Below are 57,671 nucleotides of genomic sequence, written 5' to 3'. Positions count from 1 at the left end.
GTCGTGATGGTGAGATTAAGTTTTTAGCGCGAAGTTCCTAATAAAGTTTTAGGCAAAGGTAAAAAATTGTTCGCCATCTTTACAAAACTGCGCTTATTCAACCGCCATTAAACGTCGATATTCATCCCACGCATAATTGTCCGTCATGCCGCTAATGTAGTCCTGAATCAGACGTGCACGATAATAGCGTTCCCACAATAAGCGCTGATATTTATGCTCGACAATTAATGAACGCATATGCTGCTGATAGGCTTTACGGTGTTTGCCCGAAAGTTTATGAAACAGTCGGGTTTCAATCGGATGTTTCGCCAGAAAATCATCTTGCATCAAGGTGGTGAATTGCTCGTAATCCAATAACAATAAGGATTGATATATTTCCAGCAATCCTTTAATCACCCGATAGCCTTGTAATTCCAGTTGCTCCACTTCCGGATGATTAAATACCTGCTGGCGCGCCACGGTTTTAAATAACTTTAGCAAGCGCCCTTCATCACCTTCATCTTCCAGCAACGCGTGATTGAAATTGCCTTCATAAATCGCCGGTAAATTATCAATAAATCGCCGTACCGCATGACTGACCAACACATTCTGCACGTTAACGCGCAGCGACATAAAGAATTGATCGCTGATACTGCGGCGTTTTTTCTGGTTGGCTTCTTTCCACGCATCACCGATGGTGCGGCTGAACACATCGCCGGTTTTAACCGGTCCCCATGCATCAAGCAGATGCTTATATAGGGTTTCGACATGGAAGATATCTTTTTCCACCGCGTCATCCAGATCGGCAATGCAATATGAGATATCGTCGGCGGCTTCCATTATCCACGTTAGCGGGAAACGGTGATGCTCTGGAATATGGGTGGCTTCACGTAATTCGGCAACATATTCCCGTTCGGATAAATAGAATCCCGGTTTTTTCATTAATACGCTGAACTCAGCCGGTTTATCACCTTGCCACCAAGCCGGCGCGGTATATTTCAAAATACAGGCCACTTGCGCGTAGCTGAGATTAAGTTGCAGCAGCGTATGCACCAGACGAATCGCTTGCGCGTTGCCTTCGAAATGGCATAAATCCTGGCGGATCATGGCATTCATTTGGTCGAAAGCTTTACGATCGTTATCGTCTGCCACGCCCGCCACCAGCGGATCGACCAACTCTGCGGGTAGATTATCATCGAACCAATCGTTGATTGCCGCTTCACCGAAATGACCAAACGGTGGATTGCCGACATCATGCAGCAAACACGCCATCTCAATCAGACTTTCAAACGCGCCTTCAAACTCATCCAGGCCGTAATTCGCTAACCCGCCGCCTTGCGTTTTCAGCGCTTGCAGGATCTCTTTGGTGATGTAACGGCCGGTTTGCTGCACTTCGAGCGAATGCGTCAGACGTGAGCGCACGGCGGCATTACGTTCTAATGGGAAGACCTGAGTTTTTTGTTGCAGACGGCGAATCGCGGCGGAATTAATAATACGTCCACGGTCGCTTTCAAAATGGCGGGTAATAAAGTATTCGCCTTCGGGATCTTTGCGGCTGGTATAAGGGCGGGTAAAACTGATCTTCTTCCTGAAATTGATCGTCGCCATAATTACCCCTTATTTTTTCGTGAATTCATCCTCAATCAGCCATGGTAGACTATGCCTCACTTTTACGCGTGACATCCATTAAATTAGCGAGATTCTTATGAAAGTAGGCATTATTGGCGCGATGGAGCAGGAAGTTACTCTGCTGCGAGACAAGATTGAAAACCGCCAGACACTCACGCTGGCGGGCTGCGAAATTTACACTGGCGCAATCAACGGTGTTGACGTGGCGCTGCTGAAATCAGGCATTGGTAAAACCGCCGCCGCACTCGGCACCACTTTGTTGCTGGAGCTGTGCAAGCCGGACGTGGTGGTTAACACCGGTTCTGCTGGCGGATTAGCGCCTACGCTGAAAGTCGGCGATATCGTGGTATCTGACGAAGTGCGCTATCACGATGCCGATGTCACCGCTTTTGGTTATGAGCCAGGCCAAATGGCCGGTTGCCCAGCGGCGTTCACCGCTGATGACAAGCTGATTGCCGCCGCCGAACAGGTGATCAAACAGCTCGACCTCAATGCCGTACGCGGCTTGGTAGTTAGCGGCGATGCGTTCATTAATGGCGCTGCACCGCTGGCGCGCATCCGCAGCACCTTCCCGCAGGCGATTGCGGTTGAAATGGAAGCCACGGCGATTGGTCACGTTTGCCATCAGTTCAAGGTGCCATTTGTGGTGGTACGCGCCATTTCTGATGTCGCCGATCAGGAATCTCACCTCAGCTTTGACGAATTCCTCAGCGTTGCCGCGAAACAATCGTCATTGATGGTGGAAAACCTGCTGGTACAGCTGGCGCGTGGCTAAGTATGTTCTGCTTGGGCTATTGCTACTGTGCAATAGCCTGTTTGCCGCCGCACCGCGCGTCATCACCCTTTCCCCGCACCTGACTGAACTGGCGTTTGCCGCTGGCATCACGCCGATTGCGGTTAGCGCCTATTCTGACTATCCGCCGCAGGCTAAAGTGTTGGAGCAAGTCGCCAACTGGCAAGGAATTAAGGTGGAGCGCATCTTGCAACTCAAGCCGGATGTGGTGCTGGCGTGGCGTGGCGGCAATCCGCAGCGGCAAATCGAACAACTGCAACGTTTTGGCATTAAGGTTGAGTGGATCGATCCGCAGACTATCGATCAAATGATTGATGCGCTTGCCGGATTAAAACAGTGGAGCCCGCAACCGCAGCAGGCGATAGATGCCGCGCAAGCGCTGCGCCAGCAGGAAGCGGCGTTGCGTCAGCAGTATCAGCAGCAAACGCCCATCGCGTTGTTCTTGCAGTTCGGCCAGCAACCGCTGTTTACCGCGTCACGTAATACGCTTCAAAATCAGGTCATTGAACTGTGCGGCGGCAGGAATATTTTTTCCGATAGCAGCGTCAGTTGGCCGCAGGTGAGCCGCGAGCAGGTGTTAATGCGCCATCCGCAAGCGATTGTGATTGGCGGAGACGCCGCGCACGCTGCCAGTATCGCCAAATTCTGGCAGCCACAGCTTAATGTGCCGGTGATCGCCATCAATGATGATTGGCTCAGTCGTCCCGGCCCGCGCATGTTATTGGCAGCGAAACAACTGTGCGCCGATTTACATCCGACGAAAAAAAGCACCAATAAAGATTAAAGATTCGGCAAAATTTGTCGTAAATCATAATACAAGGCACAGCCGCCACGTATGCTCTGTGCCCTTTTTAGCGCCTAGCGCAATTTTGTCTTCACCAGGAACTATTCATGACCAGAGCTCTGCTGCTGGCCATAGGACTCGTAATCGCTGCACCACTGAGTGCGGCGACATCAACCGGTTCTATCGCCGTCACGCTGACGATCTTTTCACGTTGCGATATTTCACGCCAGAGTGAAAAAACGCTGCCAACCGTTGATTGTGGCCGCCACTTTAGCGCACAGCCACGTATCACTGAACGGGTATTAAAACGCGATGCTCAACGCCGCGAATCCGCGCGTTTAGTCACTGTTGAATGGTAAGAATCTGGCTACCAGGACGGCAGCCAGAAGCAGCATTAGATGCTGAAGGAAGAGCCGCAACCGCAGGTGGTTTTGGCGTTCGGGTTAGTCACGATAAAACGTGAACCTTCCAGACCTTCGGTGTAATCCACCGAACCGCCCACCAGATATTGCAGACTCATAGGATCGACCACCAGCGCCACGCCTTGTTTCTCGATGGTCATGTCGCCGTCATTCATTTGATCGTCAAACGTGAAGCCGTACTGGAAACCGCTGCAACCGCCGCCGGTGATATAGACGCGCAATTTCAGTTCTGGATTTTCTTCATCAGCAATCAGGTTTTTCACTTTTTTAGCTGCTGCATCAGTGAATTGCAAAGGCAGTGCTGCTAAGTCGTCACTCATCTTTTACTCCGGGTAAACGTCGAGGTCAGAAAACGACCTTAATTTCGCTATTATCTGCCAGCCGTCCAGTGCAATCAAGTGCCGTGCTTGACACTGTGTGCCGCCTGCCTTGCGCTAAAGTATAGCCATGCTTGAGGCTTTCGTGCCTACGCGCCTTTCACCGCAGGCCGTTCTTCCCGTAGAATGGCGCCAATTTTTTCCGAACAGCAGGAGCAGAATAATGAGTAAGTCAGAAAGCCTGTATGCCGCAGCGCAACGCCTGATCCCCGGCGGTGTGAACTCTCCGGTACGTGCTTTTACCGGTGTAGGCGGCGTGCCGCTGTTCATCGAACGCGCTGACGGCGCCTATTTGTATGATGCCGATGGCAAAGGTTACATCGATTATGTCGGTTCGTGGGGCCCGATGGTGTTGGGTCACAACAACGCCAACATCCGTAATGCGGTGATTGAAGCGGCCTCACGTGGCTTGAGCTTTGGTGCGCCGACTGAAATGGAAGTGAAAATGGCTGAGTTGGTGTGCGAACTGGTGCCAAGCATGGATATGGTGCGCATGGTTAACTCCGGCACCGAAGCCACCATGAGCGCCATTCGTCTGGCGCGCGGCTTCACCCATCGCGACAAAATCATCAAATTCGAAGGCTGCTATCACGGCCACGCCGATTGCCTGTTGGTGAAAGCCGGTTCCGGTGCATTGACGCTCGGCCAACCTAATTCTCCGGGCGTACCGGCGGATTTCGCCAAACACACGCTGACCTGCACCTATAACGATTTAGCCAGCGTGCGCGAGGCGTTCGAGCAATATCCCGCCGATATCGCCTGCATCATCGTTGAGCCGGTCGCGGGCAACATGAACTGCATTCCGCCACAGCCTGATTTCCTGCCGGGCCTGCGCGCATTGTGCGACGAGTTCGGCGCATTGCTGATCATCGACGAAGTGATGACCGGTTTCCGTGTGGCACTGGGCGGCGCTCAGGCTTATTACGATGTGACGCCAGATCTGACCTGCCTCGGAAAAATCATCGGCGGAGGCATGCCCGTAGGCGCATTTGGTGGTCGTCGCGATGTGATGGATGCGCTGGCACCTACCGGCCCGGTTTACCAGGCGGGCACGCTGTCTGGCAACCCAATTGCGATGGCGGCGGGCTTTGCTTGTCTGTCGCAGATTGCGCAGCCGGGCACCCACAGCACGCTGACCGATCTGACCACGCAACTGTCAGAAGGTTTGCTGGCCGCGGCTAAAGCGGAAAACATCCCGCTGGTGATCAACCACGTTGGCGGCATGTTCGGGATTTTCTTCACGGATGCGGAAAGCGTGACTTGCTACGCGGATGTGACTCAGTGCGATGTTGAACGCTTTAAGCGTTTCTTCCATTTGATGCTGGAAGAAGGCGTGTATCTGGCGCCATCCGCGTTCGAAGCGGGCTTCATGTCGCTGGCGCATAGCAAAGAAGATATCCAACGCACCATTGATGCGGCACGCCGCAGCTTCGCGAAGCTATAACGTAATAAGGGCGCCGATTGGCGCCCTTCTGCTATGCGCGACGCAACAACCAGATAAAGTACGGCGCACCAAAGAAGGTCGCCATTAAACCGGCCGGAATCTGATCCGGGAACGCCAGCATCCTGCCGCACCAATCGGCGAAAATCATCAAGCCGCCGCCTAACAATCCTGACATCAGCAGTTGCGGTAACGCGCGACGGAAGCCCAGCATGCGCACGATATGTGGCGCCATCAAACCGACAAAACTCAATGGTCCGATGGTCAAGGTTGCCGTCGCGGTCAATGCCGCCGCCAGCAGCAGCAAACTTAACCGTGAAGCCGTCAACGACATCCCCGCCGAACGTGCGGTGGCGCTGCCAAGCGGCAACAGCGTTAACCAACGGCTCGCCAGCGGCGCTAAGGCAATCAGCACCACGCCAACCAGCGCGCTTTGCAGCGCTTGCTGCATATTGATGTTGTAGGTGGAACCAGAAATCCAGCTCAGCAAGCCGCCCATACGCGGATCGCCGCTGGCCAGCAGCACCATCAATAAGGTAACAAAGGCGCTATTGAGCGCCATCCCCGCCAGCAGCATACGCTCTGGCGAAAAGCCGCCACGACTGGCGACCAGCATAATGATCAACAGCGTTAACGCCGCGCCCAATGCACCGGCGGGCAGCAACCACGCCACTGCGTTGCCAGGTACGAAGAACATCATTACCACCACGCCGCACGCCGCACCGGAACTGATGCCCAACACTTCCGGGCTGGCCATCGGATTGCCGGTGAGACGTTGAATCAGCGCGCCCGCCACGCCCAGCATCATGCCGACGATCAACGCCGCCAGCACGCGCGGCGCTCGCCATGGCAACAGTTGGTGCAGCATCTCGCCGCCCACCCAGCTAAAACCGGTGGCATCGCGGCCAAAGGTAATCCCGACCCAACTCAACAGCGCCAGCAGCAGCAATCCAAGCAAACACCAGCGCAGCACCTTCTGCCGTTCGGCAGGCACTTTATCGCCTTGATTGAGCACTGGCGGCACCGATCCGGTACGCAGACGCGGCAACAGCCACAGCAGAATTGGCACGCCGATCAACGCCGTTGCGGTGCCGGTTGACACTTCGCGCCAGTGGCTGGTGAGCCACAACACGCATTGATCAGCCAACCACAGCAGCAGCGCACCAATTAACGGTGCTAACAGCATGCGGCTGATCAGACGGCGTCCGCCCAGCAGTTTCGCCAGCAGCGGCGCAAACAGGCCGATAAAGCCAATGATGCCTGCCACATTCACCAACTGCGCACTGAGCAAAATCGCCAGCGCTAACGTGGCGATGCGCGCAACCGACAGCGCCAGCCCGAGATTTTTCGCTACACCATCGTCCAATCCCATCAGCGTTAAGGGGCGCAGTAACGCCAGCGTCAACACCAACGCCAGCAGCAGACGCGGCCACAACTGCGCCACGTTATGCCCGTCAAGCTGGTTGAGTGCGCCAGTGCTCCACAGGAACATGTTCTGCAACTGATCGTGGTTGAAGATGGCAAAGATTTGATTCACCGAACCGGCGTACAGGCTTAACACCAAGCCAGCAAGGATCAGCGTTACTGGCGACAGACGTTTGCCCCAAGCCACGCCAAACACCAGCGCGCCGACGATCACCGCGCCGCCCATTGCGGCAAATTGCTGCGTGAACTCGCCGCCAGGTAAATGCCACAGCGTCGCCACGGTGATACCGAGCTGCGCGCCCGACGACACGCCCAGCGTAGTCGGTTCCGCCAGCGGATTGCGCAGCACTTGCTGGAACAGCAATCCGGCCAGACCCAGCCCAGCACCGACCAGCAATGACAGCGCTAAGCGCGACAGCAAGCTATGGTGAAACACCACTTGCTGAATATTGTTGATATCGGGCGCAAAGAACGCCTGCGACCACTGTTCAACCGGCAACGCCTGGCGCAGGTTGATGAACGTCAGCGTCAACGCCAACAGGCAGATCGCACTCAGCAGCGCGACGGGAAAAAGACGTTGGCGCATCAGTGCGACTCCAGCGCGTGTTCCAGCACGCGGACAAATTTCAGTGCCGAATAAGTGGCGCCGTAATACCACGCCGCCGGCACGCGTTGAAAACGTTGCGCGCGCACAAAGGGCAGCGCCTGCCACAGCGCGCTTTTCATCACACGTTGCATATCGCGATCATTATCGTGATCGAAGCAGATCACCTGCACATCGCCAACGTTTGCCAAACGCTCCAATCCCACCACCGCGCTGCCCCAGAAGTTGGTTTCGCCTTGCCAGGCATTCCTCAGCCCAAGGATCTCCATCACTTCAAGGAATAAACTGTTTTTACCGAAGGTAATCGCATGGCGACTATCCATCAGCGACATCAGCAATATCGGGCGATCGGCCCACGATTGCAGGCGTTCACGTGCCGCCGCCAACTGCTGATCAACGAACTGCAAATGCTGCTCGGCCTGCGCTTCGCGTCCAATGCGCGCCCCCAACGCCCGCAATGATTTACGCGCGGTGCTGAGTGGTTTACCGTCGCCGCTGTTGAGATCAAATCCCATGGTTGGCGCGATACGGTGCAGTTTTTCCAGCGACGGTCCGTAACCGTTGGAGTGCAGAATCAATGAAGGTTCGAGCTGCGCCATCAGCTCCAGATTGGGTTCGGTGCGCAAGCCCAGATCGATAATGTTGGCGGGCAGTTTGGGTTCGCCGACCCACACGTTGTAGTTGTGCATATCGGCGACGCCAAGCGGCGTGACGCCCAGCGCCATCAGTAACTCAACCGGCAACCATTCCAGCGCCAGAATACGCTGGGTATCGGGCAAGCCGGCGCGCAATGGAAAAGCGCTCATCAATGGCGACAGCGCCAGCGCCGTAATTAATCGGCGACGAGAGAGGTTAAGCATGCGGCCTCAATAGACAAAACTGACGGGCGCGCCGCCCTGCGGATGCGGCAATATCCCCATTGGAATACCGTAAATATTGCCCAGCACCTCGGCCTGCATGATCTCATCCGGGCCGCCTTCGGCAATCACTTCACCGCCGCGTAACGCCACCAGGCAATCGCAATAACGCGCCGCCATATTGAGATCGTGCAGCACCGCAATCACCGTTAACCCGCGCTCACGGCTCAAACGTTGAATCAGCGCCAGCACATCAACCTGATGCGCGATATCCAGCGCCGACGTCGGTTCATCCAGCAGCAAGCAGCGGCTGTTTTGCGCCACCAGCATCGCTAACCACGCGCGCTGACGTTCGCCGCCGGACAAGCTATCAACCAGACGATGAGCAAAGGGTTTCAATCCCACCAACGTAATCGCCTCATCAACGCGGTCGCGATCTTCCTGACCGTAACGTCCCAACGCGCCATGCCACGGATAACGACCAATCGCCACCAGCTCGCGCACCGTCATGCCTTCCGCCGCCGGTAATTGCTGCGGCAGATACGCGACCTGACGGGCAAAATCTTTGCTGCCCCAACTTTCCAGCGCATCGTCATTCAGCAGCACGCGACCTTCACTCGCCACGTGATGACGGCCAAGCATTTTCAGCAGTGTGGATTTGCCGGAACCGTTGTGACCGATCAGCGCCGTGACTTTTCCCGGCGCGAAGGTGAGCGACAGCGGATGCAGCAACGTGCGGCCTGGCACACGAAAACTGACGTTATCCAGCCTGAAGGTGGTTTCTGCGTGGTGCGGATGCTGCATGATAATCCCTGGTTAATAGGCGCCGGAGCGCCCTTTTTATCAGTATCAGAAGCGGAACGTCGCGGTAGCGACAACTTGGCGACCCGCGCCCCAGAAGCAACCGTAAGTCTGGAAGCAGCTGGCAACGTATTCACGGTCAAGCAGGTTATTCACATTCAACGCGATGCTCGAACCGTACAGCCCAACGCGGCCCAGATCGTATTTCACCATCGCATCCATCACCGCAGCGCTGCCGACTTTAAAGGTGTTGGCAGGATCGCCATAGCTTGAACCAATGTAACGGCCACCGACACCGGCGCTAAAGCCACTCAATGCCCCTTCATTGAAGGTGTAATCACCCCACAATGAAGCCATCTGTTTCGGCACCTGAACCGGCGTGTTGCCTTTCAGGGTGAAATCTTTGGTGTATTCCGCGTCGGTGTAAGTGTACGAAGCGATCATGTTGATGTTGGCATTAAGCGCCGCTTTGGCTTCCAGTTCCGCACCGCGCGCACGAATTTCACCTGATGGAACCTGTTTCAGTCCATTGTTAGGATCGGAGGACAGGTTGTTGGTTTTGGTCAGGTTATACAGCGCAGCCGTCAGGACGATTGGGCGATCTTTTGGAACGTATTTGACGCCAACTTCGTACTGCTCACCTTTCGACGGTGCAAAGCTTTGACGCGGCGTGCCGAACAGATCAAAGTCATTTGGCTCAAATGATTGGCTGTAGCTGAAATACGGCGTAATACCGTTATCAAACAGATAGTTGATGCCGCCGCGCCAGGTAAATTGGCTATCATTACGTGAAACGCTACCGTTGTCGCTGCGAACTACGCTGTTTTGTTGCAGCCAGTCGTAACGTCCACCGATAGTCAGCAACCATTTATTCCACTCGGCCTGATCCTGAACATACAGACCGGTTTGCTTCATCTCATTCAGCTGATAAGGCGTCGCTGAACCAAAATCAAAGTCATCATGCTGCGGATTATAGAGATCCATTGGTGTGGCCGAACCAAACGCAGCATTGATGTCATTACGCATACGCTGGAAATCTACGCCAGTCAGCAAAGTATGTTGAACATCGCTGGTAGCAAATTTGCTTTCTAACTGCGTATCCACGGTGAAGTTTTGCAGACGCTCATTATCCACCACGGTATTGCGTTGCAAGGTATGGTCGAGTTCGCCTACTGGAACCGTTGGGCAACTGGCTGCGGTACAAATCCCCTGACCATAAACCGTTTTCTGCGCGGTTTTCATTTCGGTGAAACGCAGGTTCTGACGCACGGTGAAAGTGTCATCAAAGCTATGTTCAAAGGCGTAACCGACCATACGCTCATAGCGCGAATAGCTGTTGTTATTAGCCCCTTCGTTGAAGTTATTCGGTAAACGACTGCCGTTTGGCAGCGGTTTTACCGTGCCTTCCATCGGCAACCAACCGTAATAACCGGTTTCCGGCTCATTTTGCAGATAAGAGAGGAAGGTAAAGCTGGTGCGATCGTTTGGACGCCAGGTAAATGACGGTGCGATGGCGTAGCGCTTCTGCTTGGCATTGTCCTGCTGATCGTTATTGGAACGCGCCATGCCGGTTAAACGATATGAAAACTCACCGTCATCGTCCAGCGCATCACTGAAATCGAAGCCGGTTTGCATCAGATTGTCAGTGCCCATTTTGAACTGCACTTCGCGCAAGGTTTCCGTGGTTGGGCGCTTGCTGACCATGGTAACGATACCGCCGGGATTGCTTTTCCCGTACAACACCGACGTAGGTCCGCGCAACACTTCGACGCGTTCCAGCATGTAAGGATCGATCACGGCATCATTGTAGAAATTGCCCTGCATCTTCAAGCCGTCGAGATAGTTGTTCTGGTTTTGGCCGCTTGAAGAGAAACCACGGATGATCACTTGATCGTAAGTATTGGATGAACCGCGCGTGCCACTCATGACGCCTGGCGTGTATCCCAACGCTTCTTTCACTGAATTAGGCTGACGAATGTCCATCTCCTGACGCGTCACCACAGAAACCGATTGCGGATTCTTTTCGATCGGCGTGTCGGTTTTGGTACCGGTGGCGCTGTGCTTCGCGGCGATAGTCGGCGACGGGCCCCACGCGCTTTCTTGTGGCGCGGTGCTATTGGCATCCGCACTCACCACAACAGTCTCTTCGGCCAACGCTTGTGCGCTGAGGGTGCCCATGCTCAGGGCAATCAATAAAGCTAACGGGCGTCGGGTGGAAATCGCGCGCAAAGAACAAGGATTGTTTCGTGTATTCATAAAGTGGGATCTCTCGAAAAATGTCGATGCAGGTGAATACAAACGAGAATGATTATTATGACGCACGGATTTTAGGCGAAAGCGCGCCTTAATCGCAACTTGTAATGCCCGCGAGCGCGGCGTTTGCCGCCAGATCGTGCAAATCTATGATCGCGATTAATAAAGTTTCAGGCGTAAAAAAGGGCGCCGCAGCGCCCTTAAGAGGTTCAACAACTTATTACTTGCTGCCGAACATATCTTTAATCCAGCCTGCTACGCCGTCTGAGTCTTTTTGCTCATTCTGCGGTTGCTGCTGTTGTTGTTGCTGTTGCTGCTCTTGTTGTTGCTGCAACTGCTGCTGTTGTTGCTGAACCTGCTGTTGCTGCTGTTGGCACAGCGCATTGGGATCCAACGACCACACCGGCAGCGAACGCCAGGTGCTGCTGCCGCTACCGCAAATGAAGTTACCCGCAGAATCGACGTTCATCTGCGTGATATCTTCCGGCGGCGTCAGCACCAGCGGCATTGGTGCCTGATTGTCGAGGTAGCGACGATATAGCTGCATCGCACCACTGGCACCGTACAGTTTCGAGGTCTGGTTGTTATCGCGGCCAACCCAGGTAATCGCCACTTCTTTGCCATCCACGCCAGCAAACCAGCTATCGATCAGGTCGTTGGTGGTACCGGTTTTACCTGCCAGATGCGCATTCGGGTAACGCGCACCTAAGGCACGCGCGGTGCCGTGATCGGCCACTTGCTGCATAGTGTAGAGCGTCAGATACGCGGCCTGCGCCGGTTCAACACGCTGCGCCTGCGGATAGCTCTGATACAGCACCGTGCCATCTTCCGCGATCACCGAACGCACCGCCGACAACTCAGCGCGGTTACCGCCGCTGGCAATCGACTGGAACGCCTGCGCCACTTCGATTGGCGTTAGGTTCAACGCACCCAACAACATCGCTGGCACGGGATGCAGCTGATCTTTCGGCACGCCCAGTTTGGTCCAGGTATCGACCACCGAATCCAGTCCCAATGTCATACCCAGGTTAACCGTTGGCACGTTCATTGAATTGGTCAACGCATCCACCAGCATCACTTTGCCGCTGAAACGACGATCGTCATTCATTGGCTTCCAAACTGTGCCGTTCGGCTGTTTGAGCGCGATCGGTTCATCTGCAATCCAACTGTTGAGACGATAGCTGTTCGGCTGGCTCAACGCGGTCAGATAGGTCGCCGGTTTCGCCAGCGATCCAATCGAACGACGCGCCTGCAACGCACGGTTGTAACCGGCGAACTGCGGATCGGCACCGCCGACCATGGCGCGCACTTCACCGCTGAAGCGATCGACCACCACCATCGCGGTTTCCAGATCTTTCAGGCCACGCTGTTTCTTCAGGGTTGGAATGCCTTCCACCACCGCTTTCTCGGCGGCATCCTGTGAGATCGCATCCAGCGTGGTGAAGATTTTCACGCCAGAGAGATCTTTCATTTTGTCGCCCAGCTTGGCTTGCAGCTCGTTACGCACCATCTGCATAAACGCGGGCTGCGGCGTGATCACGCCACCTTTCGGCTGCACGCCGAGTGGACGCGCCGACAGCATGTCATACAGTTCCTGGTCGATGACGTTCTGCTGCTGCAACAGACGCAGCACCAGATTACGACGCTCCAGCGCCAGTTTCGGGTTACGCCACGGATTGTACAGCGACGCACCTTTCACCATGCCGACCAGCATCGCTTGCTGATCAAGGCTCAGCTCATCCACCGGACGACCGAAGTAATACAGACTCGCCAGTGGGAAGCCGCGGATCTGATCGTTACCGGTTTGGCCGAGATAGACTTCGTTGAGATACAGCTCCAGGATGCGATCTTTGCTGTAACGCGCATCCATGATCACCGCCATATAGGCTTCACGCGCTTTACGCCACAGCGAACGCTCGTTGGTGAGGAACAGGTTTTTCACCAGCTGCTGCGTCAAGGTACTGCCGCCCTGCACCGCTTTACCGGCGGTGATGTTGGCGAGGAACGCACGACCAATCGAGTACGGGCTAATGCCGTCGTGCTCGTAGAAGTGACGATCTTCGGTGGCGATCAAGGTGCTGACCAGCAGATCCGGGAAACCGGCACGTGGCACGAACAGGCGCTGTTCACCGTTCGGCGACTGCAACATGGTGATCAGACGCGGATCGAGGCGGAAGAAGCCAAAATCGCGGCCGGTATCGAGGTTTTTAATCTCGCTCAACTCGTTGTTGCTAAACGTCAGACGCGCGTTGATCTGTCCTTCTTTACTGTCCGGGAAATCAAACGGACGACGCAACAGATCAATGGTGTTGCCTTTCACGCTGAACTCGCCCGGACGGGTGATGCGCGACACTTCGCGATACTGCGTGCCTTCCAGTAGCGCAATCATCTCTTTCTTGTCGTACGACATGCCCGGTTCGAGGCTCACCATGCGGCCATACACGGCAGCAGGCAATTGCCACACTTTTCCGTCGATACGGCTGCGGATTTCCGAGTCGAGATAAACGCCCCAGGCGGCCATCACAACCACAAAAATCAGGAAGAGTTTGATCAACCAGCCTAACCAGCGACGTTTGCCACGTGGCGAACGCTTTCCTTTACCTTTACCTTTTGGTGGCACCGGTCCACTCTCCTCATCTTCGTCAAAATCGTCCTGATCGATATCATCATCAAGTTCCCTGCGGCGACCCCGACTCGCAGTGCTGCGCGGCGGCTTTGGCGCTTTTCCTTTGCGCCCAATAGGTTCGCGATCGTTCCCAGACATGCTTTTATTCTCCAGGCATTGCTACGGCGGCGGCCGTTACTCTAACTGCTTTCTCGTGCTGCGCATGGCAGAACCCTCTGAATTCGATCCAGCGGTCACGATGAAAATTTCTTGGTCCGCCTTGTGGGTAAGGCGTTTGCCGGATCGTCCGGCCACGGATGTTTGGGATAACGTCCTTTCATCTCTTTCTGCACGTCCGGATAAGCACCGCGCCAGAACGCCGCGAGATCGCGGGTGATCTGCAACGGGCGATGCGCGGGAGAAAGCAGTTCCAACACCAGCGGCACGCGGCCTTCTGCCACCGCCGGATTCTGCGCTTCGCCAAACATCTCCTGAATACGCACTGCCAGCGCGGGTGGCTTTTCAGCATCATAGCGAATCGGCAGGCGGCTTCCGGTCGGCACAGTGTAATGAGTTGGCAGCACACTATCCAGCCGCTGACGTTGTGACCATGTCAGCAAATGTAATAATGCGCTGACCAAATTGATGTTCTGTAATCCCTTGAGATCGCGCACCGTGCCCATCTCCGGTAGCAACCAGCTTTCCAGCGTATCCAGCAGACTGTCATCGTCGAGCTGCGGCCACGCCTCTTCCGGCAGCCACTGAGCGGCGCAGTGCAAACGCAGGCGCAACTGTTGCGCATCCTCTTTCCAGCCCAATACCGACAAACCTTTTTCGCGGATCCAGCGCAACATCGCCGGATGCAAGATGTCCGCTTCCGGACGCGCCTGTGGCTGTGCTTTTAGGACCAGCGCACCAATGAGTTCACGCTTCCAGGCACGCAACGTGCCCTTCTCTTCATCCCATTCGACATCGGTGCGCTGCTCGACCAAATTCGGACACTGCTGACGCAGCGCGTCGATATCCACTGGCAGCGCCAGCAACATGCGCGCATCGGCGACGCTGGCACCTTGCAGCAAGGTCGGCGCAATCAGCCATTCATAACGACTTAAACCGTCCTGTTCATTGAGCATCGCGCCAATGCCGTTCGCCAGCTGATAACGCGCACTGTCACCGCGACGCTGCGCCAGACGATCGGCAAAACCGGCAATCAGCAGTTGCGGGAACAGATCGGCATTCACCTTACCGCCGCTGGCATTCAGGCGCTTTTGCCACTGACGCGCGCGGCGCTGCCAATGCGCTTGCGGATAATTGAGCGCATCGCGCAGATCAACGCTACCGCTACGCGGCGGATCTTCGAGAATCGCCACCAACAATGCCGCGCTGGCGATGGCATCGTTATCTTGTTCAGCTGCCACCAAAATGGCGCTCAAACGCGGATCGCTGCCCAGCGCCGCCATTTTGCGCCCACGCGCATTAAGGGTGTGATTGTCCAGCGCGCCTAGCTGGGTGAGTTGCTGACAAGCCGCGCGCAGATTGCGCGGCGGCGGTGCATCAAGCCACATCAGCTGCGCCGCATCCTGGCAACCCCATTGCAGCAAATCGATCTGGAGCGAGGTTAAATCACTATTGAGGATTTCGGGTTCGCTCTGCGCCGCTGCACGTAGCGCTTGCTCCTGCGGCAGCAAATGCAGGCAAATGCCCGCTTCCAGACGACCGGCTCGCCCGGCGCGCTGCGTCATCGACGCCTGGCTGATGCGCTGGGTTTGCAATCGCGTCACGCCGCTGCGCAGGTCAAACTGCGCCGAGCGTTCCAATGCGCTATCCACCACCAAACGAATGCCTTCGATGGTCAAACTGGTTTCAGCGATATTGGTCGCCAGCACCACTTTGCGGCGACCCGCGGGCGACGGCAAAATCGCGCGTCGCTGCGCATCCAACGATAACGCACCATATAAAGGAGAGAGATCAACGTCTTCACTGACGCGCGCTTCCAACTCGCGTTTCACCCGTTCGATCTCGGCGACGCCCGGCAAGAACAGCAACAGCGAACCTGACTCATCGCGCAGCAACTGCGCCACTTCACGCGCCACCGCTTCCTCGAAGCGTTGCTGGCTGTTGAGCGAAGCATAACGCCGCGTTACCGGGAAGCTGCGTCCAGCAGAAACAATCAACGGCGCATGCGGCAATAATTGCTGCAAGCGTTGGTTATCCAGCGTGGCCGACATCAGCAGAATTTTCAGGTCATCGCGCAGCCCTTGCTGTACATCGAGCAATAGCGCCAGCGCCAGATCGGCCTGCAAGCTGCGTTCGTGAAATTCATCGAGGATCACCAGCGATACGCCTTCCAGCATCGGATCGCGCTGCAACATGCGCGTTAGAATGCCTTCAGTCACCACTTCCAGCCGCGTATGGGCACCGCAACAGTTTTCACCGCGCATGCGATATCCAACGGTGTCGCCCGGCTGCTCGCCTAGCTGTTCCGCCAGTCGCTGCGCCACATTGCGTGCCGCTAAACGGCGCGGCTCCAGCATGATTATGCGGCCAGACAATTGAGCGTGTTGCAGCAGTTGCAATGGCAGCCAGGTGGATTTACCTGCGCCGGTGGGCGCCGCCAGCAACACCTGTGGCGACTGAGCTAGCGCGGCCAGCAATTCAGGCAGCACCTCGCTTACCGGTAATTCACTCAAACTCAACTCCCATCGCCCTGTGCTAAGATGGCGCGCATTGTATCACTACTTCCCAACCGATTTACTGGAGGACAATTTGGCAACGCAACGTCTGTTTTTTGCTCTTGAACTGCCCGATCCTCTCCAGCAACAGTTGGTACAGTGGCGCGCCGATAACTTCAGCGCTGAAGCCGGTAAACCGGTGGCAGCGGCCAATTTGCATCTGACGTTGGCGTTTCTCGGCGACGTCAGCGATGAAACCTCGCACAAGCTGCAACTGCTTGCGTCACGCATCGTCCAGCCCGGTTTTGCGCTGGATTTGGATGATGCCGGACACTGGCCGCGTCCCGGCGTGGTGTGGCTCGGTTGCCAGCGTGCGCCACGCGGTTTGCTGCAGCTGGCAAGTTTGTTGCGCGCGCAAGCGGCACGTCACGGATGTGCGCAGAGCGCGCAGCCGTTTCACCCGCATGTCACGCTGTTACGTCACGCCGCACCACAGGTTGCGCTGCCACCGCGCGGTTTCCATTGGCGCGCTGACATCCAACACTTTGCGCTGTTCGCCTCGAACGTAACGCGTGGCCGCACCCGCTATCAGGCGCTGGCCCGCTGGCCACTGTTATCATCCTCAGGAGAGTAAATGCAGTTCGATCCGCCCCTCAAATCCGCCCGCTTGATCGCCCGTTATAAACGCTTTTTAGCCGATGTGGTAACGCCAGAAGGTGAAACGCTGACCATCCATTGTGCCAACACTGGCGCGATGACCGGCTGCGCCACGCCTGGCGATACGGTGTGGTATTCCACCAGCGACAGCGCCACGCGCAAATATCCACACAGTTGGGAATTGACCGAAACTCAACAAGGCCATTGGATCTGCGTGAATACGCTGCGCGCCAATCAACTGGTGCGCGAGGCGTTAACCCTTGATGCGATTCCGGAATTGTCCGGTTACAGCCGCTGCCAACCTGAAGTAAAATATGGCACGGAAAAAAGCCGAATTGATTTCCTGTTACAAGCAGATGGCAGATCGAACTGCTATATTGAAGTCAAGTCCGTCACCCTTTTACATCAAGGTAAAGGTTATTTTCCGGATGCCGTGACGACTCGAGGCCAGAAACATCTGCGCGAACTCAGCACGATCGTGGCAGAAGGTCATCGGGCCATTTTGTTGTTTGCAGTTCTGCATTCGGGGATTGAGGACGTCTCCCCGGCACGCCATATCGACGTGCAATACGCAGAACTACTGGAGCAGGCGCAACGCTGTGGCGTAGAGGTGTTAGCGTACCAGGCTGAGATTTCACCGCTAAAGATATTACTGACGCATCCGATTAACGTAGCGTTGTAATATTTATAGCAATTTGGTGTGATAGGAATGTTCTGGGCGGTGCGCTGAATACGCGAATGTTAAGAGGCTTGTCAANTTCACCGCTAAAGATATTACTGACGCATCCGATTAACGTAGCGTTGTAATATTTATAGCAATTTGGTGTGATAGGAATGTTCTGGGCGGTGCGCTGAATACGCGAATGTTAAGAGGCTTGTCAAGCTGTGGTCAGGAATAATTGCCAACCTTGATTGCTTCTGCTATTTATAGCGGCCTGTTTTTTTCCCTTTATGGGAATCGATAAACCCTAAACGTTTCGAGTTGCAGGAACGCAGCCAACGCACCTGTAACCTGAAGTCTGAGGGGAAGTGCGTGTTATCCAGGAGAAACAACATGCAAGAAGGGCAAAACCGTAAAACATCGTCCCTGAGTATCCTCGCCATTGCTGGAGTGGAACCTTATCAGGTGAAACCGGGCGAAGAGTATATGAACGACGCCCAGCTAGGCCATTTCCGTAAGATTCTGGAAGCCTGGCGCAACCAACTTCGGGATGAAGTAGATCGCACTGTATCGCACATGCAGGACGAAGCTGCTAACTTCCCGGATCCGGTCGACCGTGCCGCACAGGAAGAAGAGTTCAGCCTGGAATTGCGTAACCGCGATCGTGAGCGCAAACTCATTAAAAAGATTGAGAAAACGCTTAAGAAAGTGGATGACGACGATTTTGGCTACTGCGATTCCTGCGGTGTAGAAATTGGTATTCGCCGCCTTGAAGCGCGTCCGACTGCCGATCTCTGCATTGACTGCAAAACGCTGGCAGAAATCCGCGAGAAGCAGATGGCTGGCTAATGGCCGTGAGCAGACTGTCACCGCACAGCCGGGAAAATCCCTGTTTTCCCGACGTGCGGTACACCTTCCTATGAGTACTTCATCTTCCTGTATTGGGCGTTTCGCTCCCTCTCCTTCTGGTGATCTCCATTTTGGTTCGCTTATCGCTGCGTTAGGCAGCTACCTGAGTGCGCGTGCGCAACAGGGACGCTGGTTAGTGCGCATTGAAGATATCGATCCGCCGCGTGAAGTCGCCGGTGCCGCTACGCGTATTTTGCAGCAACTGGAGCATTACGGATTGCATTGGGATGGCGACGTGTTGTGGCAATCGCAGCGGCATGACGCGTATCGCGCAGCGCTTAGCTGGTTGCAAAGCCATCGCCAAAGCTACTTTTGCCGCTGCACGCGCAGCCGCATTCAGCAGCTCGGCGGTTTTTACGACGGCCATTGCCGCGATTTGCATCTGCCAGCCGAGAATGCCGCCTTGCGCCTGCGCCAACACGCGCCGGTCAACGGTTTCGACGATGTGCTGCGCGGCTATTTGCAGGCGGATACGCAGCTGGCACAGGAAGACTTTATTATCCATCGCCGCGATGGGCTGTTCGCCTATAACCTGGCGGTGGTGGTCGATGACCATTTTCAAGGCGTGACGGAAATTGTGCGCGGCGCGGATTTAATCGAGCCGACGGTGCGCCAGATTGCGCTGTATCAGCAACTTGATTGGCCGGTGCCGGAATATCTGCATCTGCCGCTGGCGGTAAATGCCGACGGCAACAAACTTTCGAAGCAAAATCATGCGCCGGCGCTACCGCAAGGCGATGCGCGGCCGATAATAGTGGAAGCGCTGCGCTTCCTTGGCCAACCGGTTTCGCCAGGTTGGCAGGACGAATCGCTGGAAAGCCTGCTGAAACAGGCTGTCGCACAGTGGAATATCCGTCTGATTCCGTTGCAGAACGCCCTGAAGCCCGATGAAACGACATCGGCATTCCTAAATGGTTCTCAACAGGCTATGATTAGCCGCTGATTTTATTAACACCCATTTTCTCACTGTCGAGGTGTCCCATTTTTACCCGAGTCGCTAATTTTTGCCGGAGAGTCCTCAAGCGTGATGAGGAGGCGCCTGAAGAGGTGGAAACCGAGAGTCAGATGACCGTCATTCCACGAGAAAGCCACAACATCTCACGCAAAGATATCAGCGAAAACGCCCTCAAAGTGCTCTATCGTCTGAACAAAGCCGGATACGAAGCTTACCTGGTTGGCGGCGGCGTGCGCGATTTGCTGCTCGGCAGCAAGCCGAAAGACTTTGATATCACCACCAACGCCACGCCAGAACAGATGCGTAAGCTGTTCCGCAACTGCCGTTTGGTGGGTCGTCGTTTCCGTCTGGCACATGTGATGTTCGGACCGGAAGTGATCGAAGTCGCCACTTTCCGCGGCCATCATCAGGAAGAGAGCGAAGAAGATCGCAACAGTTCGCAGCGCGGCCAAAACGGCATGCTGCTGCGCGACAATATTTTCGGCAGCATTGAAGACGATGCTCAACGCCGCGATCTCACCATCAACAGCCTGTATTACAGCGTGGCGGATTTCACCGTGCGCGACTACGTTGGTGGTCTGCATGATTTGCAGGAAGGCATCATTCGCCTGATTGGCGATCCAGAAACGCGTTATCGCGAAGATCCGGTACGTATGCTGCGCGTGGTGCGTTTTGCCGCCAAGCTGGAGATGCGTATCGCTGCCGAAACCGCTGAGCCGATTCCGCGCCTCGCCACGCTGCTGAACGACATTCCGCCTGCGCGCCTGTTCGAAGAATCGCTCAAGCTGCTGCAAGCCGGTTACGGTTATCGCACCTATCAGATGATGCGCGAATATCAATTGTTCCAGCCGCTGTTCCCTACACTGACGCGCGGCTTCACCGCCGAAAGCGACAGCCTGATGGAACGTATGCTAGCGCAGGTGCTAAAAAACACCGACAGCCGCATTCAAAACGATATGCGCGTTAATCCGGCCTTCCTGTTTGCCGCAATGTTCTGGTATCCGCAGTTGGAATCCGCCGAGCGCATCGCGCAAGAAAGCGGCCTGACCTATTACGATGCCTTCGCGCTTTCGATGAACGAAACGCTGGATGAAGCCTGCCGCGCGCTGGCAATTCCAAAGCGTATTACCACGCTGGTGCGCGATATCTGGCAGTTGCAGTTGCGCATGTCACGTCGTCATGGCAAACGCGCCTGGAAGCTGATGGAGCATCCTAAGTTCCGCGCCGCCTACGATTTAATGGCGCTGCGTGCTGATGTCGAGAAGAATCCAGAGCTACAAAAACTGACGCATTGGTGGGGCGAATTCCAGGCCGCCGCGCCGGTGCAGCAGAAAACCATGATGACCACGTTGGGCGACGATCCGGCACCACGCCGCAAACCGCGCCGTCCACGTCGCCGTCCAACCGGGCCACGCACTAACCCGCCGCAATGACCCGCGTTTATCTCGCTTTAGGCAGTAATTTGGCTGATCCGCTGCATCAGGTTGATGCAGCGTTGGCCGCGCTCGATGCCATTCCGCACACCTCGCGCATACACACCTCGTCGTTTTATCGCACACCGCCGTACGGCCCGCAGGATCAGCCCGATTACCTCAATGCGGTTGTCGAACTGGAAACTGCTCTGGAAGCGGAAGCGCTGCTCGATCACACGCAACGCATCGAACTTGAGCATGGTCGCGTACGCAAAGCCGAACGTTGGGGACCGCGCACGCTGGACCTCGACATCATGCTGTTTGGCAACCAAACGATTAACACGCCACGCCTTACCGTGCCGCATTACGACATGCACAATCGCGCCTTTATGCTGGTGCCATTGCTGGAAATCGCACCGCAAATAACGCTGCCGAACGGACAAGAATTGTCGGTGATCCTCGCTCAGCTTGATCGCAGCGCAATCCGTTTGTGGTCTGAGTAAGCCGTAGTACACTGCGCGCATCAGAAAACTCTGGAGTGCGTGATGAAACCAACTACCCTCACCCATTTACGCCAACTGAAAGCCAGCGGCCGCAAATTCGCGACCTTAACCGCTTACGATTTCAGTTTTGCCCGCCTGTTTGCTAACGAAGGCATTCAGGTGATGCTGATTGGCGACTCGCTTGGTATGACTGTTCAGGGCCACGATTCCACCTTGCCGGTCACGGTAGCGGATATCGCCTATCACACCGCCGCGGTACGTCGTGGCGCGCCCAATGCCTTGCTGATGTCTGACTTGCCGTTCATGAGTTACGCCACGCCAGAACAGACCTTTGCCAACGCCGCTGAGCTGATGCGCGCCGGTGCCAACCTGGTGAAGCTGGAAGGCGGCGCATGGCTGGCAGATAGCGTGCGTATGCTCGCCGAACGCGCGGTGCCGGTGTGCGGACACTTAGGGTTGACGCCGCAATCGGTCAACGTGTTTGGCGGCTACAAAGTGCAGGGCCGCGACGAAGCCGCCGCAGAACGTTTGCTGGCCGATGCGCTGGCACTGGAAGCGGCAGGCATGCAGTTGCTGGTGCTGGAGTGTGTGCCGGTGGCGCTGGCTGAACGCGTCACCAAAGCGCTGAGCGTACCGGTGATAGGCATTGGTGCCGGTAATGTCACCGACGGCCAGATTCTGGTGATGCACGACGCCTTCGGAATTACCGGTGGACACATCCCCAAATTTGCTAAAAATTTCCTCGCGGAAACCGGCGACATTCGCGCGGCGATTCGCCAATATATCGCCGACGTTGAAGCGGGCACCTATCCAGCCGCTGAACACAGTTTCCAGTAAATCAGGAGATTTGCAGTGCTGATCATTGAAACATTGCCGATGCTGCGTCGTGAAATCCGTCGCTTGCGTCAGGCGGGTAAACGTATCGCGCTGGTGCCCACCATGGGCAACCTGCATGACGGCCATCTCACCTTGGTCGATGAAGCGCGTGAACGTGCTGATATTGTAGTGGTCTCGATTTTCGTTAACCCGATGCAGTTTGATCGTCCCGACGATCTGGCGCGCTACCCACGCACTTTGCAGGACGACTGCGAAAAACTGAATCGCCACAGTGTTGATTTGGTGTTCGCGCCCGCGCCCGCCGATGTTTATCCAAAAGGCCTCGACAGCCAAACCTTCGTCGAAGTGCCGGGTTTATCATCATTGCTGGAAGGCGCCAGCCGTCCAGGCCATTTTCGTGGCGTCTCCACCATCGTCAGCAAGCTGTTTAATCTGGTGCAGCCGGACATCGCCTGCTTTGGCGAGAAAGATTTTCAGCAGTTGGCGATCATCCGCAAGATGGTGGCGGATATGGGCTTTGACATTGAAATTGTTGGCGTACCGACGGTGCGCGCCAAAGATGGCTTAGCGCTGAGTTCGCGCAACGGCTATCTCACTGCCGACGAGCGTAATATTGCTGCCGGTTTAAGCCAAGTGATGAACAGCATGGCCGAGCGCTTAAGCAACGGCGAGCGTCATGTAGAAGAGATTATTGAACAAGCCGAAGCGGCGCTGCGTGACAAGGGTTTTCGTCCAGACGGATTGGCGATTTGCGATGCCGAAACCCTGCAATCGCTCACCGTCGATAGCCAGCGCGCAGTGATTTTGATGGCCGCATGGTTGGGCAATGCGCGCCTGATCGATAATCAGCAAGTGGATCTTACGGAGTAAAAGATGATTCGTACCGTGTTACAGGGCAAACTGCACCGCGTGAAAGTCACCCAGGCAGATTTGCACTACGAAGGTTCCTGCGCCATTGACCAGGATTTCCTTGATGCATCCGGCATTCTGCAATATGAAGCCATCGACATTTACAACGTCACCAACGGCCAGCGTTTTTCGACCTACGCGATTGCCGCCGAACGTGGCTCGAAGATCATATCGGTCAACGGTGCCGCGGCACGCTGCGCCTGCGCCGGCGATATCATGATCATCTGCTCTTACGTGCAGGTGGAAGATGAAGTGGCCCGCAGCTGGCAGCCAAAAGTCGCCTATTTCGAAGGCGATAACGAAATGAAGCGCCTCGCCAAAGCGTTACCGGTGCAGGTGGCTTGATACAAAAAGGGCGCGGTTTTGACACCGCGCCCTTTTGTTTTGGTTGCCATAAATGGCAACCCTACTATCCCACATACCACTCCGCTGTCGTAGGGTCGCCATTCATGGTGACCTTCATAAATCACGCAGCAAAAACTAGGTACGCAACCCACGTCCACGCTGAATCAGCGAATACACCAGCACATAAAACACCACGATAAACGCGATCAGCACCGACATGGTAAACACCAACGGCACATCGCTAATGCCGAGGAAACCATAACGGAAGCCGCTGATCATATACACCACCGGATTCAGCTTCGACACCGCTTGCCAGAACGGCGGCAGCAGCGTCAGCGAATAAAACACGCCGCCGAGATAGGTTAATGGCGTCAGCACGAAGGTGGGAATCAGGCTGATATCGTCAAAGGTGCGCGCAAACACCGCATTCAGCAGGCCAGCCAGCGAGAACAAAATCGCCGTCAGCAGCAGCGTCAGCGCCACCATCGACCACGAATGCACATGGAACGGCACAAAGAACAGTGAAATCGCCGTCACCAGAATCCCGACGCACACGCCACGCGCCACGCCGCCGCCGACATAACCGGCAATGATAATGTGCGTTGGCACTGGCGCCACCAGCAGTTCTTCAATGTTGCGCTGGAACTTGGCGCTGAAGAACGACGATGCCACGTTGGCATAAGCGTTGGTGATCACCGCCATCATGATCAAGCCCGGCACGATGAACTGCATGTAGCTGAAACCGTGCATATCGCCGATGCGCGAACCAATCAAATTACCGAAGATGATGAAATAGAGCGTCATGGTGATCACCGGCGGCACCAGCGTCTGAATCCAGATGCGGGCAAAACGGTTGATCTCTTTGCTCCAGATGCTCTTGAGCGCCACCCAATACAAGTGCGTCATGCTTTCACTCCTGTTTTTCCCTGTGTCAGGCTGACGAACAGCTCTTCAAGGCGGTTTGCTTTGTTACGCATGCTCAACACCTGCACGCCCTGCGCACTCAGCTGGCTAAACACGCTGTTCAGCCCTTGCTCACGCATCACTTCCACTTCCAGCGTCGAGGTATCAACAAGGCGATACTGGAAGCCTTCCAGCTGCGGCAACGGGCTGCGCGGCGCGAGATCGAGGATAAAGGTTTCGGATTGCAGCTTAGACAGCAAGCCTTTCATCGAGGTGTTTTCCACCAGCTCGCCGCTCTGAATAATGCCGATATTGCGGCACAGCATTTCTGCTTCTTCCAGATAGTGCGTGGTCAGAATGATGGTGGTGCCTTTGATGTTGAGATCTTTCAGGAAGGTCCACATCGAACGACGTAACTCGATATCGACGCCAGCGGTCGGTTCATCGAGAATCAACAATTTCGGTTCGTGCATCAGCGCACGCGCGATCATCAAACGGCGCTTCATGCCGCCAGAAAGCATGCGCGCACGTTCGTTGCGTTTGCCCCACAAATCCAGCTGATTGAGGTATTTTTCCGCGCGCTTATTGGCTTCCGCACGTTCCACGCCGTAATAACCGGCCTGATTCACCACAATCTGCATCACGGTTTCAAACGGATTGAAGTTGAACTCTTGCGGCACTAGCCCAAGCTGACGTTTGGCGTTCACCACGTCTTTTTGCAGGTCGTAACCAAATACCCGCACGCTGCCGCCCGATTTATTCACCAGCGAGCTAATAATGCCGATGGTGGTGGATTTGCCTGCGCCATTAGGCCCGAGCAAGGCATAAAAATCCCCTGCTTCCACATTGAGATCGAGTCCTTTCAGCGCCTGAACGCCGCCGGGATAGGTCTTGGTCAGCCCGGAAATTTCCAGTGCATATGTCATTGCGAATCCATACCTTGTTGTAGTGACATCAAAGCCAGATGAAAAATGATAGTGCGCGCGAATCGTGTCGCGTTCATTAAGATTAAGAAATCAATGGAGTTTAGCAGAGAGTTGAGCATGCCCATAAGCGTTAGCTCACGGGCTGCGCAGTGTATCGTAGGCGGGGGGAATTAGCCTTGGAAGATTGTGCGGTTACTCACCGGTTGGGATAACTTTGCCGATATACGGCAAATGGCGATAGCGCTGCGCGTAATCGATGCCGAAGCCGACTACGAACTCATCTGGAATGGTAAAGCCAACGTATTCCACGGTGACATCCACTTCGCGGCGCTCTGGCTTATCCAGCAAGGTACAAATCGCCAGGGATTTTGGCTCACGCAAGCGCAGGATCTCGCGCACTTTGCTCAGCGTATTGCCGGAATCGATGATGTCTTCAACGATCAGCACATCTTTGCCACGAATATCTTCATCCAGATCTTTGAGGATTTTCACATCGCGGGTGCTCGACATGCCGCTGCCGTAGCTGGAAGCGGTCATGAAATCGACTTCATGCGGCACATCGATGGCGCGGCACAGATCGGCCATGAACATAAAGGAGCCACGCAGCAGTCCCACCAACACCATTTCGCTGCCGCTGTCGCGGTAGTGCTCGCTAATCTGCTTGCCCAACTCGGCAATACGGGTTGCGATCTCTTGCTCGGAGATCATCACATCGACAGTGTGTTTCATTGCATGCGTCCAATTACGGTTTTTGGAAAGCCACGAAGTCTATCATAGTCGAACCGGCGTCTGATGCCGCGCACACAAAGCAAACGATTTCGTGGCGAAATTTCTTCTTTCCGTATTAAGGCGCAGGCGGGAATGCGGGATTCGCAGCGGGCGCAATCTGCTGATAACGGGCAATCAGCTGCTTGAGGTGGGTTTCCGCCTGCATCAATTCGAGCTGGCTAGCCGCATCACCCTGCTGTTGCAAAACGCGCAATTCTTCTTCGAGCGGCACGCTGCTGTTGAACGCCTGCGTCATGTTATACACCGCGGTTTTTAACTCACTCACCGTCACATACTTACCGCGTCGCTCATCCACGCCATCCAACCGCTGCGCCAGCGCCTTGAGTTGTTGCATGCCTTGATCCCAACCCAACATTTTCTCGGCGGGCAGCGCGGCAACATCCACCGGTTTGGACAAATCAAGATTAGGTTGCGGTGGTACAGGCGGCGGCTGAGTGAAATAGAATCCAGCCGCAATTAACGCGCTAAATAACAGCGCGCAACCGGCACCGCCCGAAAAAGCACGCCAGTTAAATCGCGGCGGTGCAGGCGGCGGCAATGTCGAAGAGGCAACGTAAACCCAGCCGCTGGATGAAATAGCTGCGGGCAACAGCGTGGCGGGCGGCGCGACGCTTTCTTCAGCGATAGCTACGATCTGCGGCGACTCGCTGCGCTCCAGAATCAACGCAGCGCTGCGGATGCGATCCAACAACGGATCGATCTGGCTAAGCTGACGAAGTTCAAGCCGTTGCAGATGATCGCCAGCCTCACTGAGCAAACGCGCGGCCTGATTCAATGCGGTGAGATCGGCTTCGCTCAACGTTTGCGTGCGTAAAAACTGCTGTAAACGACGGCTCAGCCCGGCCAGCAGTTCGATACGTGTATGCGCTGGCTGCGGCCACAATGCCGGCCATTCACGGGTGATCAGCGCCACCAGCACCGCCAGCCCTTCCGTCATACCCGCCGTTCCAGCCGTGTTAGCGCGCGAAAGCGTGTACCAAACGGCGCTTTGCAATTCGACGCCGTTTTGCTCGAACAGCGTTAAACACAATGAGGAAACCTGCGTCCAATCGACATCTGGACGCGCCGGATGCGTGAGTTTCTGCATTTCCTGACGCAGCGTTGCATATTCGGCGAACGTGCGCGGATCGCCGCCGGTTTTGACAAAACGAGGTTGAGATGAAGTCATTGCTGTGTTCCAAAAAAGATCAAAGTGCGGCGCGCACATCTAAATAGTGTTGCTGTTTCATATGCCGAATCATCACCCGCCCTTCCGGCATAAATTCGGTGCCGAAGCGCACTAAGCCAATTTCTTTTAATTCGGCGTCAATCGCATAGCGCAATTCGCCGGGCATGTTTTGCTCGAGCAAAATCACCTCAATGCGTTTCAGGCGCGGCTCGTATTTCAGCAGCACCTCGGAAAGCGTATACAGCAGCTGATGCGCAGTGCCGGGCATGCCCTGCAAAATACGCGTCATGTCGGGCAGGCCGTAATCGGGGAGATGCGACAGCGATCCGGCGCGGCTATTGAGGATGCGCTGCATGTTGTCCAGCACCGATAGGATCACCTGATCCTGCTCTTTAACACGATCCAGCTCTAATCCGCCGGCAAAACTGCCTTTTAACAGCTCATACAGCGACGGTTGATGGTTGAAATGACTCATGATTTTGGTGCTTCAATCAGGCGCAGGCTGTGGCTGCTGAGTTCGATCACCCGCGCTTTATCGGGATCAAGATCGTTGCGTTCCAGCACCAGTCGCCAGTTGTTTTTCGTCATATCTGGCTGCTGAAATAGCGCCACCACCGCGACAAACTGCGTCTCTTTTTCCATCGGCATATTCAGCGATACGTCGCCGCCCGGCGTCAACACCACGTCGCGGTCAGCCAACAACTCAGACTTGAGTACGTCCGTCGCATCGCCTGTGAGTTGTTGATATACCGCGCCATCAAAGGTGTTGCGCTCGCGCAGCTGGAACACACGCACCACCACCGGCTGCGACAGCGGATTGTGCTCGCGGCTGTCGCTGTTCAGGCTTTCGCGCGCAGTGAAATCGAGATGCAGAGTTTTAATTTGCTTGTAGAAAATCGCATCGAATGCTGACGCGGTGCCGTCGCTGACTTTCTGCTGCAAGCCGCAGCCGCTGAGCAACACAAGCGCGCTGCACATCACAATTTTAATCAAAGTGGTAACTGACACGTCGCTGCTCCTCGCAGGGGTTGGCCGGGCTCATGCCTGAATAGCAGCCCAGTTCGGTGGTAAAAGTTTGGGGAATATCATCGATTGCGCTGTCCGCGCCAAGTACGCCTGTCATGCCGAGCCAGAACGGCGCGTCGCCCAGTTCCGGCGGCGCCAGCAGCTTTGTCTCAAGACATAGCCGAATGCGCGCGCGATAGCGCCAGCCGAGATAGACACGCAGCATCACCAGAAAATCCTGATAGAGCTGGCCGTCCGGCAACCAGCGCTGAGCTTCGTCCGGGCAGGCGGTTTGCAGCTCAATCAGCAGCTGGCTATTGGCGTCCATCGCTTCATCGCCGAGCGGCACGTTGCCGTCCAGCACAAATTCGCACTCAAGCGGAGTGCTGACCGGCACCGGCCGCAGACAGTGCGGCTGCACGCTGACTGAAGTGCCGGGCGCGAGCAAATGCACCAGCGCGCGGATGCCCTCTTCGGTACGGCCCGGCTGGCGCATCACGCCAAGCAGCGCCAGAAAACGCGAAACCGGCGTGGCGATATGCTTGCCAGTGCCGGGAATACCCAACCCCACCAGCCCAAGCAGCGATTGCGATGTACTGTCGCCGCCGCCCGCTTCGAAGGTTGCCGGATATGAGTATTTGCGCCAGATGCGATAAAACTGCGTCAGGATGCGATGGTTGAAAATATCGAGAAAGCCCTGCAGCGCTTCATGGCCTTCATCGCGCTGGGCAATGTCATCGATATAGCTGCCGGGCAGCGGTGAATCCACGCCGTATAAGCCCAAAAAAGTGGTGCGCACCACCGGCGGCGCGGCGGCATCGGTTTCATGATACTCAACCGCTTTCAGCTCACCTGCCGGAAAGCCCATACCGGGATGCGGCAGCAACCTAACCGCATCATTTCCCGGCTTGCTGGTACTGCCGAGCGGTGGCTTATCTTTATGCTGATGTTCAACCAGCTGACAGAAGCGGTAAAAGTTCAGCCGCGTCAGCTCCTGCTCCAGCCGGGGCGTCAGCCGGAGATGCGGCGATTGTGCTTCTCTTCCCATACGAGGCGCTCTCCGGTCGGTTGCAGGATTAAAATCAGGCGGTTAAACAGGTGGATATCGGTGTACAGCGCGAAGAAGCGGCTGAGCATTTCGCCAAACAGGCAGATATCGCCGCTGCCGGCAAAGCCGCTGCTGTCGAGAGTGATTTCAATCTGCACGCCGCGCAGCAGATAGCCCTGCTCAAAGCGTTCGGTCTCTTTGTGGCAGACATGCAGGATGGCATCCAGACGACGGCGGTTCATTTCGCTGTGCGTCCAGTCGTACAGCGCCAGCGTGCCACGCAGCACCTCGGCGTTGTCCATCATCCACAGGAAGCTCGAGCCAAGATGGCTCAGCACGCGCCAGTGGAAGCGGTCACGATTGGGCGGATAGCACGGCAGCGTCGGCGCGCACAGGTTACGCACCTGCATTGCCACGTCGGTGCTGCTGACGGCGGTATCCAGCAACGTGCTCTGCAGCGCGCGGCGCGGCAGCTGGCCGTTGGTGCCGGTGACGCTCACCGACAGGCTTTCGTTCTCCGGCAACGTGTGATTATCAAACGCTTCGCCGCCGAGGATCATCCAGGTTTCATGCAGCCCGGATGGCCCGCGCCGCACGCGCGTGTGGAAGTAATGCTCCGGCGCTTCGTGGCGCAGCATGCCGCCTTTGTGGCGGAAGCTGCTGAACGGCACGTACGGCTGATTTTTCGATGAAACCACCGAATCCACCGAGTAGATTTCGGTGTGACCGTCCTGCACGCGCATCGGGCGCAGCATATATTCGGTCTGCAATCCGTTGATCATCAACGGGTCAGATTCCATCGCGAACAGGTTAATCACCGGCACGGCGTTGAGGCGCAGATGCTTTTCGCTGAACTGGAAATCATGCTCCCAGCGCTCGGCCAGCACCACGTCGAGCTCAAACCACGGCAGCGATGCGGGCAGCGTAACTTGCTCCAGCCCGCGTAGGTTCACCGCCATAAACTTCTCGCGGAAGGTGAAGTACTCCAGCAGCAGCTGATAGCCGCTGAAGCTGCCTTCATCGCCCGGCCACAGCCGATCTTCCTCGCTGAAGCCCTGCGCGCTGAAATGCCCGTCAAAACGTCGGCTGTCGGTTTCGCCCGGCAGGCGCAGCGCCATACTGGCAACGTTGAGCGTCAGCGCTTCGTGCAGCGCGCAGGCCAGCGGTGCATCGGCGTTGAGATACAGCGGAATACGGCTGACGTCGATGCGGCTCCAGTCGGCCAGTGCGCCACCATTGAAGCGCAGGCGGACAACTGAGCGTCCGGCAGCATCGGTGGTTAATTTTGCCGACTCCAGCGCTAGCGGCAGCACCTGCACGTCACGCGTGGTGGTGTAGCGACAGCGCGTGGCTTTCTCGCCCACTGGACGCGATATCACCTCAAAGCCGCGCGCCAGCCGCATCGGCTCCTTCATCTCACGCCAATCGGGCGTGAACTCCACTACCGACATCGACGGAATGGTGCGCAGATAGTGCGGCCACAGGAGACTGACCAGCCCTTCGGTGAGTTCCGGCAGGTCGTCGTCGAGCTTTTCACGCAGCCGCCCGACCATAAAGGCAAAGCCTTCGAACAGCCGTTCAACGTAAGGGTCGCGGGCACCGGCTTTGTCGAGATTGAGCATTGCCGCCTGCTCAGGGTGCGCGCGCGCGAACTCTTCGCCGGCTTCCTGCAGGTAGCGCATTTCAGCGTCGTAATAACGCAGGGTTATATCGTCCATGGTATTCACTAAGTGATGTGCCGCCTGAAGGTATCAGCTAGCAGGGAATGAAAAAGCGGATGTTAGCCGCAGAGGATGGCGGCTCTGACTGGGTCGAGCGTGATCAGGCCGGACAACAATAGGTCCATTTCTGGCTGAATGCGCGTACGTTCACTTTCACTGCGCGCCGCTCGGGCACGCAGCAGCTTCAGGCGTCGGGCGCGCACTTCAAACAGGAGCGTCGGCTCCCACTGCGCAAGTGTCAGCGAGCCTGCATGCTGATTGAGTTCATCCAGCAGATGCAGCGCCATTTCACTCTTGCCAAACTGCTCGCACACCCGTGCCATCAGCAAGCGCACCAGCCACTGATCGCGTGCGCTGTTGATGCCCGGACGCATTTGCAGCCAAGCGAGCGCGGCTTCCACGTTTTCGGATTCCGCTTTTTCCACCGCCTCACTTTCCAGCGACAGAATGTCGTTATCTGGCCCGGCGACTAACGTGTCGTTCTCCATTAAGTGAACATCGCCCATCACTTTTTGCGCGATCCAGCTGCGCGTCACTTCATCGGCAAACGGCGTGCCGTCTGAATAACAGAGTGTGTCCAGCCCCGGCAGCCTTGATAGCAACCCGTGTAAATCCTGCTGCACGATGTTCGCCAGCGCTGCGCTTTTCTCCTGACGATTCAGCGCTTCATAGGCGTACCACTGCAAATCGAACCACACGTGATTGATGGCCTGCGCAAACAGCGAATCCGTCAGTTCCAGCAGTTCCGTCCAACTTTGTTGCAGATAAAGGCGTTTGAGGTGCGCACGATGTTCGGGTTTCGGCGGAGGTAAACGCGTATTACCGCCGGGTCCGAGCGCGGGAAGATTGAGGATGGTATCCCAACGTACGCTTTTCATCAGATGATGGGCTGAAAGCCAGCCGCCGGGCTGTTCACGCAGGTAATTTGCCAAAACTTTCGCCTGTGCTTTCAGCGTTTCGCCGGAGTTAACCGGCGCGAGTTCAGCAAGCGATGAATCATCCACATCGGCATGCGTTAGGCTGTTGAGTGGCACCATCGCGCTGGCTCCCCCGTTCTGAGCCAAGCGCAGCTCCAGTGCGCGCAACAGCGGCTGAAGCCCGTTGCGTTCATCTTCATTGAGCGCATCTTCAATCAGCAGCAATGCACCGCAAATGCGGCAAACCCGCGCGATATCGGCTTCCGGCCACAACGTCAGGCTATCGAGCATCCTGCCGCTACCCAGCCAGGCCAACGCGCCTTGGCGACTGCGGCTGCGTTGTGGATGAAGCTGGTCACCAAACTGATGTAACGCGGCAGCCAGCAGTTCCAGTCCTTCAGCCAGTCCCTGCTCGCCGTCCTGATGCAGACGCGCCCAGGCATAAAAGGTGATCACCCGGATATCCTTACTCACCGTTGTCAGCAGCGATTCAGACAGGCGGGCGATGGTGTCAGTATCAAAGCCGGAAAGCTTGTTCACCTCTTCACGGATCTGCATAAATTGATCGTCGTACGCCGGATCGTCTCCGGCTGGCAACGCTTCACTGATCGGCTGAAGCCAGCGCGCCCAGTCGTTGCAGCGCTGTTGTGCCTGATTTCTGAGCGTGGATTGATCCACGCCGCAGGCAAGAACCAGTTCGGTCATTGCGCTCATTATTGTGCTCCATCCATATCGATATTGATGTCATCCGTAACCGCTTCGCGTGGTGCCATCGCTTCGGAAGCACTTGCTGCATCCACGCTGAATATTTCCGTCGGCAGCGTAAAACCGCGCAAACGCAGCAACGCCAGCGGACCATCACGCATCTGCGTACGCAGCACCCACGTTAATGTGCGTTTATCCGGCGTGGTGAAACTCAGCAGCCAGCGGCTGCGATCGAGACGTTCACGCTTCGCCTGTTCCAGCCAGCGGATAAAGCCCCAGGTTCCGGGATAATCGCCGTAAATTTGCGCGCTGCTTTTCACACCGGTCCAGGTCAGCAGCGTACCCGGTTTCAGGCTGTCGCCCGGCCAGCGCATTGCCTGCCACGTTGCCATCTGGTTGAAGTAGCGCAGCGGCTGTCCATCAAGCATCAGTTGGGTTTCCACCACGTCTGGCGCAGCGCGGCCCTGCAATTCAAAGCTGATGCCCTGCGTGCCGTCGGTAAACAGAATATCGGACAGCTCGCGCAGCTGGTTCACCGCCTTCAGGAAGGCGGGATTGAACGTCAGTCCCTGACTGTGCGCCGCATCCGGCACCCAGCTGCTGCCTTCTTTCTGCAATACGCCACCGAGGCGGCTGCTGAGGAAGCTATCGATCCGTCCGGCGTCGCGGCGAATGAATTCCGCCAGCATCGGCAATGATGCATCGCTTTGCCCGGCGGCAAACGGATAGCGCCCGTCAAAGGCGGTGCGCCAGTTTTCCACGATGGAGCGCTGCCACTGTGCGTTCAGGCTCGCCGCCGACGGCTGCAGGATGGTTTCCCACGCCTGCGTCAGCGGCTGCACGAACATCGTTTGACCAAAGCCACTCCACTCTTCGCCGAGGCTGGCCGCCATCAGGCTGCCGTACTGCTGCGTATCGGTGAGATCGACGCTTTTTCCCTGGAACACCGTCTGCGCCAGCGTTTGCAGCATCTCCTGCGGATCGGGCGCGGCGGCGACCTGCTGCAGACGCAGGCGCACGCGGGTGATGCGGGTGAGATAGGTTTGCAACGTCAGGCTGCTGTCAGCGGCCATCAGCTGTGAACCGCTGTTTTTGCCGGTTAGCGCTAGCAGCGGGCCGAAGGTCACATCCAGCGGCCCTTCTGGACCGGTGGCTTTCTGGCTGATAACCGGCTTGTCTTTCTGACCGATCAGGTCTTTGGCCGAATTAATCAGCGTGTCGGACAGCGCCTCGCGCTGCTGGCCGGTTTGCCCCTGCCACGCCAGCGTGTTCATCAAAGCAATCAACGGTGACTGGCGCACATCGCTCATTAGCGTCAGTTGATCAGTGACATCAGCAATGTTCTGCGCCGGATTGAGGCGAATACCATTGAGGAAGTTGAGCCAGCTGGCGGCAAAGTCACTGAAATAGCGCTGGGTCAGACGCGCCTTCAGCGCTTCAGGGGAGATCTCTTGCGGCACCGCATTGCGGTTGTCGCTGAGCACCCAATCGATTTCATCGCGTCGGGTGTTGGCCGCTTTCTCGATTTCCTGGCGCACACCGCCTTCCCACGCCGGGCGTGTAAACACGCCCGGCACTTTGTCGTCACTGCTAAATAGCCGGCGCATATCGGTGCCAGGCGTCATGTCTTCTAAAGTCAGATCGGTATAGTTGCGGCGCACGTCGCGCAGCACGTTCTGATACAGCGTCATCTCGGCATTGCGCTGGCCGGTCTGCAACAGCAGCACCTGACGCGCCTGGCTGAGTAGCGATGCATCAGGTTTGATACGCCAACCCGGCTGCGAAGGCAACGACGCGGCATAGAATGCCCATAAATCCGGGGCCAGCGTTTGCCACAGCGCTGTTGAGATGCCGTTGTAGTTTGGCTGAACGCTTGCCATGGTTTGCGCATAAAAAGCCGCATCCGCACGTTCCGGCCGCGCCATCATCAGCCACGCCTTTAGCTGCTTATAGCCCGGTTGCGCCAGGGTTACGCGTAGCGGGCTGGCGGCAGGCAAACCCGCCAGATAGGTCAGTTTCTCTTCCAGCGCGATGCGTGCAGGTTCATGGATCAGCTTTTGCGCTGACACGCCATACCACGGTAACAGCGCAGCGTGCAGTTGCTGCGTATGGTTAATGCCAAAGCGTTGATACCAAGGCGCGCCCTGTTCCAGCCAGTGCTGCTGCTGTCCGAGATCGTTACGCAGAGCATGCAACGCAATCAGCTGGGTGTCATCGACCTGATTGGCATTCACCAACATCTGGGCTTTATCTGCCGCACTGACTATCTGATGCCGGTTGAATAAGGAGGAAGCCAGCATACCCGCGCCAGCCAGCAACATCAGGCTCATAACCGACCAGGCAAGCGTTTGTTCCCGCGGTAATCCAGTACGACGACCTTTGGCGTGGTCCGATGCGATCCCTTGCCAGATCGCGCTGTCAGTTAACGCATGAGGATGCATGCTCGCCTGCGCGGGGATTGCCTGTGGCAGACTGAACATCAGACCGCGCAGCAAGCTGCGACGCGCCGGATCCAGCCACGGCGTTAAACGCTGCTGCCAGGCCTGGCTTTCGCCGCTGGCGAACTGTTGCGACAGGCGCAGCAGCCAGTCGTGACTGAGGCTGTGATCGACCTGCGCCAGGCCGCGTTCACGCAGCGGATCAACCAGGCTTTCGAGCTGCTGAGCAACATCTTGCGGCAGCGCTTTTGCTGGAAACACTGCGCCTACCGCGTTGTTTTCACGCTCTGGCTGCGGCCAGTCACTGTGTCCCAAGTGCCAGATCCACACCGGCGCACGCCAGCGCAGATCGGTAGCGATGTTCTCCAGCGAACGCAGCGCCGCATCGCTTTTTTGCGCTGTCAGAGTGGAATTGGAATCTTGTACCAGCACAATGCCGTCCAGCGGACGGCTGCGGCGCAGTTTGCGCAGGAGCTGAACTGTGGTGGTGTTCAATTCAGTCTCCAGGCTGGCGCCGTGAATTAACACTACGCCAGCGCCTTCCAGCCACTGCTGTTGAATGAGTCCCGGAATAAGGGATTCAACAGCGGCCTCTTCGCCGGTGATCAGTAACAGACGCACTTTCCGATGCCATAACCAGCCGTAGCGCGCCTTGAGATGCTGACGCAGTGCCAGCAACGTGCTCGGTGCGCGGCTATCCGTTGCGCTTTTTTGGGATACAACGGGTTGTAACGCAACAGATCGTTTTATCCATAACCGCCAGCCCATTACCGCGATGACGGAGAGACTGCCTGCAATGATCCAGATAAGAAAACTGATCAATAGCATTGGGCGCAGTTGTTCCCACTCGGTAGTCAGTTGCAAAGAGAGCCACCACCAAAGTCCGCTACCGACAATGTCGAATAAAGTGACGAAGATAAAAAAAAGGGCTGCGGTTGCCAGCGGCGAAGCGACTGAAGGCTTTTGATCCTTATCCATAAGTTTTAATAATTCCCGTGGTATATCCCGCGGTCAGATCGCGTGCAATCCAGGCGCTGGGTTTTCCTTGTTGTTGCGTATTGAGTGCGGCGAGTGACATGAGCACTAACGCTGCCATATTGCCCGTTATTCCCCAGTTAGCATCCTGTAGGTGGTGCGTCAGATTCCAGCCATCGAGGGAAGCAAGCTCATTCTCAGGGAGCGTGAAAAGCAGACAGGCGTCAGGCGGCTGATTGATCTCGCTCTGTTCAAGCGCGCGTTGACAGGCATTTGCCAGCGTGGATGTGTCGCAAATTTCACCGCGATTTAACCGCACCACGCCTTCCCGCCCCACCAACCACAGCACTGCCGCTTCTCCGGCGGGCAGATCTTTGCTAATCGCGGGCTGTGATGCACAACCTGCGATAAGAATGGTTTGATCCACTGTTGAATTGGCTATTTTCTCGATAGCCGTTGCTAACGAAGCTTCCCCCAACCAATTCTCTGGATGTTCTGGCAGTAATAGCTCAGGAAACGTAACAGATGCTTGCTGCGTAAATGCTTGCCAGGCTTTAGGCGATCCCAGCCAGAAAAAAAGGCTGGGAGGTGATGCTAAGACATCAGGCCGCTGTTTCCGCCACTGCAGCACCAATAAACTCGCTAACCGGGCTTCACGTGCGCCTGAGTCTTTAGTGACGATTTGCGGCAATCGCAATGCTCGGCCAGTCGATTCCATCACTGGTTGCGGTGAACGATGCTCTCGCAGCAGCAGTCGGGACCAATGCTGCGGCTCAGTACCTGAAGGGCCGAGCAACACAATATCTTGCAGCCCAATCACTTGCCGATGCTGGTGCCACCAGAGATGTTGCTCATACTCGACCAATTGCTGGTAAAAACGCCCGTTATGCAAGGCACAGCGGTACCATAAGATGCGTGCTAGCCACGTCAGAAACAGCAACGTAGCGATCACCGCCGATGCTGCCAGGGTATTCACACCACGCTGTTCAACGGGCGTGAGTAAAGCGATAACGGCAGAGCTGAACGATATCAACGCCACCCCAACAATCAACCAGCGCTTATTATTGGGGGATCGGGGCGGCGAGCGTGGCGGAAAACTGGGCGGCATTCTCACGATGCGATACCGCAATCCGGGAATGAGCTGACCAGCGTGCAGCCACAAGCACATTTATGACCATGCAATGCCGCGGGTTGACCATCGAAGCGGGTTAACGCGCTACCTTCCGCGATGGTTGTCATGCCGTGTTTATTGCACTTCACCGGATCGCCTTTTACTGCAAAACCTTTGCCAAAGCAGTTGTAATGCCCGGCCAATACCTTGCCGCCATACTCGCGCAGGGTATCGCCTTCACGAATGACCTTAGCCATAGTGTTTTCCTTAACGGTGGGAATTTCAGGCGAGCTTTGATTGGGCTGTTTCAAGCAAGCCGGAATTAACAATGCTTTTTACCTTGGCAAAATATTGGTCGGCTGCCACTGCCTTTTGTTGCTGTACAACTTCACCGGGCTCCTGGGTGAATTGTTTGAGTTCAGCAGCATGAGGTAATAAAGGCAGCGGCGCTTTGGTGAGCCAATCCAATGCTTCCACTTCAAACGAAACCAGCGTTACGGTACCGGCAATTCCGGCAACTTTTTCCAGAACAGATTTACGTTTTAAGCTGAAAATAACGCCTCCCGCTAGAGTGGCGACGCCGACAACATTTCCGGCGATGATCAGCGGAGAGAGTGATTTATTGCATTTTTTGCCGAAATAAATCATGCGATAGCGGAAATAGCTGCCCCAGGGTTCACGCGAACCGAGAAAGGCATGCATAAACCAGGCGCGGGAATCGTGTATTTGATCATCGAACAGTGCGCGAACAAGGCCGGATTTCTCGTTGATGTCGCGTGCTTCATCCATGTACGGGAAAAGAAACTCCTCTTTCTGCTTGCCTTCGGTTTTCATTTTGCGGTCTTCGGCTGGTTCATCATCGGTGTTCAGCAGGAAGACCGTCTGCTGCAATCCGACATCCGCAATGGTCTGTAGCAAGCTGGTTTGGCTGCGGAACACGCCACGATAGTCCTCGGCAAACTCTTGAGCCGCTTCCTTTAACTGGGTCTGGCCCATATCTGGATCAAAATCTTTCGGGCCTGGCTCCTGAATATGATCTTTCAGTTGCGCTTCCGACATACCTTCCATTTCTTTCTTACGTCTGGCGCGTGCGGCGCCCTGAGCCAATTCCTGTTCTACCTTTGCTGACTCGCGGACTAACGGCATGGACTGTGTATCCGTTGCATCTTTATAAAAAGGGAGATTTATTAACTTCCCTTTTGCATAGCGATTAATGCGCCAGCCGGTAATCCATGACATTTGTTCTTCAATCGCGACTTCCAGGCAAACCGGAGCCAGCGCGGGAACATAGTTCGCTGCATCGGCATCTTCGATTTTTACAGGAGTGGAGAGGTTTAAGGTGAGTTCGCGCCAGGCGTTGAAGCGTTTTATTAAGTTTTCTGATACGAAGAATTGTGCAGTTAATTCCACATCCATCTTTCGCCAATCATGAGTAGCAAATACTCCAGTCAGACTTGTTTCTGGAACCTTCAATGGCGCTCCTGCCTTAAATGCATATGAATACATATCACTTAAAACAATTTGAGAAAGTAAGAGTCCGTCATGTTTCGCTATTGCTTTACCTTGATCTCCGGGTGGATATCCACCACCAATATCAGAATGCATGCCGGGGTAAATAATTTCCTCACTGTTGGCCGGATAGCAACCTGTTGAGCGGCGTAATGAATCTAAGGGAAAACAAAGACGCTGTTCGTGAGCTGAAACCATATGGACACAGCGTTTAATAAATCCTTCAAAGGTCTTTTCTGCGGGCAATTCCATGGTTTCATCTGCCCAAGAGGCATGCCCATCGACAAAAGGCAGCATATGGGTTGTTCCTACGCTTGCAACGGTGTCCAGCAAACCCAAGAATTCAACGCTTAGCGGGATTTTTAGTCCGTCGACTTCCAGACACTGTTCGGGCTTGTCCTTGCCTTTTTCAGGCGGCGGCAGCAACTCACTCAACCAACGCACAAAAGTACGAGCGGTGGCAGCACCGCGAGAAAAACCATAGATATAGAGTTTGATACCCAACAATTTGGGTTTGCCTGGTTCAGGATGTTCAAGTGCAGGCTTAAGCTTATCTTTTAACAATCTTAATTGATTAATGAACTCTTCATAACGATTATGGCTACCGCCAAAGCCTAATCTTGTCCAACTGGCTGCCATATTACCAATTGCAGTACGGCTCTCTCCTACTGATATAGTTTCACTATCACTTCCAGATTTACTTAATGATCTTTTCAATACATCAATAATTCGTAACAGCGCCCAGTTAATTCTGTCTTCCCCCTTACGGGCAAATGCCAAACCCTCCATGGAATAATCAAGATCATTTATTTCTGGAAACGGGGTGCCAACACCAGGAAGATAGAACTTAAAATACTTATCAGCACCGCTATCAAATAATCCATCAGGAGTTTGAACACCACCCGCATAACCACTGCCAATTGTGGCTTGAAATAATCTAGCAATATTGGTTGGATGTTTTACTTTCGATATATAAAAATCGTTATTTAAGTTGTTTCCAGTGCCATCAAAAAAAATACTGATATGCAGAGTCTTGCAACATGGAGGTTCCACCGTACGACCAACTTGTATACACAGCTCCTGGCGGTACTGTAATTCATAACTATCCTGTTTTTTACAGCTACTCCCTACCAATCCCGCTTCAGTAGGCAATCTCCCCTGAATTGGAAAAGCAGGAGGATACCAGACAAGGCTTCTTTCCGTTACTTTGGACATACTTTAGGCTCCTTCATCCTTAAAGGCTCTTTAATCGGATAAGACGGGCTTCCGGGAGTTAAGCAACTAGTGGTCACTTTTATTTCATCACAAGGAAGAAAGTGGACCGTAATTCCGCATGTATCTTTGTTCTTATATTCTGGGACAAGGATATTTTTACTGTGCTTTTTATTTTGCTCTCTCATTTTATTTAGCCATGCAAGATATTTCTCATCATCACCAAAACCTGGAAACCCTTTTGATCCTCCTACACCAGTTTCCCATTCAACTTTCACAGTCATTCCTGGGTGCCAGTTACCTGGCATGCCAAAGCAACATGCACCACCGCCGCCCTGGTAAGGACCAATAATGTCTATACCTGGTTGTCCATTGACGCTAAAACTGTTAATTGCCCAATGCGTGTGATTGATTGCAACTATTACCCCCGCTCTCGCATCATTAGCTAATAAAGCAAAGAATAAAATCAACAACGATGGCAGCATTAAATAAATACGATTTACTTTCAACATGCTTTTGGCTCCTTCATCCGCAAAGGTTCTTTAATGGGGTAAGATGGGCTTCCTGGAGTGAAACAACTAGTTGTCACCTTAACTTCATCGCAGGGAAGAAAATGCACAGTAATTCCACATGTGTTTTTTAAAGTATATTCAGGAACTAGAACATTCTTACTGTGTTCACGATTTAACGCCTTCATTTTTTTCCTCCAAGATAAATATTCGTCCCACTTATCGTACCCCGGAAATCCATCCGTATCTCCTGATCCAGTCTCCCAATCAACCCTAACCGTCATTCCTGGATACCATTTAGCCGGTATACTAAAGCAGCAAGCACCACCCCCACCTTGATAGGGGCCAATAATGTCGATACCAGGTTGACCATTAATGCTAAAACTATTTATTCCCCAGTGCGTGTGGTTTATAGCAACAATGACACCCGCTATTGCTTTATTCGCAGACAAAGAAAAGAATAAAACCAACAACGCTGACAGCATTAGATTAATATGATTTATTTTGAACATACTTTCGGCTCCTTCATCCGTAAGAGCTCTTTGATGGGATAGGATGGACTTCCGGGTGTTAAACAACTGGTTGTGACCTTAACTTCATCGCAGGGAAGAAAGTGTACCGTAATTCCGCATGTATCTTTTAGTTTGTATTCTGGGACTGAAACATGTTTACTGTGACTAGTGTTATTTGACTCCATCTTTTTAAGCCACGTGTTATATCTTTCTCGATCAGAAAATCCTGGAAAACCTTTTGTTGATGCTTCACCACTCTCCCAGTCAACTCGAACCGTCATCCCCGGAAACCATTTACCCGGCATTGCAAAACAACATGCTCCACCACCTCCCTGATAAGGGCCAATGATATCAACGCCAGGCTGTCCGTTGATGCTAAAACTGTTAATTGCCCAATGAGTGTGATTTATTGCAACAATGACTCCAGCTTTTGCATTTTTCAAAAATAAAGAAAAGAATAAAATCAATAACGCTGGCAGCATTAGGTTAATATGAATTATTTTTGACAAACTTTTTGGTCCTTCATCCGTAAGGGCTCTTGATGGGATAGGATGGACTTCCGGGTGTGAAACAACTGGTTGTGACCTTAACTTCATCACAGGGAAGAAAGTGAACTGTGATGCCACAAGTATCCTTGAGATTATATTCAGGCACTAAAACATTCTTTTTGTGCTGTCGTTTCTTTTCATCCATTTCTTTCAACCATGACTTATATTTTTCACGATCTGCAAACCCCGGAAATTCTTTTGATCCTCCAACTCCGGTTTCCCAGTCAACTCGAACCGTCATCCCCGGATACCATTTACCCGGCATTGAAAAACAGCATGCACCACCGCCCCCCTGGTAAGGACCAATAATATCTACTCCAGGCTGGCCATTGATACTGAAACTGTTGATTGCCCAATGGGTATGATTTATTGCCTTTATGGTACTCGCTTGGGCACTATTAATAAGGATAAGTAAGCCAAATGATAAAATGGCAGCAAAGCATCGCTCCAACCTGAAAGCTACAAGCATAATTTGGCCCTTAATTTATTCTTTTAAAATGATGTTGATTACCAAACTTACTCAAGGCTTTACTTGTCACTTCACTTTCTGCTAACGAACTCTGTCTCGAGTGGCACTCTCTCTATCAAACTCTTTTTTCTTCTCGCGGGAATAGTCAACAGGTAATAAAAGGGTATCGATTACCGCATCAACAGGTAGAGAAATAATGTGTACTATTGGCACTAATCCCAAACTAAAATACCATAAATAGGGATTTTCAATTACATCCACATCCCGTCCAACGCCACTGTAGTAAGAGCTATAATTTTCTGACCGCGAAATACTTCCGCATCCACTTATTCCCATAACAATAACCATCATCACAATCAACCAACTTCGCTTCATTGTTCATCCTTAATCATTTAATTTATAGCAAAGCCGCTTCCATCTTCTGCAAAGCCAGCGCCTCACGATCCTCAATGATAAAAATCCCTTTATCTGATGCCTCACGCATTCCACGGTAAAAATGTGAAAACACATCTTCATGTGACATATTGCTGGGGTTGCTATAAAAAATATACGCGGATGTCAGATTTACATCACAGACGCACATAATGCTTTCGAATTGTTTATCGGTCAGATCGATAACTACCGTTTTTTCACCCGCTAATAACGGCTTACCGTTTCCAACGCTGTAATTCTCTTTCCTGTCTCTATCCATCAAACTCCAAAATAGCGCGGGTCGATTTAATTGCTGTGTTTGTTGTTGATTCAAAATATCATCGGTCAATAGCAGGAATAATCTTGGGTCATAAAAACGCAGCAATCCGGGTTGACCTTCATGCGTCGCATCAATGCAACCTTGAAACCAGTTACTTAACGTCGCCATCGCCCACATTGAGCAGAAAGCAATAACTGCATGTTTAGGGACCGCTTCCTGGCAAACGCCTTCTATCCATTGGCGCTGTTGTAGATTATTGATATCTATTTTTATTAGCAACGGAGCTTCATTCTCAGCACTCTCTTCTGGTAATCCTTGCCATAAAGAACACCATTGAATAGACAAAACGTTAAGTGCTGGAATAATAGAAAAATCCAACCCTATTTGATCAATGATCATATAGAGCTGTTTTGCATCAATTTCGTGACACCTGGTTTCGAGGTGATCTAGCCATGTTGTTACACGTTCAGTCATTTTTATAAACCGTGTTCATTAACTCATCATAAGGAATTAAGAAGGAGAAGTTTTGCTGTTATTTCTCTCGAGCTACAAATCCTTTTGCTAATTCCTGCGCCCGCTTTAAACACTCCTTACAAACCGATGACGGTAATTCGGGTAGTGGAAACACCTGGCTTTGAGGACCATTGAAATCATGTTGCCCTTTGAGACTAATTAATCCCGGACCATGAATTTCAATTTCACCGGCTGGCGTAAGACGAATATAGGCTCCGCCGCTGGCAAGGGTGATGCCATTTTTAGCCGTGAGCTGAAGATGACCTTGCGTGGATTGCACCGTGACATCTTTCAAGGACGTTAACGCCAGCGTATCGGCATGCGATTCAACCGTCAGCGGACCTTTGGCCGAAACCAGACGCATACCTTCATCTTGGGCAAGGAGCGATATCGCTTTCGAGGCATTCACCGACAGGCGCTGCGCACTGGCCAGGTTAACTTCACCCAAACTTTGTAAGTAGAGTCCTTTGCCGCTATTCAGCAACATCCCTTCTGGCGTTACGGCAGCAATGCCATCAGGCGCGCTGAGCAGCATGGCTGAACCTTTCAGTTCATCCGTATTTTTCTGCAGTGATTTCAACGGCTCAACATCGGGCAGGAAATTACGGTGCGACTGAGTAATGTTTCCCCATTCACTGAGCTGGTTGATCGCTCCCTTTAGCAGGCTGATCGGCTGTTTCATTTCCAGCGCATTGCCCTGCGCCGCAGCCTGCCCGTCCGCGCTGATAAACAGCCCTTTATTGGCGCGTATTGCCCCCCAGCTGTCGGTGCGCAGCTCGAAGCCTTCGCCGCGCGCCTGGCGTTCGCCGTCCACCAGATGACCGAGGTTGAGCTGGCTTTTGCCGCCGTATTCGGTGCTGAGCTTGATGTGCTCCTGGCCGCGCGTGTCGTCAAGCCGCAGCTTGTTGTTCGACGGCGTGCGCAGCACGTTGCGCTTGTAGTTGCGGATGGTGACGTGGTCGGCGCGCGATGAATCGTGCAGCACGCCGGCAATGTACGGACGGTCCGGGTTGCCGTGCTCGAAGCCAATCGCCACTTCGGTGCCCGCCAGCAGCGGCAGGTGCAGGCCGTAGGTGTCACCGGCAAACGGGCGCGACTGGCGCACCCATAAGCTTTCAAAGCCGCTTTCCCAGCCCGCGCGGTCAAACAGCATGTTGACGCGATAGCGTCCGTCGCGGTCGATGTGCCCGTAGGTGTCGTTGGTGGTGGTGCTGGTGATGCGCGCCGGTAAGGTGCCCGCCATCACCGGGCGCGGCGCCGGTTCCGGGCGGTAGCCGTAGCGCCCTTCCGCCGGGATGCCCTGAAACAAAGTTTCCATGCTGCTGTCGCGCGCCGCGCGGCACAGCAGCGAGGTGATAACTACGCCGCTCTGAAAGACCTCCGCCGCGTTGCTGCCGCTGACGCGTACCACCACGCCGGGCATCAGCGTCGCGCTGCTGGATTTGGCGCTGAGTCGCGTCTGGCGGTTGAGGTAGCGCTCGTGGCGCAGCCGGGCGTAGAACGCGCCGCTTTCGGTGGCTGGCGTTGCGCTATACGCCTCGCCCGCCTGCAGGTAGTTATCCGCCCAGTGATAGGCTTCGCCGTAGGTGGTGTCGTCGCCGCCGGTGACGTCGGCCTGCGCGTTCATGTCGGCGGTGGCGTCGCGGTAGTTGTAGTCGCGGGTGCTGACGGTTTTCTCCACCACGCGGAAGCGGCTTTCCATCTCCCACACCGACTCCACGCCGTTATCGTGCAGGCCCGACGGCGGCACGGCGGGCAGCGTCAGGCCGGTCTGGTAGCCCTGCGGCCCGTCGTAAAACTCCACCACGTCGATGTTGAGGCGCGTGTCGGTGGTGAAGCGGAACCAGATGCCTACCTCCGCCAGCAGGCGCGAGACGAAGCGCAGGTCGTCTTCGTCAAACTGCATCACCTGCTCGCGCTTCGGGTAGTCGCGGCTGAGGTTAAACACGAAGTCCTGGCCGCGCATGCCGTGGCGGTCGCGCAGGATGGATTCGACAATCTGCGGCACCGACGCATCCTGCCAGATGGCGTTCTGCCGGGTGCGCGCCAGCAGCGCCAGGCGCGGCTGCAGGCGGATGGCGTAGCGCGCTTCGTCGGCCGACACGCCGAGCATATCGAAGCCGGTGACCACGCCCTGCACCACGCGCAGCGGTTCATTTTTTTTCAGCAAGTCGGTCAGGCTCTGCGGCGACGCCCGCAGCGTCAGCGACGCGGTTTTCATCAGCATCGCTTCGCGGCTGATATTTTTATCGCTGCTGGTGAAGATGATTTTCCAGCTGAACGGCGCGCTCAGCGCCTCCGCGCCTTCGAAGCTCAGTACGTCCAGCGGGGATGTGTTGTCGGTGACCTTCAGCAGATTATGGTTGTGGCTGAAGAAGGGAATGGCCGTTTTGCTCATGGTTAAATCCTTTTAAGTGCCGCGCACAAGAACCGTGGTTCGATCAGAACGTAAAGCTCACCTCACCTTCTTCATTGGTGTCCAGCGTCAGGCTGTTGCCTAAGGTGCCGCTGGCGCGGTGCTGAAGAATCATCTGGCTCAGCACCGGCAATATCTGCTGATTCAGCAAGCTGTCGACGTTACGCGCACCGGTATCCGGCAGCAGGCAGGCGTCGGTGAGCATCTCGTACAGGCCTTCGCCGATGGTGGTGCGGATGCCGTAATGGCGCTGCAAACGTTGGCTAACCTGGTCGAGCTTCATCTCCACAATGATGCGCATGGCGTCGCGCGCCAGCGGGCGGTAAATCACCGTCTGGAAACGCGCCAGCAGCGCGGGCTGGAAGTGGTCGCGCAGGATTGGGCGCAGGCACTCCTGCAGGTCGGATTCGGCGGAGTCCGGCATTTCTACCAGCAGCTGCATCAGCGCGTCGCTGCCGAGGTTGGAGGTCATCAGGATCACGGTGTTGCGAAAGTCGATTTCGCGTCCTTCGCCGTCGCGCATAAATCCACGGTCAAACACCTGATAGAACAAATTGATGACGTCGCGGTGTGCTTTTTCCACCTCGTCGAGCAGCACCACGCTGTACGGACGCTTGCGCACCGCTTCGGTGAGGATGCCGCCCTGGCCGAAGCCGACGTAGCCCGGCGGCGAGCCTTTGAGCTGCGAAACGGTGTGCGCTTCCTGATATTCGCTGAGGTTGATGGTGATTAACGACTTCTCACCGCCGTACAGCAAATCGGCCAGCGCCAGCGCGGTTTCGGTTTTGCCGATGCCGCTGGTGCCGACCAGCAGGAACACGCCCTGCGGGCCGTTTTCCGAAGTGAGTCCGGTTTTCGAGGCGCGCAGGCGCTGCGCGATGGCATTTAGGGCAGCGTCCTGCCCGACCACGCGGGTGGCGAGCTTGGTTTCCAGCGTCAGCAGTTCGGCCTGCTCATCCTTCATCAGCGACGACAGTGGCACGCCGGTCCAGTCAGCAATCACGCCTGCCACGATGCGCGCGTCAACGTCGGCGGTCAGCAGCGGTTCGCCCGGCTGCAATGCGTCGAGTTCGCTCTGAAGCTGCGCGATGGTGTGTTTCTGGCTGGCGTCTTTGCGGCCTGCGAGCAGGTGCTGCATGCGCGCCTGCACGTCGGCGTAGCGCTGCTCCAGCGCTTCAAGTTCTTCGTCGGTGGAGGCAACCAGCGTGACGATGTCGGCCAGACGCTCCTGCGACACAGCACCGCCCAGCGCTTCGTCGTCGAGGATGGCGCGCTGCTCGATGTTCAGCGCGTCGAGCTTCGCGCGCAGTCGGGTAATGGCTTCCGGCACCGTGTCCTGACTCATGCGCACGCGCGCGGCGGCGGTATCGAGCAGGTCAACCGCCTTGTCCGGCAGCTGGCGTCCGGTGAGGTAGCGGCGCGACAGCGTGACGGCGGCGCGCACCGCTGCGTCGGTGATATGCACGCCGTGATGCTCGGCGTAGCGCGACTTGAGGCCGCGCAGCATCAGGCAGGCAGTGTCGTCGTCCGGCTCATCGACCTTCACCATCTGGAAGCGGCGCTCCAGCGCGGCGTCTTTCTCAAAATACTGTTTGTACTCGCTCCACGTGGTAGCCGCGATGGTGCGCAGCTCGCCGCGCGCCAGCGCCGGTTTCAGCAGGTTGGCCGCATCCGCGCCGCCCGCTGCGTTGCCCGCGCCGATGATGGTGTGCGCCTCGTCGATAAACAGCAGCACCGGATTGGGCGCATTCTGCACCTCGGTGATGATGTTTTTCAGGCGCTGCTCGAACTCGCCCTTCACGCCCGCGCCCGCCTGCAGCATGCCAAGGTCGAGCGTGTGCACGCTCACCGGCTTCAGGCTATCCGGCACGTTGCCTTCGGCAATGCGCAGCGCCAGCCCTTCAACCAGCGCGGTTTTGCCGACGCCCGGCTCGCCAACCAGAATCGGGTTGTTCTTGCGGCGGCGCGACAGGATATCCACCATCTGGCGGATTTCGTTGTCGCGACCGAATACCGGGTCGATTTTACCGCTGCGCGCGTCTGCGGTGACTTCACGGGTGAAGCGAGTTAAGGCTTCGGTGGATGCGGTTTTGGCTTCGCCTTCGGCAGCCTGCTCGATAGTGCTGACCGGCATCTCCGGCTGTTCAGCTTCCGCACGCTCGTCGGACTGCGCTTCGAGCATCGGCTGCAAACGCTCAAGCTGGCTCATGCGCAGGCTCAGCAGCGGCCAGAGTTCTTCGCACCGCGCAAGTTTTGGCTGTTCGGACAGCGCCATCAGCAGATGGATACTGCGGATTTGCGGGGAATTATCAGATGCGGAGGCCATTAGCCACGCCTGCTTCAGCAGCGCTTCCAGCGAAGCCGAGAGCTGCGGACGCCCGCGCACCGCGCGCGGCTGGCGATCGAGAAACGCCAGCAAATCCTGCCAGATGGCATCCATGTCCCACTCGTAGCGACGGGCAATCACGGTGATGTCGCCCTCTCCCTGCTCCAGCAGCTTGAGCAGCCAGTGCTCCGGCTGGATTTCAGCGTGCGCGCGGGTCTGGCACAGCGACGCGGCGGCTTCCAGCGCCTGCGCGCAGAACGGGTTGAGGCGACGCAAAAGCGCGGCTGACTGACTGTCCATAGCAAAATCTCCTGATTGGGGGCACGCTACCGCCCGTCGCCGTAAACCAAAGCGCATAAGGCAGCAGGAAAGATGGGAAATGACTTGTGATTTCACCCGCTTCGGATGGAATCACCAGGCATCTGGCTTGGTGACCGTAACGTGCACCATGAATGGCGACCCTACGAAAAGCGTGCCGGACTGAAAGAACAGCCCGGCAGGCGATTACGCGAAATATGAAGCGTAATCAGGCGGTGGCGCGTTCATTCCACGAATCGGAATGAATGATGTTGCCGTCTTTGTAGGTCCAGGTGATTTTTTCGTAGCGCAGCTCAATCTGCTCCAGATGGTTGTGCTTCTCTTTCGACGGGTCCTTAACGTCGTGCATCACCGGATTGACCTTCACCACCTTCACGTTCTCTAGCTTGGTGTTGAAGTACTCCACTTCCTGACCGGCGTCGCTGATGCGGTACCATTTGAACTCGGCGGCTTTCAGCGTCTGACCCGTGGTGACCGCTTTGTAGAGGTACGGGCTGGACGAGTCGATTTCCTTGGTGAACAGGAACGGCGTGTGAATGCGCGTGCCGGTCAGCTTGCCGGTGTTGTTGTCGGTCGGGATGTACAGGTTGTGTTCCTGCGCCACGATTTCGATGCTGCCTTCACGGTCCTGCACGTCCACCGAGCCCTTGATGTCCGCACCGCCGTCGTCCTTCAGCCACAGATAAACCGGAATTGCCATGTGTTACTCCTTTTCTTCATGATTGCCGTCACCATCCTGTGATGACGGAGGGATTACGTCCGGCGCCTGGCAGGCATCGGCCTGCGGTACCAGACTGATTTCTACCCGCCGGTTGGCCGCGCGGCCTTCAGGCGTGTCGCTGCTCTCAATCGGGCGGCTCTGACCGAAGCCCTGCACAGCAAAGCAGCTTTCGTCGACGTCGCCGGTGTCGCGCATCCAGTCGCGTACCGCTTCCGCGCGCCGCTGCGACAGTTGCTGATTCTTCTGCGCGCTGCCGGTGCTGTCGGTATGACCGCTGACCACAATCAGCCAGCCCGGCTTCGCCTTGATGCCGACCAGCGCGTTGACCAGCACTTTGGTTGAGCCAGCTTTCAAGTCAGATTTGCCGGAGTCGAACAGCGACAGGCTGTCAAGACGCACCAGTTTGGGCTGCGGCTTGGGCTTCTCCACCGGAATCGGTTTGGGTTCAGGAATCCAGGTACTGATGGCCTGCAATACCGGCAGATGCAGATAACCGCCCTGATACAATCCCAGACCAAGACGCAACGGCGCGCCCTGACGTACATAGCCGTCAAGCAGACTTGCGTCTTCGCGCAGCACCGTGACCGCCGCCAGCTTCGGCACGTAGTCGGTCATGGCGATGCGATCGTAGTGGGCGAGATCAAAGGCGATGCGACGGATCAGCGACTGGTTGTTCCAGGCCACCGCGCACAGTGCGATAGCGGCGGCAACGGCAAAGGCGTTAAGCGCCACGCGCAGCGCCCGCACGCGTGGCGTCAGGCCATTCCCCTGCGGCAATAACGGAAGGATAAATTCGGGCAGCAACGGCACGGCATGCGCACCCGCGCTGTTGATGGAGGTGTGTTGCCATAGCCATGTGCGCCACAGCGAATCAGCTTCACCTGAGGTGCCGGGTTGCAGATGCAGCATCAATACGCCAGGAACAACCGGCGCGACATCGCTGTGCGCTTCGGTCAGCACACGCAGCACGTTCTGCTGCGTCCAGTCATCCAGCGAGTTGAGCAAGATTTGCTGCTGCAGCGCCATGCTGCCGCCCGATGCCAGCCATTCAGACCTGCCGCGCGGTGAAGCATCATCCAGCCAGATTTGCGCAGGATTGTTCGCCAGCTGCATCTGCCACAGCGGCTCGGCACACTGCGTCATCTCACCGGCCACGCTGACGTTAAGCAGCAGCGGTAATGTCTGGCGGATTTCACGGCGCAGCAACGTAATTTGCCAGCGTAGGGCGAACAGCGCATTTTCCAGCACCGCTGCATCCTGCTGTTGCTGCGGGCTAATGCTGAGGAATATGGAAATCTGCCGGCCCCAGTCGGGACGCATCAGCAGCAGCTGGCGCACGTTGTGTTGCAGGTCGCTGCTGTCAGCTACGTGAATAAAGCAACCTTGCGGCAGAATGCGCACCGGTTCGTCAGCGGAGAGACCGCTTTCGCCGCAGCACAGCACCACTGGCTGGCGGTACGCGGCGTCGGGCAAATCCGCCCAGATATCCTGCGCAGCCTGATGACGGCGACGTGATTTTTTCAGCAGCACAATGCCGCATACCAGCATGATTGCCAGCAACAGCAATACAGCCGAGCTGCGCGATACTGGCAGAAAAAGCAGGCATAGCGCGGCGGCCAGCCCGCACACCCAGAGCGCCAGCAGACGCTGAAGCAGTGGCGTCATCCTTTGACTCCAGGCAGCAGCGTGGAGATCAGGTGATCAAGCCAGTGATTCAGTCCCCACCACAGCGCCGCTAGCAGCAGCGCGGTCAGACTCAGACGCATCGGCCAGCTGCTGAGCCAGCCGCCGCGCAGGCCGCCGTTTGCCACAGAAAGCAAAGGCGCATCCGCCGCGTGCGTGAACGGCGGTACGCGTTTGGTCAGCGCGCTGAGCAATTGCTGACGTGCAGGCGCATCGACGGAGGTATAACCGCCAAGAAAACCCAGCATCATCACGCGATGAAAACAAGTCAGCACCATTTCGTCGGCTTCCGGCTGCGCCAGCACTTGCTGCATGCGGTCGCACAGCGTTTCGCCCGCGTCTATGGTTTGTAAAAAATGGCCCTGCAACGGCATGTGATACCACTGCACGCAGGCGTCGTCCTGCACGCCGCGACCTTTCACCGCCTCGTCCAGAAGCGCGCACTGCGCCAGCAGAATGTCGTGACAGCTTTCGCGGCTGACGCCCGCCTCGCGCAGCGTAAGCTGCACGCGCTCGGCGTCACTGACGCAGCGCTGCCACAGCGCCATCCCTTCGCCTTCGGTAAATTGCGGGCCGTGACGCAGGCCGATCACCTGCAACCAGGTGTTTTGCAGTAGCGCGTCAATATCAATAGTTTTTGCTTCAGTACTCATGATCTCAGCACCGCGAAGAGTTCCAGTTCCGGGTCACCCAGCGTGCCGGGGACGTAAAACATGCAGCTGCCGCTTTCGAGCATGGCGCGTGCCGCCGGGTGCGACAGATCCAGCGAGAAATACTGGTTCTCCAGACGCAGCGGGATCGCCGCAGGAACATGGCTGAGCGGCTTGAGCGGAATACCGAGCTGCGAGCTGTTGACCAGCGCCATCACGTCATCCGGACTGCCCACTTTGCACTGACGCGGGAACTGCTCTTGCAGCTGTGCCACTGGCAGCGGCGAGCGAACCGAGAGATAGAAATCGGCTTCCTCGCGCAGGCGCGGATCGTTGAGGCGCGCCTGCCATTGACGCAGGCGGTTGTCGTGCGTCAGGTCGATTGCCACCATGCGCGACGGCAAGCTGGCTTCCAGCAAGGTGCCGAGCAGGCTAAACAGCGGCGGGAACACCTCATTCAGATTTTCATGGCGATAGGCCGGAATGGCGCTGACCTGATGTTCCAGCGAGAAGGTCAGCAAACTGCCAGCGAGACGCGCCAGTTCAGGATAAAGCCGTTCCGGCGGGCTTTGCGGATGGCGCTGAAAATCGGCCAGCAGCGGCTCGGCGCTGTTGAGCGCATTGAGCAGCCAGAACAGCGAGACGTCGGCGACGGCAAAATCAGCCATGCGCTGATTGCTTTCGCGGCGCATGGACATTAATCGCACCAGACGTGCACGTAATTGTGTGACCAGCATTTCCAGCGCGGTCATCAGCCACGGACTGGCCTGCATCGTCAGCAGCGGCGGCAGGAATTGGCTGTCCAGCGTCCAGCCACCCTGCGCGTCCTGTTGCAAGCGGGCCACCGGGCAGGTCAGCCAATCGCTATTGTCCTGATGCGCATAGCGCAGCGTCAGCTCGGGCTGCAATACCGCAATCTGGCGGGTGTCATCGCCGAAAATGTTGCGGATATCACGCCAGCGCTGACGAAAACGCACCGGACGCTCGGCGACATCGCTTTCCTGCAGGCAGTTGCCGCCGTTGGCATACAGTTGCGGCAGGGCCAGAACAACCGTCACTTCCTTCTGCTCCGCCTCCAGCGTCAACGTTGGTGGCAGCGGATCGGCGTTATGCGTGTCGACCAGCGTGCCATCACGAAAACGCAGGTGAAGATGGCGCGGCTTGAGCCGACCGAGTTTCAGCGCTTCCGGCTCAAACTCCGCCTGAAACACACCCCACGGCTGATTCAGCCCCATGCGCGCGATGCACTCGCTGTGCCACGCCTGCCAGGCGGATTGCTGCTGGAAGTGCTGGGGTGAGATCATGGTGCCCCGGCCCCAGAGTGGTTGTTCTGTTTTCATCCCTGAGTTCCGCCTTACGCTTTAGCTTTCGGCATCTGAGACACCAGCGACAGGTTCACGTCCATGCCTTCCACCTGGAAGTGCGGGATGGCGAACAGCTTGACGCGGAAGAAGCCTGGGTTGTCTTCGATGTCTTCCACCAGTACTTTGGCATCGCGCAGCGGGTGCGAGGATTGCAGCTCGTCGCCCGGATCGGTCATCTCGGTCACCAGCGTGCGCACCCAGGTGTTGAGCTCCAGCTCCAGCAGGCGGCGGTCTTTGGTGGTGCCGATGTTTTCGCGCTGAATCAGCTTCAGGTAGTGCGCGATGCGCGACAGCAGGAAGATGTACGGCAGGCGTGCGTTGATGCGGCTATTAGCGGTGGCGTCGGCGGTGTCGTACAGCGCCGGTTTCTGCGTTGAGTTAGCCGAGAAGAAGCAGGCGTAATCGCGGTTTTTGTAGTATGAAAGCGGGATGAAGCCGAGGTTGGCGAACTCGAACTCGCGGGTTTCCGGGATCATCACTTCAGACGGGATTTTCACCTGGTTGCCGGTGCCCAAATCGTACAGGTGGATCGGCAGATCCTGCACCGCGCCGCCGGCCTGCGGGCCGCGGATTTGCACGCACCAGCCGTTGCTGATGAAGCTTTGCACCATGTTGGCGGCGAAGGCGAACGAAGCGTTAGTCCACAGGTACTTATCGTGATCCGGGCCTTTCACTTCTTCGATGTAGTTGAAGCTGCGCACCGGCACGGTGTCCGGGCCATACGGCAGACGACCGAGTACACGCGGCATGGTCAGGCCGATGTAGCGTGAATCGTCGGTGTCGCGGAACGACTTCCACTTGATGTATTCGGCGCGGTCAAAGTAGTTGCCGATGTCTTTGATCGCCGCCACTTCTTCCATCGAATCCTTGAGGAAGAACTGAGGGCCGACCGAACCGATAAACGGCATGTGCGCGGAGGCCGCCACTTTCGACAGGTTACGCAGCAGCGCAATGTCCTGCGCAGAGGAATCAAACTCGTAAGCTGAAATCACCGCGCCAATCGGCTCGCCGCCCGGCGTGTCATATTCAGCCACGTAGGTTTGCAGATAGAGTCCGCTCTGGATGATTTCCGGCGCGTCTTCAAAGTCCTGACGCAGATCGTCTTTCGATACGTCCAGCACTTCGATTTTCACGTTCTGGCGGAAGTCGGTTTTATCTACCAACGACTTCAGGCCACGCCACGCGGATTCCACTTTCTGGAATTCATCGTGGTGCATTACCGCGTCCAGCTGGCGGCTGATCTGGCGATCCAGCTCAGCAATGTGGTGATCCAGCAGGTTTTTGTCCAGCTTTTCCACTTTCGCGCCGCTGATTTTCAGACGCGTCAGGAACACCTGCATCGCAGCGGTCACGCGCTCGTCGGCGGTGGCATCAGACATCGCCTGATTGTCCTGCCAGACGTTGAGATCACTCAGCTCCGACACTGGGTTGAGGTTAATTTTTTCAAACAGCGACGCATAAACACCGCCCGCCGCCGGGCGATCCAGCACGGTGGTTGCGCCATTCGCATGGGTTTCATTCTGAACTGACATCAGCATTCTCTCTCAATAGTCCGTTACGGGGATGATCAGGCTTGATCGGTAGCTAACGCAGACAGTTCGCTGCGCAGTTCGTCGCTGAGTGCCGGATCTTTCAGGATGGCTTCCAGCTCTTTGCGGAAGGTGACGTTATCCAGCAGGTTGGATTTGAGGTCGCGCAGCAGATTGCGCATTGCCAGCATGGCGCGCAGCTGTGGGATTTGACGGGCAACCTGCTCCGGCTCGAAGTCTTTCATGTCGCGGAAGTTAAGCTGCACGTTCTCTTCGCTGCCGTCACCCGCGAGGGTATTTGGCACGGAGAATTTCACTTCCGGCGCGATATCGGCCAGTACGCTGTTAAAGTTGTTCTTGTTGACGTTGATTTTCTCACGCTCGGACAGCGGACGATCTTCCGCGCCGTTGCTGAAATCGCCGGTCACCAGCAATTTGAGAGGCAGTTCGGTTTTCTTAGCCGCGCCGCCGGTATGCAGGTCGAGACGCAAATTTATGCGTGCTTTAGGGATTTCATTTTTATAAGAGTTACTCATGCTTACTCCTTGTAAAAGTGGTGCGGAAAGCACGCGTAGGCACACTTTCCCTGTGTGTTACGGCGCGAATATATAGCGGATATTGAAGGAAGGCAATAAAGGAGAATGAAGTTTGTGATCTGATTTATATAGGAAATTTCTTATAACGCAGAGTAAGTTGTTGATAGTGAAATCCGAAGACAACTAAGATTGCTCCGAAAATTTTATTTAGGGAAGGTTTATTTGCGTCTGCTATAGAAACATTTCCCACCCGAAAGGATTCATAAAAATTAATCATTTTCGTTACGTAATCTTCTTACGTAAATTCTTACTTCATCTGCTGCATCCAGCGAAAAATTCCCTAAACGCGGAATGTGTCGCACAGAACCTCAACGCCGTCGTGGCGGAATACGTGACGCTGGATTTAACTGTAGAAACGAGTCCGCCTGTTCACCGCTGAGAGTGGGAGTTGCTATGACTGCTTCATCCAGTAAAAAAACCCAGATAGGTACACGCGATTTGCATCCCGAAACACAGATGCTTAATTACGGTTACGATCCGCAATTGTCGGAAGGCGCGGTAAAACCGCCGGTGTTTCTGACCTCTACGTTTGTGTTTAACAGCGCCGAAGAGGGACAGGACTTTTTCGACTTTGTTGCCGGACGCAAGCAGCCGCCAGAAGGCAAAAGCGGCGGGCTGGTTTATTCGCGTTTCAATCACCCCAATAGCGAAATCGTTGAGGATCGGCTGGCGGTATATGAGGGTGCGGAAAGCGCCGCGCTGTTCTCATCCGGCATGTCAGCAATTGCCACCACGCTGCTGACGTTTGCACGTCCGGGCGAAGTGATTCTGCACTCCCAACCGTTATACGGCGGCACCGAGACGTTGTTGAGCAAAACGCTGCATGATTTAGAGATCAAAGCCGTGGGATTCAGCGATGGCACCGACGAAGACAAGGTTTACGAAGCGGCAAAACTGGCATGGCAGCGCGGGCGCGTGGCGCTTATTTTGATTGAGACACCGGCTAATCCCACCAACAGTTTGGTGGACATCAAATTGATGCAGCAAGTCGCAGAAGTGATTGCGCAACAGCAAGGTTCGCGCCCGATTCTCGCCTGTGATAACACGCTGCTCGGCCCGCTATTCCAAAAGCCATTGCAGCACGGCGCCGATTTATCACTTTATTCGCTGACCAAGTACGTTGGTGGCCATTCGGATCTGATTGCGGGAGCAGTACTGGGCAGTAAAGCGATGGTCGGCAAAGTGAGATCATTACGTAGCGCCATCGGCACACAACTTGATCCGCACTCCAGTTGGATGATTGGCCGCTCGCTGGAAACGTTGTCGCTGCGCATGGAAAAGGCGGCCAGCAATGCGGAACACGTCGCGGCGTTTTTGCGCGATCATCCACAGGTGGAAAAACTGCATTGGCTGCCGTATTTGGATGGCAAAAGCGCTGCCGGAAAAACCTATCAGCGCCAGTGCAGCGGAGCGGGTTCGACCTTCTCATTTGATATCAAAGGTGGGCAGCCTGCGGCGTTTCGTTTTCTCAACACTTTGGCGCTGTTCAAACTGGCGGTCAGTCTTGGCGGCACCGAATCGCTGGCCAGCCATCCTGCCAGCACCACCCATTCCGGCGTGGCGCAAGAAGTGCGCCAGCGTATTGGTATCAGCGATGCCACCGTACGCTTGTCGATTGGTATCGAACATCCAGACGATTTGATTGAGGATATTCGTTTGGCGTTCGAAGCGGCGCTTAGCTAACGGTAAAGCCCAACATCATGCCGGTATCTTCATGTTCCAGCAGATGGCAATGCGCCATATAGGCGTTGTCCGCGTTAGCGACATAGTTAAAACGCACCAGCACTTCGCTGCGCCAGCCGTTGACGCTGACCATGTCTTTCCAGCCAGCGCGGTGCGGCGCTGGAGGCTTGCCATTTTCTGACAGGATGCGGAATTGTGTGCCATGGATGTGGAACGGATGCAACATCGCATCGCCTTCGCCGGAAATGGTCCACTTTTCGAGCTTGCCCAATTCGGCGTTGAACGCGGGCTTGGTCATATCGAAAGCCTGGCCGTTGATCTTGTTGCCGTTGTGGAAATCGTAGGCGGCGGTTTTGCCGTGACTGCTGTGATCCATCGCCATATTGCCATGATCCATCGGCTTGTCGCTGTTGCTCATGTCCATGTTGCCATGATCCATTTTCATGTCGCCCATGGCTTTATGACCGTAACGATCCATCAATGCCTGCATACCTTGTTGATCGAGTTGCGGATCCATCATCAGTTGCAGCCAACGGCTTTGTAGCCCATCGGTGGACGGGATTGGCGGCAGATCCACCAGCTTGTCCGGCAACGAACCGCTGGCCATCACGCGCAGCGGCAGAATATTGACCAGCGGCAGCGGCTGATCGAACGGCGCTAGCGTCATGCCCATTTGCGTCACCGGCAACGTGATCACATCAAAGGCTTTACCGTCCGAGGTATCGACCAACACTTCAAAACGCTCGCCCGGCAGCAGCGGCAAACTATCGACTTTTACCGGTTCGCCCAGCAAACCACCATCGCTGGCAATCACATACAACGGGCGTTTGTCGCTGGTGGCGATGTGCAGCGAGCGCGCATTACAACCATTCAGCAAACGCAAACG

49 protein-coding genes and 1 pseudogene (1 of these 50 cut by a window edge) are annotated in these 57,671 nt (G+C 55.6%); 14 read left to right on the top strand and 36 right to left on the bottom strand.

All coding sequences use genetic code 11. The features are described 5' to 3' along the window. Nucleotides 1-93: 93 nt before the first annotated feature. Nucleotides 94-1,587, bottom strand: coding sequence for a dGTPase (dgt, locus tag ACPUC7_RS17510; RefSeq protein ID WP_494923862.1), 1,494 nt, complete (start codon nucleotides 1,585-1,587; stop codon nucleotides 94-96). A gap of 97 nt (nucleotides 1,588-1,684) precedes the next feature. Between dgt and mtnN the strand changes: the two genes are divergently transcribed. From mtnN to ACPUC7_RS17495, 3 genes are all read left to right on the top strand, one after another. Continuing rightward, nucleotides 1,685-2,383 carry a 5'-methylthioadenosine/S-adenosylhomocysteine nucleosidase gene (gene mtnN / locus ACPUC7_RS17505; RefSeq protein WP_343553253.1) on the top strand — a complete coding sequence of 233 codons (699 nt, stop codon included), beginning with the start codon at nucleotides 1,685-1,687 and terminating at the stop codon, nucleotides 2,381-2,383. Next, the gene (btuF, locus tag ACPUC7_RS17500) at nucleotides 2,376-3,185 is read left to right on the top strand and encodes a vitamin B12 ABC transporter substrate-binding protein BtuF (RefSeq protein ID WP_494923861.1); all 810 of its coding nucleotides are present in this window, start codon (nucleotides 2,376-2,378) and stop codon (nucleotides 3,183-3,185) included. The genes mtnN and btuF overlap by 8 nt, the downstream gene beginning before the upstream one ends. Before the next feature lie 107 nt (nucleotides 3,186-3,292). Continuing rightward, the gene (locus ACPUC7_RS17495; RefSeq protein WP_494923860.1) at nucleotides 3,293-3,544 is read left to right on the top strand and encodes a hypothetical protein; all 252 of its coding nucleotides are present in this window, start codon (nucleotides 3,293-3,295) and stop codon (nucleotides 3,542-3,544) included. A gap of 35 nt (nucleotides 3,545-3,579) precedes the next feature. Here ACPUC7_RS17495 and erpA read toward each other — a convergent pair whose 3' ends face one another. Then, nucleotides 3,580-3,927, bottom strand: a complete 348-nt coding sequence (erpA, locus tag ACPUC7_RS17490; protein WP_343553250.1) for an iron-sulfur cluster insertion protein ErpA — start codon at nucleotides 3,925-3,927, stop codon at nucleotides 3,580-3,582. A 220-nt stretch (nucleotides 3,928-4,147) separates the two neighbouring features. On the opposite strand from erpA, the gene hemL reads away from it, so the two are divergent. Then, the gene (hemL, locus tag ACPUC7_RS17485) at nucleotides 4,148-5,428 is read left to right on the top strand and encodes a glutamate-1-semialdehyde 2,1-aminomutase (RefSeq protein WP_343553249.1); all 1,281 of its coding nucleotides are present in this window, start codon (nucleotides 4,148-4,150) and stop codon (nucleotides 5,426-5,428) included. Nucleotides 5,429-5,459: 31 nt separating this feature from the next. Here hemL and fhuB read toward each other — a convergent pair whose 3' ends face one another. The 6 genes from fhuB to hrpB all read right to left on the bottom strand — a co-directional run bounded on the left by fhuB (nucleotide 5,460) and on the right by hrpB (nucleotide 16,660). Next, nucleotides 5,460-7,436: a Fe(3+)-hydroxamate ABC transporter permease FhuB gene (gene fhuB, locus ACPUC7_RS17480; RefSeq protein ID WP_494923859.1), complete on the bottom strand. Its 1,977-nt coding sequence runs from the start codon at nucleotides 7,434-7,436 to the stop codon at nucleotides 5,460-5,462. Beyond that, nucleotides 7,436-8,314, bottom strand: coding sequence for a Fe(3+)-hydroxamate ABC transporter substrate-binding protein FhuD (gene fhuD, locus ACPUC7_RS17475; RefSeq protein WP_494923858.1), 879 nt, complete (start codon nucleotides 8,312-8,314; stop codon nucleotides 7,436-7,438). Before fhuD ends, fhuB begins: the two co-directional genes overlap by 1 nt. A gap of 6 nt (nucleotides 8,315-8,320) precedes the next feature. Further along, nucleotides 8,321-9,115 (bottom strand): Fe3+-hydroxamate ABC transporter ATP-binding protein FhuC, encoded by a 795-nt coding sequence (gene fhuC / locus ACPUC7_RS17470; protein ID WP_494923857.1) that lies wholly within the window; start codon nucleotides 9,113-9,115, stop codon nucleotides 8,321-8,323. A gap of 45 nt (nucleotides 9,116-9,160) precedes the next feature. Then, entirely contained in the window at nucleotides 9,161-11,368 is a 2,208-nt protein-coding gene (gene fhuA, locus ACPUC7_RS17465) for a ferrichrome porin FhuA (protein ID WP_494923856.1), read from the bottom strand. Nucleotides 11,369-11,585: 217 nt separating this feature from the next. Further along, the gene (gene mrcB / locus ACPUC7_RS17460) at nucleotides 11,586-14,129 is read right to left on the bottom strand and encodes a bifunctional glycosyl transferase/transpeptidase (RefSeq protein ID WP_494923855.1); all 2,544 of its coding nucleotides are present in this window, start codon (nucleotides 14,127-14,129) and stop codon (nucleotides 11,586-11,588) included. 95 nt (nucleotides 14,130-14,224) lie between these two features. Further along, the gene (hrpB, locus tag ACPUC7_RS17455) at nucleotides 14,225-16,660 is read right to left on the bottom strand and encodes an ATP-dependent helicase HrpB (RefSeq protein WP_494923854.1); all 2,436 of its coding nucleotides are present in this window, start codon (nucleotides 16,658-16,660) and stop codon (nucleotides 14,225-14,227) included. 76 nt (nucleotides 16,661-16,736) lie between these two features. On the opposite strand from hrpB, the gene thpR reads away from it, so the two are divergent. From thpR to panD, 9 genes are all read left to right on the top strand, one after another. Further along, entirely contained in the window at nucleotides 16,737-17,276 is a 540-nt protein-coding gene (gene thpR, locus ACPUC7_RS17450) for an RNA 2',3'-cyclic phosphodiesterase (protein WP_494923853.1), read from the top strand. Further along, nucleotides 17,277-17,981 (top strand): DNA/RNA nuclease SfsA, encoded by a 705-nt coding sequence (sfsA, locus tag ACPUC7_RS17445; RefSeq protein ID WP_494923852.1) that lies wholly within the window; start codon nucleotides 17,277-17,279, stop codon nucleotides 17,979-17,981. 372 nt (nucleotides 17,982-18,353) lie between these two features. Then, the gene (gene dksA, locus ACPUC7_RS17440; RefSeq protein WP_007888770.1) at nucleotides 18,354-18,809 is read left to right on the top strand and encodes an RNA polymerase-binding protein DksA; all 456 of its coding nucleotides are present in this window, start codon (nucleotides 18,354-18,356) and stop codon (nucleotides 18,807-18,809) included. Nucleotides 18,810-18,879: 70 nt separating this feature from the next. Next, nucleotides 18,880-19,812, top strand: coding sequence for a tRNA glutamyl-Q(34) synthetase GluQRS (gene gluQRS, locus ACPUC7_RS17435; RefSeq protein WP_494923851.1), 933 nt, complete (start codon nucleotides 18,880-18,882; stop codon nucleotides 19,810-19,812). A gap of 38 nt (nucleotides 19,813-19,850) precedes the next feature. After that, entirely contained in the window at nucleotides 19,851-21,257 is a 1,407-nt protein-coding gene (pcnB, locus tag ACPUC7_RS17430) for a polynucleotide adenylyltransferase PcnB (RefSeq protein WP_343553262.1), read from the top strand. Then, nucleotides 21,254-21,739: a 2-amino-4-hydroxy-6-hydroxymethyldihydropteridine diphosphokinase gene (gene folK, locus ACPUC7_RS17425; protein ID WP_494923850.1), complete on the top strand. Its 486-nt coding sequence runs from the start codon at nucleotides 21,254-21,256 to the stop codon at nucleotides 21,737-21,739. Before pcnB ends, folK begins: the two co-directional genes overlap by 4 nt. Before the next feature lie 42 nt (nucleotides 21,740-21,781). Next, nucleotides 21,782-22,576, top strand: coding sequence for a 3-methyl-2-oxobutanoate hydroxymethyltransferase (panB, locus tag ACPUC7_RS17420; protein WP_494923849.1), 795 nt, complete (start codon nucleotides 21,782-21,784; stop codon nucleotides 22,574-22,576). A 15-nt stretch (nucleotides 22,577-22,591) separates the two neighbouring features. Further along, nucleotides 22,592-23,446 carry a pantoate--beta-alanine ligase gene (gene panC / locus ACPUC7_RS17415; protein WP_494923848.1) on the top strand — a complete coding sequence of 285 codons (855 nt, stop codon included), beginning with the start codon at nucleotides 22,592-22,594 and terminating at the stop codon, nucleotides 23,444-23,446. A 3-nt stretch (nucleotides 23,447-23,449) separates the two neighbouring features. Next, nucleotides 23,450-23,830 carry an aspartate 1-decarboxylase gene (gene panD / locus ACPUC7_RS17410; protein WP_007888760.1) on the top strand — a complete coding sequence of 127 codons (381 nt, stop codon included), beginning with the start codon at nucleotides 23,450-23,452 and terminating at the stop codon, nucleotides 23,828-23,830. Between the two features lie 135 nt (nucleotides 23,831-23,965). On the opposite strand, the gene ACPUC7_RS17405 is transcribed toward panD, so the two are convergent. The 27 genes and pseudogenes from ACPUC7_RS17405 to tssB form a co-directional block, all read right to left on the bottom strand. Next, a complete protein-coding gene (locus ACPUC7_RS17405; protein ID WP_343553236.1) occupies nucleotides 23,966-24,736 on the bottom strand; it encodes an ABC transporter permease in 771 nt (256 codons plus the stop codon). Continuing rightward, nucleotides 24,733-25,659 carry an ABC transporter ATP-binding protein gene (locus tag ACPUC7_RS17400; RefSeq protein WP_343553235.1) on the bottom strand — a complete coding sequence of 309 codons (927 nt, stop codon included), beginning with the start codon at nucleotides 25,657-25,659 and terminating at the stop codon, nucleotides 24,733-24,735. Before ACPUC7_RS17400 ends, ACPUC7_RS17405 begins: the two co-directional genes overlap by 4 nt. A gap of 192 nt (nucleotides 25,660-25,851) precedes the next feature. After that, nucleotides 25,852-26,388, bottom strand: coding sequence for a hypoxanthine phosphoribosyltransferase (gene hpt / locus ACPUC7_RS17395; protein ID WP_343553234.1), 537 nt, complete (start codon nucleotides 26,386-26,388; stop codon nucleotides 25,852-25,854). A 115-nt stretch (nucleotides 26,389-26,503) separates the two neighbouring features. After that, on the bottom strand, nucleotides 26,504-27,616 hold the full coding sequence (locus tag ACPUC7_RS17390) for a VasL domain-containing protein (RefSeq protein ID WP_494923847.1): 1,113 nt from the start codon (nucleotides 27,614-27,616) through the stop codon (nucleotides 26,504-26,506). A 19-nt stretch (nucleotides 27,617-27,635) separates the two neighbouring features. Continuing rightward, nucleotides 27,636-28,091 (bottom strand): type VI secretion system baseplate subunit TssE, encoded by a 456-nt coding sequence (gene tssE / locus ACPUC7_RS17385; protein WP_494923846.1) that lies wholly within the window; start codon nucleotides 28,089-28,091, stop codon nucleotides 27,636-27,638. Further along, entirely contained in the window at nucleotides 28,088-28,624 is a 537-nt protein-coding gene (gene tssJ, locus ACPUC7_RS17380; RefSeq protein WP_494923845.1) for a type VI secretion system lipoprotein TssJ, read from the bottom strand. Before tssJ ends, tssE begins: the two co-directional genes overlap by 4 nt. Continuing rightward, on the bottom strand, nucleotides 28,602-29,669 hold the full coding sequence (gene tssG / locus ACPUC7_RS17375) for a type VI secretion system baseplate subunit TssG (protein WP_494923844.1): 1,068 nt from the start codon (nucleotides 29,667-29,669) through the stop codon (nucleotides 28,602-28,604). The genes tssJ and tssG overlap by 23 nt, the downstream gene beginning before the upstream one ends. Beyond that, nucleotides 29,633-31,387, bottom strand: a complete 1,755-nt coding sequence (tssF, locus tag ACPUC7_RS17370) for a type VI secretion system baseplate subunit TssF (RefSeq protein WP_494923843.1) — start codon at nucleotides 31,385-31,387, stop codon at nucleotides 29,633-29,635. Before tssF ends, tssG begins: the two co-directional genes overlap by 37 nt. Before the next feature lie 62 nt (nucleotides 31,388-31,449). After that, nucleotides 31,450-33,021: a type VI secretion system protein TssA gene (gene tssA, locus ACPUC7_RS17365; protein ID WP_494923842.1), complete on the bottom strand. Its 1,572-nt coding sequence runs from the start codon at nucleotides 33,019-33,021 to the stop codon at nucleotides 31,450-31,452. Continuing rightward, nucleotides 33,021-36,428, bottom strand: coding sequence for an ImcF-related family protein (locus ACPUC7_RS17360; protein ID WP_494923841.1), 3,408 nt, complete (start codon nucleotides 36,426-36,428; stop codon nucleotides 33,021-33,023). Before ACPUC7_RS17360 ends, tssA begins: the two co-directional genes overlap by 1 nt. Beyond that, a complete protein-coding gene (locus ACPUC7_RS17355; protein ID WP_494923891.1) occupies nucleotides 36,421-37,533 on the bottom strand; it encodes a KPHS_23130 family T6SS system protein in 1,113 nt (370 codons plus the stop codon). The genes ACPUC7_RS17360 and ACPUC7_RS17355 overlap by 8 nt, the downstream gene beginning before the upstream one ends. Before the next feature lie 2 nt (nucleotides 37,534-37,535). Then, entirely contained in the window at nucleotides 37,536-37,793 is a 258-nt protein-coding gene (locus ACPUC7_RS17350; protein WP_494923840.1) for a PAAR domain-containing protein, read from the bottom strand. Between the two features lie 25 nt (nucleotides 37,794-37,818). After that, nucleotides 37,819-40,260 (bottom strand): T6SS phospholipase effector Tle1-like catalytic domain-containing protein, encoded by a 2,442-nt coding sequence (locus ACPUC7_RS17345; RefSeq protein WP_494923839.1) that lies wholly within the window; start codon nucleotides 40,258-40,260, stop codon nucleotides 37,819-37,821. Further along, on the bottom strand, nucleotides 40,248-40,766 hold the full coding sequence (gene tli1a, locus ACPUC7_RS17340) for a Tli1a family immunity protein (RefSeq protein ID WP_494923890.1): 519 nt from the start codon (nucleotides 40,764-40,766) through the stop codon (nucleotides 40,248-40,250). The genes ACPUC7_RS17345 and tli1a (ACPUC7_RS17340) overlap by 13 nt, the downstream gene beginning before the upstream one ends. Continuing rightward, nucleotides 40,763-41,251, bottom strand: a complete 489-nt coding sequence (tli1a, locus tag ACPUC7_RS17335) for a Tli1a family immunity protein (protein WP_494923889.1) — start codon at nucleotides 41,249-41,251, stop codon at nucleotides 40,763-40,765. Before tli1a (ACPUC7_RS17335) ends, tli1a (ACPUC7_RS17340) begins: the two co-directional genes overlap by 4 nt. Nucleotides 41,252-41,265: 14 nt before the next feature. After that, entirely contained in the window at nucleotides 41,266-41,760 is a 495-nt protein-coding gene (gene tli1a, locus ACPUC7_RS17330; protein WP_494923888.1) for a Tli1a family immunity protein, read from the bottom strand. A 14-nt stretch (nucleotides 41,761-41,774) separates the two neighbouring features. Next, nucleotides 41,775-42,277 (bottom strand): annotated as a pseudogene (gene tli1a / locus ACPUC7_RS17325) (Tli1a family immunity protein). Between the two features lie 99 nt (nucleotides 42,278-42,376). Further along, entirely contained in the window at nucleotides 42,377-42,670 is a 294-nt protein-coding gene (locus ACPUC7_RS17320; protein WP_494923838.1) for a YceK/YidQ family lipoprotein, read from the bottom strand. Nucleotides 42,671-42,692: 22 nt separating this feature from the next. Then, on the bottom strand, nucleotides 42,693-43,460 hold the full coding sequence (tla1, locus tag ACPUC7_RS17315; protein ID WP_494923837.1) for a toxin Tle1 chaperone Tla1: 768 nt from the start codon (nucleotides 43,458-43,460) through the stop codon (nucleotides 42,693-42,695). A 58-nt stretch (nucleotides 43,461-43,518) separates the two neighbouring features. Beyond that, the gene (locus ACPUC7_RS17310; RefSeq protein WP_494923836.1) at nucleotides 43,519-45,897 is read right to left on the bottom strand and encodes a type VI secretion system Vgr family protein; all 2,379 of its coding nucleotides are present in this window, start codon (nucleotides 45,895-45,897) and stop codon (nucleotides 43,519-43,521) included. A gap of 43 nt (nucleotides 45,898-45,940) precedes the next feature. Continuing rightward, the gene (gene tssH, locus ACPUC7_RS17305; RefSeq protein ID WP_494923835.1) at nucleotides 45,941-48,541 is read right to left on the bottom strand and encodes a type VI secretion system ATPase TssH; all 2,601 of its coding nucleotides are present in this window, start codon (nucleotides 48,539-48,541) and stop codon (nucleotides 45,941-45,943) included. Nucleotides 48,542-48,767: 226 nt separating this feature from the next. Then, nucleotides 48,768-49,259 carry a type VI secretion system effector Hcp gene (gene hcp, locus ACPUC7_RS17300; protein WP_494923834.1) on the bottom strand — a complete coding sequence of 164 codons (492 nt, stop codon included), beginning with the start codon at nucleotides 49,257-49,259 and terminating at the stop codon, nucleotides 48,768-48,770. A 3-nt stretch (nucleotides 49,260-49,262) separates the two neighbouring features. Further along, the gene (locus tag ACPUC7_RS17295) at nucleotides 49,263-50,945 is read right to left on the bottom strand and encodes an OmpA family protein (protein ID WP_494923833.1); all 1,683 of its coding nucleotides are present in this window, start codon (nucleotides 50,943-50,945) and stop codon (nucleotides 49,263-49,265) included. After that, nucleotides 50,942-51,616, bottom strand: coding sequence for a type VI secretion system protein TssL, short form (gene tssL, locus ACPUC7_RS17290; RefSeq protein WP_494923832.1), 675 nt, complete (start codon nucleotides 51,614-51,616; stop codon nucleotides 50,942-50,944). The genes ACPUC7_RS17295 and tssL overlap by 4 nt, the downstream gene beginning before the upstream one ends. Next, the gene (tssK, locus tag ACPUC7_RS17285; protein ID WP_494923831.1) at nucleotides 51,613-52,953 is read right to left on the bottom strand and encodes a type VI secretion system baseplate subunit TssK; all 1,341 of its coding nucleotides are present in this window, start codon (nucleotides 52,951-52,953) and stop codon (nucleotides 51,613-51,615) included. Before tssK ends, tssL begins: the two co-directional genes overlap by 4 nt. A gap of 14 nt (nucleotides 52,954-52,967) precedes the next feature. After that, a complete protein-coding gene (tssC, locus tag ACPUC7_RS17280; RefSeq protein ID WP_494923830.1) occupies nucleotides 52,968-54,515 on the bottom strand; it encodes a type VI secretion system contractile sheath large subunit in 1,548 nt (515 codons plus the stop codon). Nucleotides 54,516-54,544: 29 nt separating this feature from the next. Beyond that, nucleotides 54,545-55,042 (bottom strand): type VI secretion system contractile sheath small subunit, encoded by a 498-nt coding sequence (gene tssB / locus ACPUC7_RS17275; RefSeq protein ID WP_494923829.1) that lies wholly within the window; start codon nucleotides 55,040-55,042, stop codon nucleotides 54,545-54,547. 453 nt (nucleotides 55,043-55,495) lie between these two features. Here tssB and ACPUC7_RS17270 point away from each other — a divergent pair, with 453 nt between their 5' ends. After that, nucleotides 55,496-56,785 carry a cystathionine gamma-synthase family protein gene (locus tag ACPUC7_RS17270; RefSeq protein WP_494923828.1) on the top strand — a complete coding sequence of 430 codons (1,290 nt, stop codon included), beginning with the start codon at nucleotides 55,496-55,498 and terminating at the stop codon, nucleotides 56,783-56,785. Here the strand turns inward: ACPUC7_RS17270 and cueO are convergent. Beyond that, nucleotides 56,778-57,671: the 3' portion of a multicopper oxidase CueO gene (cueO, locus tag ACPUC7_RS17265; protein WP_494923827.1), read on the bottom strand. It continues 696 nt past the right edge of the window; only the last 894 of its 1,590 coding nucleotides appear in the window; its start codon lies off the right edge, out of view; it ends in the stop codon at nucleotides 56,778-56,780. The genes ACPUC7_RS17270 and cueO overlap by 8 nt on opposite strands.

It is taken from the genome of Pantoea sp. CFCC18179 (genome assembly GCF_059412405.1).
This window is presented reverse-complemented; position numbering and strand designations above follow the sequence as displayed.

Coding starts and splice junctions, on each gene's coding strand:
- dgt (WP_494923862.1), bottom strand. CDS start 1,587: ATGGCGACGATCAATTTCAGGAAGAAGATCAGTTTTACCCGCCCTTAT.
- mtnN (WP_343553253.1), top strand. CDS start 1,685: ATGAAAGTAGGCATTATTGGCGCGATGGAGCAGGAAGTTACTCTGCTG.
- ACPUC7_RS17495 (WP_494923860.1), top strand. CDS start 3,293: ATGACCAGAGCTCTGCTGCTGGCCATAGGACTCGTAATCGCTGCACCA.
- erpA (WP_343553250.1), bottom strand. CDS start 3,927: ATGAGTGACGACTTAGCAGCACTGCCTTTGCAATTCACTGATGCAGCA.
- hemL (WP_343553249.1), top strand. CDS start 4,148: ATGAGTAAGTCAGAAAGCCTGTATGCCGCAGCGCAACGCCTGATCCCC.
- fhuB (WP_494923859.1), bottom strand. CDS start 7,436: ATGCGCCAACGTCTTTTTCCCGTCGCGCTGCTGAGTGCGATCTGCCTG.
- fhuD (WP_494923858.1), bottom strand. CDS start 8,314: ATGCTTAACCTCTCTCGTCGCCGATTAATTACGGCGCTGGCGCTGTCG.
- fhuC (WP_494923857.1), bottom strand. CDS start 9,115: ATGCAGCATCCGCACCACGCAGAAACCACCTTCAGGCTGGATAACGTC.
- fhuA (WP_494923856.1), bottom strand. CDS start 11,368: ATGAATACACGAAACAATCCTTGTTCTTTGCGCGCGATTTCCACCCGA.
- mrcB (WP_494923855.1), bottom strand. CDS start 14,129: ATGTCTGGGAACGATCGCGAACCTATTGGGCGCAAAGGAAAAGCGCCA.
- sfsA (WP_494923852.1), top strand. CDS start 17,277: ATGCAGTTCGATCCGCCCCTCAAATCCGCCCGCTTGATCGCCCGTTAT.
- dksA (WP_007888770.1), top strand. CDS start 18,354: ATGCAAGAAGGGCAAAACCGTAAAACATCGTCCCTGAGTATCCTCGCC.
- gluQRS (WP_494923851.1), top strand. CDS start 18,880: ATGAGTACTTCATCTTCCTGTATTGGGCGTTTCGCTCCCTCTCCTTCT.
- folK (WP_494923850.1), top strand. CDS start 21,254: ATGACCCGCGTTTATCTCGCTTTAGGCAGTAATTTGGCTGATCCGCTG.
- panB (WP_494923849.1), top strand. CDS start 21,782: ATGAAACCAACTACCCTCACCCATTTACGCCAACTGAAAGCCAGCGGC.
- panD (WP_007888760.1), top strand. CDS start 23,450: ATGATTCGTACCGTGTTACAGGGCAAACTGCACCGCGTGAAAGTCACC.
- ACPUC7_RS17405 (WP_343553236.1), bottom strand. CDS start 24,736: ATGACGCACTTGTATTGGGTGGCGCTCAAGAGCATCTGGAGCAAAGAG.
- ACPUC7_RS17400 (WP_343553235.1), bottom strand. CDS start 25,659: ATGACATATGCACTGGAAATTTCCGGGCTGACCAAGACCTATCCCGGC.
- hpt (WP_343553234.1), bottom strand. CDS start 26,388: ATGAAACACACTGTCGATGTGATGATCTCCGAGCAAGAGATCGCAACC.
- ACPUC7_RS17390 (WP_494923847.1), bottom strand. CDS start 27,616: ATGACTTCATCTCAACCTCGTTTTGTCAAAACCGGCGGCGATCCGCGC.
- tssE (WP_494923846.1), bottom strand. CDS start 28,091: ATGAGTCATTTCAACCATCAACCGTCGCTGTATGAGCTGTTAAAAGGC.
- tssG (WP_494923844.1), bottom strand. CDS start 29,669: ATGGGAAGAGAAGCACAATCGCCGCATCTCCGGCTGACGCCCCGGCTG.
- tssF (WP_494923843.1), bottom strand. CDS start 31,387: ATGGACGATATAACCCTGCGTTATTACGACGCTGAAATGCGCTACCTG.
- tssA (WP_494923842.1), bottom strand. CDS start 33,021: ATGAGCGCAATGACCGAACTGGTTCTTGCCTGCGGCGTGGATCAATCC.
- ACPUC7_RS17360 (WP_494923841.1), bottom strand. CDS start 36,428: ATGGATAAGGATCAAAAGCCTTCAGTCGCTTCGCCGCTGGCAACCGCA.
- ACPUC7_RS17355 (WP_494923891.1), bottom strand. CDS start 37,533: ATGCCGCCCAGTTTTCCGCCACGCTCGCCGCCCCGATCCCCCAATAAT.
- ACPUC7_RS17350 (WP_494923840.1), bottom strand. CDS start 37,793: ATGGCTAAGGTCATTCGTGAAGGCGATACCCTGCGCGAGTATGGCGGC.
- ACPUC7_RS17345 (WP_494923839.1), bottom strand. CDS start 40,260: ATGTCCAAAGTAACGGAAAGAAGCCTTGTCTGGTATCCTCCTGCTTTT.
- tli1a (WP_494923889.1), bottom strand. CDS start 41,251: ATGCTGTCAGCGTTGTTGGTTTTATTCTTTTCTTTGTCTGCGAATAAA.
- tli1a (WP_494923888.1), bottom strand. CDS start 41,760: ATGCTGCCAGCGTTATTGATTTTATTCTTTTCTTTATTTTTGAAAAAT.
- ACPUC7_RS17320 (WP_494923838.1), bottom strand. CDS start 42,670: ATGAAGCGAAGTTGGTTGATTGTGATGATGGTTATTGTTATGGGAATA.
- tla1 (WP_494923837.1), bottom strand. CDS start 43,460: ATGACTGAACGTGTAACAACATGGCTAGATCACCTCGAAACCAGGTGT.
- ACPUC7_RS17310 (WP_494923836.1), bottom strand. CDS start 45,897: ATGAGCAAAACGGCCATTCCCTTCTTCAGCCACAACCATAATCTGCTG.
- tssH (WP_494923835.1), bottom strand. CDS start 48,541: ATGGACAGTCAGTCAGCCGCGCTTTTGCGTCGCCTCAACCCGTTCTGC.
- hcp (WP_494923834.1), bottom strand. CDS start 49,259: ATGGCAATTCCGGTTTATCTGTGGCTGAAGGACGACGGCGGTGCGGAC.
- ACPUC7_RS17295 (WP_494923833.1), bottom strand. CDS start 50,945: ATGACGCCACTGCTTCAGCGTCTGCTGGCGCTCTGGGTGTGCGGGCTG.
- tssL (WP_494923832.1), bottom strand. CDS start 51,616: ATGAGTACTGAAGCAAAAACTATTGATATTGACGCGCTACTGCAAAAC.
- tssK (WP_494923831.1), bottom strand. CDS start 52,953: ATGAAAACAGAACAACCACTCTGGGGCCGGGGCACCATGATCTCACCC.
- tssC (WP_494923830.1), bottom strand. CDS start 54,515: ATGCTGATGTCAGTTCAGAATGAAACCCATGCGAATGGCGCAACCACC.
- tssB (WP_494923829.1), bottom strand. CDS start 55,042: ATGAGTAACTCTTATAAAAATGAAATCCCTAAAGCACGCATAAATTTG.
- ACPUC7_RS17270 (WP_494923828.1), top strand. CDS start 55,496: ATGACTGCTTCATCCAGTAAAAAAACCCAGATAGGTACACGCGATTTG.